Origin of the sequence: Halomonas sp. 707B3 (assembly GCF_024158645.1) — a bacterium.
GTDB classification, from domain to species: Bacteria; Pseudomonadota; Gammaproteobacteria; order Pseudomonadales; family Halomonadaceae; genus Vreelandella; species Vreelandella lionensis.
Window position 1 is genome coordinate 1 of record NZ_JAMZBE010000013.1, and the last position, 42,496, is coordinate 42,496.

The 42,496-nt window shown below is 57.3% G+C and carries 37 protein-coding genes and 1 pseudogene; 16 read left to right on the forward strand and 22 right to left on the reverse strand.

The genetic code is table 11. The features are described 5' to 3' along the window. The 5 genes from BIS10_RS03270 to BIS10_RS03290 all read right to left on the reverse strand — a co-directional run. The coding region (locus BIS10_RS03270; protein WP_253502409.1) for an ATP-binding cassette domain-containing protein at window positions 1-481 on the reverse strand (481 nt) is incomplete at its 3' end. Further along, window positions 474-1,292: an ATP-binding cassette domain-containing protein gene (locus BIS10_RS03275; protein WP_253502411.1), complete on the reverse strand. Its 819-nt coding sequence runs from the start codon at window positions 1,290-1,292 to the stop codon at window positions 474-476. The genes BIS10_RS03275 and BIS10_RS03270, both read right to left, overlap by 8 nt. Window positions 1,293-1,321: 29 nt before the next feature. Continuing rightward, a complete protein-coding gene (locus BIS10_RS03280; RefSeq protein ID WP_253502413.1) occupies window positions 1,322-2,119 on the reverse strand; it encodes an ABC transporter permease in 798 nt (265 codons plus the stop codon). Continuing rightward, a complete protein-coding gene (locus BIS10_RS03285) occupies window positions 2,112-3,098 on the reverse strand; it encodes an ABC transporter permease (RefSeq protein ID WP_253502415.1) in 987 nt (328 codons plus the stop codon). The genes BIS10_RS03280 and BIS10_RS03285 overlap by 8 nt, the downstream gene beginning before the upstream one ends. Beyond that, on the reverse strand, window positions 3,089-4,672 hold the full coding sequence (locus BIS10_RS03290; RefSeq protein WP_253502417.1) for an ABC transporter substrate-binding protein: 1,584 nt from the start codon (window positions 4,670-4,672) through the stop codon (window positions 3,089-3,091). The genes BIS10_RS03285 and BIS10_RS03290 overlap by 10 nt, the downstream gene beginning before the upstream one ends. A 106-nt stretch (window positions 4,673-4,778) precedes the next feature. On the opposite strand from BIS10_RS03290, the gene nikR reads away from it, so the two are divergent. Continuing rightward, complete coding sequence (gene nikR, locus BIS10_RS03295) at window positions 4,779-5,201, forward strand: nickel-responsive transcriptional regulator NikR (RefSeq protein ID WP_044627811.1); 423 nt, start codon at window positions 4,779-4,781, stop codon at window positions 5,199-5,201. Window positions 5,202-5,247: 46 nt separating this feature from the next. On the opposite strand, the gene BIS10_RS03300 is transcribed toward nikR, so the two are convergent. After that, window positions 5,248-5,730 (reverse strand): peptidylprolyl isomerase, encoded by a 483-nt coding sequence (locus BIS10_RS03300; protein WP_253502419.1) that lies wholly within the window; start codon window positions 5,728-5,730, stop codon window positions 5,248-5,250. A gap of 177 nt (window positions 5,731-5,907) precedes the next feature. On the opposite strand from BIS10_RS03300, the gene BIS10_RS03305 reads away from it, so the two are divergent. Then, entirely contained in the window at window positions 5,908-6,189 is a 282-nt protein-coding gene (locus BIS10_RS03305) for a hypothetical protein (protein WP_062373619.1), read from the forward strand. A gap of 133 nt (window positions 6,190-6,322) precedes the next feature. On the opposite strand, the gene BIS10_RS03310 is transcribed toward BIS10_RS03305, so the two are convergent. From BIS10_RS03310 to BIS10_RS03350, 9 genes are all read right to left on the reverse strand, one after another. Next, entirely contained in the window at window positions 6,323-6,790 is a 468-nt protein-coding gene (locus BIS10_RS03310; RefSeq protein WP_083026594.1) for a glycine zipper 2TM domain-containing protein, read from the reverse strand. A 273-nt stretch (window positions 6,791-7,063) separates the two neighbouring features. Then, complete coding sequence (locus tag BIS10_RS03315) at window positions 7,064-8,662, reverse strand: isocitrate lyase (protein ID WP_083026592.1); 1,599 nt, start codon at window positions 8,660-8,662, stop codon at window positions 7,064-7,066. A gap of 381 nt (window positions 8,663-9,043) precedes the next feature. Beyond that, window positions 9,044-9,466 carry a GNAT family N-acetyltransferase gene (locus BIS10_RS03320; protein WP_083026591.1) on the reverse strand — a complete coding sequence of 141 codons (423 nt, stop codon included), beginning with the start codon at window positions 9,464-9,466 and terminating at the stop codon, window positions 9,044-9,046. A gap of 3 nt (window positions 9,467-9,469) precedes the next feature. Then, window positions 9,470-10,651 carry a cupin domain-containing protein gene (locus tag BIS10_RS03325; RefSeq protein ID WP_253502421.1) on the reverse strand — a complete coding sequence of 394 codons (1,182 nt, stop codon included), beginning with the start codon at window positions 10,649-10,651 and terminating at the stop codon, window positions 9,470-9,472. A 50-nt stretch (window positions 10,652-10,701) separates the two neighbouring features. After that, window positions 10,702-12,087 carry an adenylosuccinate lyase gene (gene purB / locus BIS10_RS03330; RefSeq protein WP_253502423.1) on the reverse strand — a complete coding sequence of 462 codons (1,386 nt, stop codon included), beginning with the start codon at window positions 12,085-12,087 and terminating at the stop codon, window positions 10,702-10,704. 55 nt (window positions 12,088-12,142) lie between these two features. Further along, window positions 12,143-12,781 carry a high frequency lysogenization protein HflD gene (gene hflD / locus BIS10_RS03335; protein WP_253502425.1) on the reverse strand — a complete coding sequence of 213 codons (639 nt, stop codon included), beginning with the start codon at window positions 12,779-12,781 and terminating at the stop codon, window positions 12,143-12,145. Continuing rightward, a complete protein-coding gene (gene mnmA / locus BIS10_RS03340; protein WP_301281947.1) occupies window positions 12,778-13,935 on the reverse strand; it encodes a tRNA 2-thiouridine(34) synthase MnmA in 1,158 nt (385 codons plus the stop codon). Before mnmA ends, hflD begins: the two co-directional genes overlap by 4 nt. 73 nt (window positions 13,936-14,008) lie before the next feature. Further along, window positions 14,009-14,473 (reverse strand): NUDIX domain-containing protein, encoded by a 465-nt coding sequence (locus tag BIS10_RS03345; protein ID WP_253502427.1) that lies wholly within the window; start codon window positions 14,471-14,473, stop codon window positions 14,009-14,011. Beyond that, window positions 14,470-15,177, reverse strand: coding sequence for a pseudouridine synthase (locus tag BIS10_RS03350; protein WP_253502430.1), 708 nt, complete (start codon window positions 15,175-15,177; stop codon window positions 14,470-14,472). Before BIS10_RS03350 ends, BIS10_RS03345 begins: the two co-directional genes overlap by 4 nt. 38 nt (window positions 15,178-15,215) lie before the next feature. Here BIS10_RS03350 and BIS10_RS18870 point away from each other — a divergent pair, with 38 nt between their 5' ends. From BIS10_RS18870 to clpA, 4 genes are all read left to right on the forward strand, one after another. Beyond that, the gene (locus tag BIS10_RS18870; RefSeq protein ID WP_266100062.1) at window positions 15,216-15,338 is read left to right on the forward strand and encodes a hypothetical protein; all 123 of its coding nucleotides are present in this window, start codon (window positions 15,216-15,218) and stop codon (window positions 15,336-15,338) included. 153 nt (window positions 15,339-15,491) lie between these two features. Next, window positions 15,492-17,726, forward strand: a complete 2,235-nt coding sequence (locus tag BIS10_RS03355) for an NADP-dependent isocitrate dehydrogenase (RefSeq protein ID WP_253502433.1) — start codon at window positions 15,492-15,494, stop codon at window positions 17,724-17,726. Between the two features lie 350 nt (window positions 17,727-18,076). Next, entirely contained in the window at window positions 18,077-18,385 is a 309-nt protein-coding gene (clpS, locus tag BIS10_RS03360) for an ATP-dependent Clp protease adapter ClpS (protein WP_083026654.1), read from the forward strand. 154 nt (window positions 18,386-18,539) lie between these two features. Continuing rightward, window positions 18,540-20,816: an ATP-dependent Clp protease ATP-binding subunit ClpA gene (clpA, locus tag BIS10_RS03365; protein WP_253502436.1), complete on the forward strand. Its 2,277-nt coding sequence runs from the start codon at window positions 18,540-18,542 to the stop codon at window positions 20,814-20,816. Window positions 20,817-20,992: 176 nt separating this feature from the next. On the opposite strand, the gene infA is transcribed toward clpA, so the two are convergent. From infA to aat, 3 genes are all read right to left on the reverse strand, one after another. After that, entirely contained in the window at window positions 20,993-21,211 is a 219-nt protein-coding gene (gene infA / locus BIS10_RS03370) for a translation initiation factor IF-1 (RefSeq protein ID WP_007111068.1), read from the reverse strand. Between the two features lie 138 nt (window positions 21,212-21,349). Continuing rightward, the gene (locus tag BIS10_RS03375; protein ID WP_044627798.1) at window positions 21,350-22,084 is read right to left on the reverse strand and encodes an arginyltransferase; all 735 of its coding nucleotides are present in this window, start codon (window positions 22,082-22,084) and stop codon (window positions 21,350-21,352) included. 30 nt (window positions 22,085-22,114) lie between these two features. Then, window positions 22,115-22,864 (reverse strand): leucyl/phenylalanyl-tRNA--protein transferase, encoded by a 750-nt coding sequence (gene aat, locus BIS10_RS03380; protein ID WP_253502439.1) that lies wholly within the window; start codon window positions 22,862-22,864, stop codon window positions 22,115-22,117. Between the two features lie 117 nt (window positions 22,865-22,981). Between aat and BIS10_RS03385 the strand changes: the two genes are divergently transcribed. Then, a complete protein-coding gene (locus BIS10_RS03385) occupies window positions 22,982-26,209 on the forward strand; it encodes a DNA translocase FtsK (protein WP_253502442.1) in 3,228 nt (1,075 codons plus the stop codon). A 148-nt stretch (window positions 26,210-26,357) separates the two neighbouring features. Next, complete coding sequence (gene lolA, locus BIS10_RS03390; RefSeq protein WP_062359286.1) at window positions 26,358-27,014, forward strand: outer membrane lipoprotein chaperone LolA; 657 nt, start codon at window positions 26,358-26,360, stop codon at window positions 27,012-27,014. Between the two features lie 46 nt (window positions 27,015-27,060). On the opposite strand, the gene BIS10_RS03395 is transcribed toward lolA, so the two are convergent. Then, window positions 27,061-28,386: a replication-associated recombination protein A gene (locus BIS10_RS03395; RefSeq protein ID WP_253502446.1), complete on the reverse strand. Its 1,326-nt coding sequence runs from the start codon at window positions 28,384-28,386 to the stop codon at window positions 27,061-27,063. Between the two features lie 238 nt (window positions 28,387-28,624). Here BIS10_RS03395 and BIS10_RS03400 point away from each other — a divergent pair, with 238 nt between their 5' ends. From BIS10_RS03400 to BIS10_RS03420, 5 genes are all read left to right on the forward strand, one after another. Beyond that, window positions 28,625-29,170, forward strand: a complete 546-nt coding sequence (locus BIS10_RS03400; protein ID WP_083026580.1) for a hemerythrin domain-containing protein — start codon at window positions 28,625-28,627, stop codon at window positions 29,168-29,170. Window positions 29,171-29,335: 165 nt separating this feature from the next. Beyond that, the gene (murI, locus tag BIS10_RS03405) at window positions 29,336-30,133 is read left to right on the forward strand and encodes a glutamate racemase (RefSeq protein ID WP_253502449.1); all 798 of its coding nucleotides are present in this window, start codon (window positions 29,336-29,338) and stop codon (window positions 30,131-30,133) included. A gap of 57 nt (window positions 30,134-30,190) precedes the next feature. After that, a complete protein-coding gene (trmA, locus tag BIS10_RS03410) occupies window positions 30,191-31,318 on the forward strand; it encodes a tRNA (uridine(54)-C5)-methyltransferase TrmA (protein ID WP_253502452.1) in 1,128 nt (375 codons plus the stop codon). A 177-nt stretch (window positions 31,319-31,495) separates the two neighbouring features. After that, window positions 31,496-36,319, forward strand: coding sequence for an NAD-glutamate dehydrogenase (locus tag BIS10_RS03415; protein WP_253502454.1), 4,824 nt, complete (start codon window positions 31,496-31,498; stop codon window positions 36,317-36,319). 154 nt (window positions 36,320-36,473) lie between these two features. Beyond that, a complete protein-coding gene (locus tag BIS10_RS03420; protein ID WP_083026577.1) occupies window positions 36,474-37,490 on the forward strand; it encodes a quinone-dependent dihydroorotate dehydrogenase in 1,017 nt (338 codons plus the stop codon). A gap of 82 nt (window positions 37,491-37,572) precedes the next feature. Here the strand turns inward: BIS10_RS03420 and rmf are convergent, their stop codons facing one another. Next, on the reverse strand, window positions 37,573-37,782 hold the full coding sequence (gene rmf / locus BIS10_RS03425) for a ribosome modulation factor (RefSeq protein ID WP_009722578.1): 210 nt from the start codon (window positions 37,780-37,782) through the stop codon (window positions 37,573-37,575). A gap of 390 nt (window positions 37,783-38,172) precedes the next feature. Here rmf and rlmKL point away from each other — a divergent pair, with 390 nt between their 5' ends. Both rlmKL and BIS10_RS03435 read left to right on the forward strand, forming a co-directional pair. Beyond that, window positions 38,173-40,383 (forward strand): bifunctional 23S rRNA (guanine(2069)-N(7))-methyltransferase RlmK/23S rRNA (guanine(2445)-N(2))-methyltransferase RlmL, encoded by a 2,211-nt coding sequence (rlmKL, locus tag BIS10_RS03430; RefSeq protein WP_253502458.1) that lies wholly within the window; start codon window positions 38,173-38,175, stop codon window positions 40,381-40,383. Between the two features lie 34 nt (window positions 40,384-40,417). After that, window positions 40,418-40,753, forward strand: a complete 336-nt coding sequence (locus BIS10_RS03435; RefSeq protein ID WP_253502461.1) for a glutaredoxin family protein — start codon at window positions 40,418-40,420, stop codon at window positions 40,751-40,753. 33 nt (window positions 40,754-40,786) lie between these two features. On the opposite strand, the gene BIS10_RS03440 is transcribed toward BIS10_RS03435, so the two are convergent. Next, the gene (locus tag BIS10_RS03440; RefSeq protein ID WP_188638065.1) at window positions 40,787-41,068 is read right to left on the reverse strand and encodes a WGR domain-containing protein; all 282 of its coding nucleotides are present in this window, start codon (window positions 41,066-41,068) and stop codon (window positions 40,787-40,789) included. An 84-nt stretch (window positions 41,069-41,152) separates the two neighbouring features. On the opposite strand from BIS10_RS03440, the gene pdxB reads away from it, so the two are divergent. Then, entirely contained in the window at window positions 41,153-42,298 is a 1,146-nt protein-coding gene (gene pdxB / locus BIS10_RS03445; protein WP_253502464.1) for a 4-phosphoerythronate dehydrogenase PdxB, read from the forward strand. Between the two features lie 76 nt (window positions 42,299-42,374). Here the strand turns inward: pdxB and BIS10_RS18985 are convergent. Then, window positions 42,375-42,496: pseudogene (locus BIS10_RS18985) on the reverse strand (protease HtpX); the annotation flags it as partial.

Consider the following 42,496-nt stretch of genomic DNA (forward strand, 5'->3'; position numbering starts at 1 on the left):
GCGTCAGCTGAGTGATCGGATCCAGCATGGTGGAGATCTCATCGGCCACCACATAGCGGACGCCGGGGGCGAGGGCGCGCAATACGCACACCCGTTGTAGCTCCCCGCCGGAGAGTGCACTGGGAAAGCGCTTTAGCCATTCATCTTCAATGCCAAACGCCTCCATCAGCGTATCTGGCGGTGTCCACGCTTCCGTCAATATCTTTCCTACCCGCCAGCGCGGGTTCACCGCCAATTCAGGCGACTGCGGCAGCCGCTGCACGGGGCGTCGTCCAAGTTTAGGCAGCGGAGAGCCATCTATCGTCACGCTGCCGTGGTGGGGCGTGAGCTGGCCTGCCAATAGCTTGCCAAGCGTTGATTTTCCCGCTCCAGAGTCACCGCTGAGCCCTAACCACTCGCCGGGCGCAAGGCGTAGGGAAATATTCGTTAGCAGGGGCGAGCCTGACGCAAAGTGAAACGATAGTTGATGGGCTTCAAGCAAATGCTGGCTCCTGGCGCGCGAATCTGGGCTGCGTGCTGAACGCGTTTTCCGGTAGCGCCTGCCACAAGGTTCGCGCATAGCAACTCATAAGCTGCTCGCCCTGGCCTTGGAAAGCCTGGGCAGGTGCGGTTTCCAGCGCTTGGCCCTGGCGAATCACGGAAACCCTGTCGGCAATGGTAAGGGCATGGCGCAGATCGTGGGTAATCAGCATCACCGCTTTGCCCTCTAGGGCGATAGCTTTTAGTGCTGCCAGCACACGGTCGCGTTGGTTGGGGTCAAGGCCTACGCTGGGCTCATCGGCAATCACCAGACGTGCGTTGCCCACCTGGGCCATAGCGATGAGCACCCGCCGCGCCATGCCGCCTGACAGCTCGTGGGGGTAGTGGGTAGACGCGTGGCTAAGCTGATAGCGGCTCAATAGCTCATCGGCGCGCTGCTGGGCGGCTGAGCGACCAAATCCTGCCCGTTGGGCCGCCCAGCGTACCTGATGCTGGCTGCGGGCGAGCGGGTCAAGAGCATTCAACGATTGAGGAATGAGCGCCAACTGATGCCCCCTCAGCTGCCGCTGGCGCGCTGGTGTTAAGTCCTCCCCCTGGAAGCGCAGCTCTCCTGCGACCCGTGCCGCTTGGGGCAGTAGCCCCATAATGGCGTAGGCCAGCAGGCTTTTACCTGCGCCTGACGCACCCACCACAGCATGCACTTCGCCCGGCTGAAGGTGCAGCGAGAGCGACTCGATACAGGTGGTCCACTCCCGTCGCCACCAGCGGGGGTAGTAGGGGAGTTGCAGGGTTAGCCGGTCAATGGTCAGCATGGCAAACTCCTTGTTAAAAATCGCGATCTTTACAGCGCTTTGCGCAGCATCGAGGCGAAGCGTTCAATCGCCAGTACCATCAGCAGTAAACCCAGCCCAGGAAACACCCCTAGCCACCAGTAGCCGCCGGTAAGGTAGCGCATGGCGTCGGCCAGTAATACGCCGATGGCGGGCTGGGTAGGGTCTAAGCCAACGCCTAAAAAGGTCAGGGCTGCTTCATGCAAAATGGCGTGGGGAAACAGCAGCAGTGCGCCGACCAAGCAGTGAGGCAGCACATGGGGCAGCAAGTGGTGCCAAACAATAAATCCTTGGCGTTTGCCAAACCCTTTCGAAATCGCCACATAAGGGGCGTTTCGCAAGCTGAGTAGCTCGGCTCTGAGCAAGCGGGCAAGGCTTGGCCAGTGGGTCAACGCAACAGCGATAATGACAGCCTGGGTGCCGCCGCCCAGGGCAAAGGCGATCAGCAATAGTAAAATCAGGTGTGGCACGCTCAGCAGCGTATCAATCAGTAAGCTCACCAGCGCATCCAGTATGGGCGAGAGCATGGCGAGACTCGCCAAGCTTAAAGCAACCAGCGTGCCCAACAGTGCCGCGCTCAGCCCTACCCCAAAACTCAAGGCAAGCCCCGCCAGCGTGCGGGCCCAAAGCTCTCGCCCTAGGGCATCGGTGCCCAGCCAGTGCTCGGCGCTGGGAGGCATGAGGCGGGCCTCGAACTGCATGTGCAGTGGGCTATCTCCCAGCCATAGAGAACTGCTGAGCAACAGTAATACCAGCAGGCCAAACACACCTGCATAGCCTGCTGCGACCAGGCGCGGCTGGCTATTCATTAGTGCGGTCCCGTGCGATACGTGGGTCGGCCCACTGGTAAAGGCCATCGGCGATGAGGTTGCCAATACTCACAAATAGCGCGGTAAATAGCGCTATGGCGAGCAGTAGCGGCACATCGCTTCGCAAGCCAGCGGCGACGGTCGCCTGCCCAAGTCCAGGGTAAGCAAAGACTTGTTCAACCAGAAGGGAGCCGCCAAATAGCTCGCCGAGAGAGGCAAACGCCAAAGTGATCGCTGGCAGGCTGGCGTGGCGCAAGCCGTGGCGCCAGGCGATATCGAAACGGCTGGCGCCTTGGGCAAAGGCGTGCAGCGCGGTATCCGAGCGCATAAACGCCGCCATCTTGGCCCGGGTATGTAGCGTGATGGTGGCAACGCCTAACAGGGCGAGGGTGAGAGTAGGTAAAAGGAGATGGTGCAGCTGCGTGAGCAGCGTTACTTCTTGGCTCAGCACGCCCGTGGGCCCTGCGCAGCAGGTGGGGGTCCAGCCCAAGGTGACGGAGAAAAGTAGCAGCGCCAGCATGGCGAGCCAAAACGTGGGCGTCGAAGCAGTGATATAAGCATAGCCGCTGATCAAGCGGTCCAGCAGGGAGCCCTCTTTGCTTCCTGCGGCGATGCCGAGTACTACGCCAAGTATCAGCGAGAGCAGCCAAGCGCTCAACAGCAGAAAAAACGAGCGCTGGAAGCGCTGGTTGATGACGTCGCTTACCGGCTGGTTGTAGATATGGCTCCAGCCCAGCTCTCCGCTAAGCAACTGTTGCAGCCAGTGTTGAAACTGCACACTGGCCGGGGCGTTAAACCCCCAGCGTTCGGCAATCAGCGTGCGCTGCTCAGGGCTGACCTGGGCCATTTGCGGGCCAAGGTAGGCATCCACCGGGTCGATGGGAGATAGCATCATCAGCCCAAAAGAGACCGCTGCGACACTTAGCAGTACCAGCAACAGCCGAAGTAGGCGGCTCGCTAGCCAAACCGTTAATCGCACGTCCAGCGCCACTCAAGCAAGTTGGCGGTGACCGGCCAGCCGTGGCCGTGAGGGGCAACGCCCAGTTCGCCCAGGTCGAGGCAGCGGTTGGTGGCATACACGTGGGCAAGGTTGACCATCCAGGCCCAGCTGGTGTCTCCCTGTACCCCATAGCCGGTATCGCCGTCCCATTGGGCGGCTTGCCAATGCTGATTGGCTTCTTCGGTGTTAGCCGCCGCTTGGGCGGCATCCAGGTGTTGGTCGACCGCCTCGTTGGCGTAGTAACCACTGTTGTAAAAACCGAACCCGGCATGCTCGCTATGGAAGAGGTAGTACACTTCCTGCGGACTTTGGCTGCCAAAGCCAAACACGATGGCGTCTTGGTGAAGCGCCTCACGTTGGATCTCGTCCCAGTGGCGGCCGGTGGGCTGTATCTCGATGCCGAGCGGGCGCACCATCTCGGCACTCACCTGGGCGAGCTGTTGGCGGGTGGTGTCGCTGGTGGGGTATGTGAGACGAAAGCGTGCAGGTTGGCCGTTTTTATAGCGCAGTCCATCCTCTTCTTTGCGTACCCAGCCTGCTTCATCTAGCAGGGCGTTAGCGCGGGAAAGGTTGGGCGTCGCGAGCTTCTCATCCTTATGGCTCCAGGGAAGACCATCGGCAGGGCCAAAAGCGGGGCGACCAAAGCCGTTTAGCGCAACGTCCACCAGCGTCTCACGATCAAGGGCTAAATTGACCCCCTGGCGAATGGCGAGGTCGGCAGTGACGTTATTACCAATCGGCGCGCCGTTGTCAGCTTTTTCGCCCGTGGCGGGCTGCATAGGGAACAGAATGCCTCGGTTATCGACGCTCTTCATAATCACCCGATGCATCTGCTCAGGGATGTTCTCTGCCAGCGCTGGTGGCACCGCAGCGAGATCCACCTGGCCTGCGTGAGCTGCACTTAGGGTGGCGGCTTCATCGGTAAACAGAAACACCAGACGCTCGAAGACCGGCGCGGGGCCGTAAAAATAGGGGTTCCGCTCAACAATCAGCTGCTCACCCTCTTGCCACTCCACTAACCGGTAAGGGCCTGAACCCAGCGGCTGCCTGCCATACTCGTCGCCATAGCCGTTTTCTCGCTCGGCGTTGGGCACGATACCCAGCGTCATCAACTGGTCGATAAAAGTGATGCGCGGTGCTTTGAGGGTGAATTCGACGGTGTTGCCGTCGACCGCACGGGTACTCGCTAATGCGCTGAGATCCGCTCTACCGCCTGCCTCGGCGGCGGCGGTGAACGTAAAGGCAACGTCTTCTGCGGTTAGCGGGGTGTTGTCTGAAAAGCGCACGTCCGTGCGTAAGGTGAGAGTCCAGGTAAGGCGATCTTCAGAAAGGGACCATTCTGTGGCTAGGCCTGATTGCGGGGTTAAGTCCTGACCACGGGTAAGCAGCGTAGACTGAAATAGAGGGCTGCCGTACTGACCCCAGCCCAACAGCGGATCAAACCCTTGCTCCGGTTCACCACCAATGGCAAGCACTAGCTGGTCTTTGGCCAACGCTGGCGCGCTTAGCGCTACGCATGTGGCTGCTAGAGCCAGTATGATAGTGCGACGCATGGGACACCTGTTCACGGCTGTTGGTATGATGTTTTTACAATAACATCATACTATCGGCGCTGGAAGTTGCGGCAGAGCACTACACCGGATAGGCGAAGGAGAGAGTATGCAGCGGGTAACGGTAACGCTGGATGAGGAGCTGTTAAGCGAGGTCGATGCGCTGATGGCGCTGCGCGGCTATCAAAATCGCTCAGAGGCCATTCGTGACTTGACCCGCAACGGGTTAAAGCAGGTGAAAGAGGAGGTTGCACCCAATGCGCCGTGTATGGGAGCGCTGGTGTATGTGTATGACCACGCGGCGCGAGATCTCTCTAAGCGCCTGACTCGTCACTCTCATGACCATCACGATTTAACGCTCTCAACGCTGCATGTGCATATCAATCACGATAGCTGCTTGGAAGTCGCACTCTTAAAGGGGCAGGGGAGTGCACTGAAGCAGTTTGCCGATGAGGTGACATCGTCGCGTAGCGTGCGTTATGGCCAACTTGTGTTGATTCCAGAAGAGTCAGCATCACATAGCGGCCATTAAAATAAAAAGGGCGGCCCATTGGCCGCCCTTTGTGGCATGCAAGAGCTTAGTGCTCTACGCCGCCTTCGCCGTGCACGTGGCCGTGCTCGGCTTCTTCCTGGCTTGCTTCGCGTACGGTAGCAATTTCAACGTCAAAGTTGAGGTGCTGACCCGCCAGCGGGTGGTTGCCATCAACCACAACGGTGTCGCCTTCAACTTTCTTGACGGTAACCATGAGCGGGCCGCCTTGGGTTTGCGCTTGGAACTGCATACCCGGCTCAATGCTTTCAACGCCTTGGAATGCATCACGCGGTACTTCTTGCATCAGCTGCTCTTGAACTTCGCCGTAACCCTCTTCAGGGGAAACTTTAACGTTCAGTTTGTCCCCAGCAGCACGACCTTCAAGCTCTTTTTCCAGGCCCGGAATGATGTTGCCAGCGCCGTGGAGATACGTCAGCGGCTCGCGGCCTTCAGAACTGTCTAGCACCTCACCTGCATCGTTGGTCAGGGTGTAGTGGAACGCGACAACCGAGTTTTGCGCAATTTGCATTGAATAACCTTTCGGTGAGTGCATGTCCCAACATGGTAACGCGTGTGGGCCAGCTTGTCAGGGGGTAAGCGGGCTTTTTCCACCTCCACGCCTTTAGCGCTATTGCGCCGGGGGGTGTGCAGGGATACCCTACAGCAATTAATTTTTCTCTTAAAATAACACTCACCGGAGCCTGTTATGACTATCTTCTTAATTTGGGTTATCGCCTTTGTACTGATTGCTTATTTTGCTAATAAGCGTTGGGAAAGCGGCGTTAGCCAGGGGCTAGATAAAATGCTGCCAAGCGTGCTGAAAAGCCATGGCGACAACCGCTATTTGTGGGTGGTTGCGTTGGCCGTATTGGGTGCTACAACTTTGATTCGCCCTGTAGATGTGCTGCTGGTGGCGATTTTGCTCGCGGTGATTGCATTGGTAGTGATGAAACTTGCCAACTGGGCAAGCAGTAAAGTCGCTCACTAAACGCGATTTGTTGCTCCAAACACACAGCCGCCCGGCCAATTTGGCCGGGCGGCTGTGTGTTTGGCAACTGTCATAGTGTCAGCTGCGTAGATAGTGCTTTTACTTAACGAGCTAGACCTTAGTAGGCCACGATTTAGTACGGCGCTACGCTCAGATTAGCACCACTACCAATTAGGCGAACCCGCTGACCTGCCTGGAACTGACGATCAGCACTTTGCACCACCACCACATCGGTACCATCATCACGACGGATTTCCATTTCCAGTGCATTCACACGGTTAGCGCGATCTTCAGTAGCGGTACCCGCCACCGCGCCACCTAGCGCCCCTGCTACGGTGGCGAGCTGACGCCCTGAGCCGCCGCCGATTTGGCTACCTAGCAGGCCGCCAATGATGGCACCACCGCCACCGCCTAGTAGGTTTCCGGTACGGCTGTCGGCCTGAATCTGTACCGGACGAATAGCCACGATAGTGCCATAGCTGACGCTCTGGCCCGTTTGCGCTTGATTGCCACGGTATACATCACCAGAGTAGGGGGCAGTGTTGGCGCAGCCAGCCAGTGTGAGAATGCTTAACGCGGCAACAGGTAGTAAACGTTTCATTAAAACCTCCAGTGGGTATCAGCATCTATGGCCGTGAATCGGTCGCAAGGCGTTGCGTACAATTTATTTTAGAACAGCGTTCGTTAAAAGATAACGGAATCGTACAGCTTTGACCAGCCATCCAGAAAAAAGGTCATAAAGTAGAGTGTAGGCAGGCATTAAGAAAGCAGTGTGCAAAAATTTTGCACGCGTTTGGGTTAATTGCAAAGTATTAAACGGAAGGCAAAAAAACAGGAGGCCGAAGCCTCCTGGAGGTATTGCGAGTAAGGTTGATTAACCGAACTGATTCATGGTGTTGTCTTTGCCGCCCGCTTTCAGCGCTGCGTCGCCATGGAAGAACTCTTTATGATCGTCACCGATGTTAGAACCTGCCATGTCCTGGTGCTTAACAGTGGCGATACCTTGGCGGATCTCTTGACGCTGCACACCTTCCACATAGGCCAGCATACCTTCGTCGCCAAAGTAGCCCTTAGCCAGGTTGTCGGTAGAGAGCGCTGCGGTGTGGTACGTGGGCAGTGTAATCAGGTGGTGGAAGATACCTGCTTCGCGAGAGCTGTCGCGCTGGAAGTTACGCGTCCACTCGTCGGCCAATTGACCAAGTTCGGTGTTGTCATACTCCACGCTCATCAGCTTGTCGCGCTGGTAAGCCGAGACATCCTTACCTTCTTTCTCCCAGGCATCAAATACCTGCTGGCGGAAGTTCAAAGTCCAGTTGAAGGAAGGCGAGTTGTTGTACACCAGCTTGGCATCCGGCACTACTTCGCGGATGCGGTTTACCATGCTGGCAATTTGGCCAACATGGGGCTTCTCAGTTTCGATCCATAGTAGGTCGGCACCGTTTTGCAGGCTGGTGATACAGTCCAGTATCACGCGGTCTTCGCCTGTCCCGGGTTTGAACTGATAGAGCCCAGAAGCAAGGCGCTTGGGCTTCACCAGCTTGCCGTTTTGCTTGATCACCACGTCGCCGTTATTGATATCGTCGGCGTTCTCAATGACATCGCCATCCAGGAAGCTGTTGTACTGGTCGCCCAGGTCACCCGGCTCGTTGGTGACGGCGATCTTCTGGGTCAGGCCAGCGCCCAGAGAGTCGGTGCGGGCTACAATCACGCCATCTTCTACGCCTAGCTCTAGAAAGGCGTAACGCACGGCGTTGATCTTCGCGAGGAAGTCTTCATGGGGAACGGTGACTTTACCGTCTTGGTGGCCACACTGCTTCTCATCCGATACTTGGTTTTCAAGCTGGATACAGCAAGCACCTGCTTGAATGAATTTTTTGGCCAGCAGATAGGTGGCTTCAGCGTTACCAAAGCCAGCGTCGATGTCGGCAATAATCGGCACGATGTGGGTTTCGTAGTTGTCGATTTTACTGGTCAGCTCTTGCTCTTTAGCGCTATCACCTGCGGCTTTAGCGTCATCCAAGGCGCGGAACAGGTGGTTAAGCTCCCAGGCATCCGCTTGCTTCAAGAAGGTATAGAGCTCTTCGATCAGGTGCGCGACCGAGGTTTTCTCATGCATGGATTGGTCGGGCAGCGGGCCGAACTCGGAGCGCAGTGCGGCCACCATCCAGCCGGAAAGGTAGAGGTAACGGCGCTTGGTGGTGCCGAAGTGCTTTTTAATAGAGATCAGCTTCTGTTGGCCGATAAAGCCGTGCCAGCAGCCCAGAGATTGCGTGTACTGTGAGGTGTCGGCATCGTAGGCGGCCATGTCGTCACGCATAATCTTGGCCGTGTAGCGGGCAATGTCCAAGCCAGTGTGGAAACGGTTCTGAGCACGCATGCGGGCGGCGTATTCAGGTTTGATCGCTGACCACTTGCCGCCTTGAGCTTCGCGCAGTTGGGCCATGGCTTTGATATCGTCGAGCAGTCCTGACATGAGCTGTTTCCTCCGGGGTTATCGTCGTTCGCACGTTAGCTTATTCTTATGCTGCACCTGCGAGATAGATTCCAGCATTGTTCAATTTCGCGGCGCTGTCTCTACGCCAATCGTCTCTAAGTAAAACGTCGCGGCTTGGCGCTTCGCTTCACACAGCGTCAATGTCTCCGAAGAGGTGCTCACTAACGCTGCAGTGCAATAACTATCAACTAGGCGAGGATAATCAACAATTGTCACTTGGGGGCACACGGCGTTGTAGTCCGACGACAGCGACTACGCCAAACGCCCTGTTTGTGTAGTCGTTTTTCGTCATAGGAATAAACATTGGCATAAAAAAAGCGCCACACAGGGTGGCGCTTTGGCAGGGCAGGCAAAGGCAGGCTACAGGGCGAGCTCCATCTCACGATGGGGAATCCCCGCATCCATAAACACATCGCCATGGGCAACAAACCCCAGGCGTTCATAGAAAGCGAGGGCATGTAACTGGGCGCTAAGCGCTGCATGAGGGTGGCCGGCCTCGCGGGCGGCTTTAATGGCCGCCTCCATTAGCTGGTAGCCAATGCCCGTGCCTCGGGCGCTGCTAAGTACCGCAACGCGGCCAATGTGGCCATCGGGCAGCAGTCGCGCGGTGCCTACCGGCTCGCCATTGAGAGTGGCTAAAAAGTGCATGCACTCCGTATCGCGGCCATCCCACTCTTCCTCTTGAGGAACTTGCTGCTCGTCGATAAAGACGATTCGGCGAATCAGCGAGGCTGGCTCACCCAGTAATGCCCAACTACCACTTTTTACCGTTACCGCTTCCACGCCTTACTCCTCGTCGTCGCCTTCGCCCATAAAACCAAGGCTGCCGCTGTTGATGAGCTGTGTAATCAGCGCTTTAGCGCCGTCAATTTCCAGCACCTCTTCGTACATCGGCGTTGGGTCAGCGAGGCGTTTTGCCAGAGTCTCTGAGCAGGTATGCCCGTCGCCATCGACAAATAGCGTGGTGCCTGACGCATCGCTGCGCCATGCAAAGCGAGAACCCGGCATATGGAACAGTGGCTCACCGTCTTGTAGTTGAGCAACAAGGTCGGCTTCGCTCATCGGCTCCTCAAGGGCCACGACTTGATCGATATATTTTGGCTGGGTCATCACTCGGCCAAACCACTGGGCAACCTGTTCAGGGTTATCCAGGGTGGAGAGAATAAACTGGCGCATACGCTCAACAGCGGCATCGTCGAGCTCGCCTAACTCTTCAGCCGGTGTCATTCCCGCGTCGCTGTAGCGATAGGAGTCCGAGACCTGCTCGCCAATGTAATCGGCGTAAGAAGTGATCGCTTCGTCCGCAGAGGGCGCCCGGAAACCCACCGAAATCGTCATGCAGTCGTCGGTTTGGCTAACACCGTGATGTGCCCAGCCGGGGGGGAGGTAGAGCATGTCGCCGGGTGCCAGCGTCCAGTCGGAATCTGCTTCAATCTCGAAAGACTCCAGAATGCGCAGGTCAATGCCCTGAATAATGGCGGCGTTATCCGGCTGCTTGCCCCCTAGCTGCCAACGACGGTGCCCGCTGGCTTGCAGCAGAAACACATCGTACTGATCAATATGGGGGCCTACGCTTCCGCCAGGAGGCGCATAGCTCACCATGATGTCGTCTAACCGCCAGCTGGGCAGGAAATCAAACTCTTCCATCAGCGCAGCGATAGAGGGCACATAGTGATCCACCGCTTGAACGAGCAGGCTCCAGTGGCCTTCTGGAAGGCGCTCGAAGGTGGCGTTATCAAACGGCCCATGGGAGACCTGCCAAGGGCCATCAGGGCCGTTCTCTTCCACTAGCCGAGCCTCTACTCCAGGCTCGCAGGCAAGCCCGGCCAGCTCATCGGGGTCGATAGGGCTGACGAAATCAGGGATAGCGCCACGAATCAGCAGTGGCTTCTGCTGCCAATAGTTGGCCAAGAAGTCTGCAGGCGTTAAATCGCCTAGCAGGGTGAGTGGCTTATCGTGATGACTCATGGCGTTATCCTAGTTCAAGTGAGCGCTACGTCAGTGTCGTAGAGCGTCGTTTAGAGTGCAGCAAGCCGCTGGTTGAGTGCTTCGGCCTGGGCCTTCGCATTACCAATATAGCTGGCGGGCGAGAGTGCCTTCAGCTCATTTTTGACCGTCTCGGGCAGCTCAAGAGTATCAATAAAGGCGGCAAAGCCCGCTTGATCAATACGCTTGCCGCGAGTAAGTTCTTTGAGCTTCTCGTAGGGCTTTTCAATGCCGTAGCGACGCATCACGGTTTGGATCGGCTCGGCAAGTACTTCCCAGCTGTTATCCAGGTCTTCTTCCAGGCGCGATGGATTAGCTTCTAATTTGCTGATGCCTTTGAGGCTTGCATGGTAGCCAATCAGACCATAGGCCAAGCCAACGCCTAGGTTACGCAGTACGGTGGAGTCGGTCAGGTCGCGCTGCCAGCGGGAGATCGGCAGCTTTTGCGCTAAGTGGCTCATCACCGCGTTGGCGAGGCCCAGGTTGCCTTCTGAGTTTTCAAAGTCAATCGGGTTGACCTTGTGCGGCATGGTGGAAGAGCCAATTTCGCCTTCTACGGTGCGCTGCTTGAAGTAGCCCAGGGAGATGTAGCCCCATACGTCGCGGTCAAAGTCGATCAGAATCGTGTTGTAGCGGCAGATCGCATCGAACAGTTCGGCAATGTAGTCGTGGGGTTCGATTTGCGTGGTGTAGGGGTTAAAGCTTAATCCCAGGCCTTCAACGAAGGTGCGCGCGTTGGCTTCCCAGTCGATATCCGGGTAGGTGGTCAGGTGAGCATTGTAGTTGCCTACCGCTCCGTTGATTTTGCCCAGAATCTCCACGCTTTCGATCTGCTTGAGCTGGCGCTTGAGGCGATACGCCACGTTGGCCATCTCTTTACCCAGCGTGGTGGGGCTGGCGGTTTGGCCATGGGTGCGTGACAGCATCGGCTGGCCTGCATGGGCAATCGCCAGCTTGGCAATCTCATCGGCGACTTCATGCATCGTCGGCAGCATGGCTTTCAGGCCATCTGCCAGCATCACGCCGTAAGAGAGGTTGTTGATGTCTTCACTGGTGCAGGCGAAGTGGATAAATTCGGTAACGGCGTTTAGCTCTGCTTGGCCTGCAATCTTCTCTTTTAGGAAGTACTCCACCGCTTTAACGTCGTGGTTGGTGGTGCGCTCAATCTCTTTGATGCGCTCCGCGTCATCGACTGAGAAGTCACGAATAAGCTGCTCTAGAAACGCGGTGGCTTTCGCGGAAAGCGGCGGGACTTCGACAATCTGGCCGTGCTCAGCAAGGCGCTGCAGCCAGCGCACTTCCACAATCACGCGCGCACGGATCAGGCCGAATTCGCTGAAGTGTTCACGTAGCGCGGCGGCTTTGGCGCCGTAGCGGCCGTCAACGGGAGAAAGGGCGGTCAGAGCAGAGAGTTGCATGGCTTGGTTTCCAGAGTGGTCAAAGTCGGAGGTCGAAAGTAAGGTATCTTGGCGGCTAGCTAAAGTTATCCAGCGCTCGGCGTAGCGCCTTGCGTTGAAACACCAGCTTCCAGCGGCGGCCGCCCTGCTGATGCCACAACAGCGCAAAGCGAATACCGGCCATTAAGCAAGCGCGTACCCGTTCCGGCATCATGCGGGTTTGCAGTAGCGAGGGGTCGCCCTGCACCACAATGCGCGTTTTAAACGTCGAAATGGTCTCTTGGTAAGTTTCACCAAGGCTGGCAATGACGTTTTCGTGGGTAGTGCCAAAGTGGTCTGCTTGCCCTTGAACATGGGACAGCTTTTGGCCTAACACGTCCATCATTTGGCGGTCGGTGCGCAGCTTATTCATTAGCAGCAGCAGCGAAAAGCCGTAGCGCAATACCACCGGGTTGGCCTGCTTACGGCCGACGAGCGCTTCCAGCGTATCCAGCCCGCGGCGTAGGTTGTTCGGATGGCCGCCGTAGATGGCTTCAAAACTTTCCGGGTTGGTGTCTACCGTCGCGTTGATCAGCGTTTCCCACGCGCGTGTATCAACTTGTCCCGTACGGGCGAGTTCATCGACGAGGCTTGCTGCTTGAAAGACCCCCGCCAGGGCGAGGGCTTGGCGGGCGGCGGGGGTGTCGGGCGCGCGGTGAATAGGGGTTGCGCTCATGCAGCGGTCTCCGAGGCATTCCAGGTGGCGCGAATAACGCCGCCGCCTAAGCAGATGTCGTTATCGTAAAGCACCAGCGACTGGCCGGGCGTGACCGCCCACTGCGGGTCGTCAAAAATAACCTCAACGCTGCCATCGGCCTGGGCGACAATTTCGCAGGGGCAGTCGCTTTGGCGGTAGCGGGTTTTGGCGGTAAAGCGGCCTTGCTGAACCGGCGGCTTTCCAGCGACCCAGTCCATCGCCTCGGTGGCGAGTGCATTGGTGTAAAGCAGCGAATGATGCTTGCCTTGCACCACGATCAGCACGTTGCGCTCGAGATCTTTTGCCGCCACGTACCAGGGGTCTTCGGAGTAGTTGGCCAAACCGCCAATACCTAACCCTTGACGCTGCCCCAGGGTGTAATACATCAAGCCCATGTGCTGGCCAATTTCATCGCCTTCAGGGGTCTCGATGGTGCCCGGCTGGGCGGGCAGGTACTGCTGCAAGAAGTCGCGGAAACGACGCTCACCGATAAAGCAGATGCCTGTGGAGTCCTTTTTCTTCGCGGTGATGAGGTCGTGCTGCTCTGCCAGGGCACGTACTTCGGGTTTTTCAAGCTCGCCGACCGGGAACAGCGTGCGAGCAATGGCGGCTTCCGGTACGGCGTGCAGGAAGTAGCTTTGGTCTTTATTGCCATCCAAGCCTTTCAGCAGGCGCGGTAGGCCATCGCGAATGCCCTGGCGCACATAGTGGCCGGTGGCAATTTTGTTCGCACCGAGCATCTCGGCATACTCTAAGAAGACCTTAAACTTGATCTCCCGGTTACACAGGATGTCAGGGTTGGGCGTACGGCCTGCTTTGTACTCTGCCAAGAAGTGCTCGAACACGTTGTCCCAATACTCGGCGGCGAAGTTAGCCGTGTGCAGCTTGATCCCTAGCTTGGCGCACACCGCTTCGGCATCGGCGAGATCCTCCTTCGCCGTGCAGTACTCGGTGTTGTCGTCCTCATCCCAGTTTTTCATAAACAGGCCCTCGACCTCGTACCCCTGTTGGAGCAGAAGGAGAGCAGAAACGGAGGAGTCGACGCCGCCGGACATGCCGACAATCACTTTACCAGTGGCAGCGGTGTGGGTGTCTGACGCGTCCTGGGTGGCTGTGCCATCGGTGGATGTCATTGGCATCCTCAGTTGAAGTGGTGTGCAATTGGGCGGCGATTATACACGATGGGGGCTCGATGCTTCGAGTGCTTCACTCTTGGATCACCGAAAGCGGGAAGTGACGGTGGTTCAGGGCATCGTCAATGCGTTTCAGCACCAGCGGGCTTCTTAACCGCTGCGCGGCCGCGAGTGCGACGATCTCATCGCGTGTTAACCAATGGGTAGCCACAATGGCCGGGTCAATCGCCGTGGTGAGCGGCTGTTCAGGGACGCCGGTAAATCCATGGCTATGAAACGTTTCTCCCTCTGGGGTGTGAAAAACGTACAACCCTAAATAGCCGGTGAGCAATACCTGCCACGCCGTTTCCTCTTGCACCTCGCGCTGTATGGCGGCTACCGGCCCTTCGCCAAGTTCCACATGCCCGGCTGGCTGATTAAAGAGCGTGTGGGCACCACCTTTATCCTCTTCCACCATTAAAAAATGCTCGCCCTGCTGAATTACACAGGCCACCGTGCTGCGAATGGTTGGCCGAACAGTAGGAGAAGGCGTATTCATTTTTTAGGGCCTCTGGATTTGGTGCTTCGTTTGGGGGCTGCTTTTGCGGCACGCGCTTTATTGGTACCTGAGCCTTTTGGTGAGGCGCTTTTCGGCTTGGCGTTTTTTGGCTTAGCCTTTTTTGGCACGGCGCGAGGCTGCTTGGCGTTGCCCGGGCGCGGTGCGTGCAGGGTTTCTTTACGCCATTCTCCAGGTGCCAGGTCGCCAAGCTGCCAGGGGCCAATGGCCGCACGAATCAGGCGCAGGGTAGGAAAGCCTACGTGGGCAGTCATACGGCGCACCTGGCGGTTGCGGCCTTCGCTAATAGTGAGTTCTAGCCAGCTGGTGAGAGGGTGGCGCTTAGGGTCGATCGGCGGGTCACGTTCAGCAATAGCAGGCGGCGCTATACGGCGCGCTTTGGCGGGTAGGGTCGGGCCATCTTTTAACGTAATGCCTGATTTGAGCGCGCGGATGGCTTCATCGGTAATGTGGCCTTCAAGCTGCACCCAATAGGTTTTTGGCTGCTTGTGTTTGGGGTGGGCAATGCGGTGAATAAGGCCCCCGTCATCACTGAGTAGCAGCAGGCCTTCAGAATCAAAATCAAGGCGGCCAGCGGCGTACACCCCTGGGGCGCGAATCACCTCTGCCAAGGTGGCCCTGCCCTGGCTATCGGTAAACTGGGAGAGCATACGGTAGGGTTTGTGCAGTAAATATAAGGTGCTCATCGTCTCACAAGCTGTCTCAAGAACTAGAGGTGGAGGATTTGTCGACAATCGCTCATGCGGTTAAAGTGCAGCGCTGGTATAATCTGGCGCAGCTGTTTGAGATGAACCGTTGGCATCGTGATGACCACCGTTTTCATCTGTCGTCATCGTTACCGCAATAACCACCGAGTGACCAGTAGTACCACCGACTGACCAAAGGGGCAGCGCATACAGGATGCTCCACCCGCTTCGCGGCATGGCTAATCGTTGAATGAGCCGCGTAGCTCAGGATTTTTTATAATCACAGCGACCGAAAAAAAGAGGTTAACGCAAAAATGTCTAAAACGCCGAAGATCATTTATACGCTCACCGATGAAGCTCCTGCGCTCGCTACCTACTCTCTCTTACCCATCATTGATGCCTTTACCGACTCTGCCGGTGTCGAAGTAGAGACCCGCGATATTTCTCTTGCTGCCCGCGTATTAGCACAATTCCCAGATATTCTGAGCGACGAGCAGCGCGTGAGCGATGACCTGGCGGAGCTTGGTCAGCTGGCGAAGACGCCTGAAGCTAACATTATCAAACTACCCAATATCAGCGCCTCTGGCCCGCAGCTAAAAGCAACCATCAAAGAGCTGCAAAGCCAGGGCTACCCGCTGCCTGACTACCCGGAAGAGCCGAAAAACGACGAAGAAGCCTCCGTTAAAGCGCGTTACGACAAAGCCAAGGGCAGTGCGGTAAACCCGGTGCTGCGCGAAGGTAACTCCGACCGCCGCGCGCCGAAATCGGTCAAGAACTACGCTCGCAAATACCCGCACCGCATGGGTGAGTGGAGCGCTGACTCTAAGTCCCATGTGGCTCATATGAGCGAAGGCGACTTCTACGGCAGCGAACAGTCGGCGGTGATGGAAAAAGCCGGCACGCTGAAGATTGAGCTGCAGCAAAAAGATGGCACCAACGTGGTGCTAAAAGAGGGCCTTGCGGTACAAGCAGGCGAAGTCATTGACGCCGCCAGCATGAGTAGCCGCCGTCTGCGCAGCTTTATTGACAGCCAAATCAGCGATGCCAAAGAGAGCGGCGTGCTGTTCTCGCTGCACTTGAAAGCCACCATGATGAAGGTCTCCGACCCAATCATGTTCGGTATCGTGGTAGAAGAGTTCTATAAAGAGGTGCTGGAGAAGCACGCTGACGTGCTGAAGAGTGCTGGCTTCAACCCGAACAGCGGTATCGGCGACCTTTACAGCGCTATTGAGAAGCTGCCCAGCGACCAGCAAGAGGCGATCAAAGGCGATGTAGAGGCCCTTTATCAAACTCGCCCGGCCATGGCGATGGTGAACTCCCATAAAGGCATCACCAACCTGCATGTGCCCAGCGACGTGATCATCGATGCCTCTATGCCGGCGATGATTCGTGATTCCGGCAAGATGTGGAACGCGAATGACGAGCTGCAGGATGCGAAGGCTGTTATCCCTGACCGCTGCTACGCCACCATTTATCAGGCGGTGATCGAAGACTGCAAGCAGAACGGCGCGTTCGACCCAACTACCATGGGCAGCGTACCCAACGTGGGCCTGATGGCGCAGAAAGCCGAAGAGTACGGCTCTCATGATAAAACCTTCCAAATGCCTGCTGATGGCACCGTCGTAGTGACCGACGATTCTGGCCAAACGGTGTTCAGCCACCCAGTAGAAGCAGGCGATATCTGGCGTATGTGCCAGACCAAAGATGCCCCGATTCAAGATTGGGTGAAGCTGGCCGTGACTCGCGCTCGCGATAGCGGTGCCCCGGCGCTGTTCTGGCTCGACGCTAACCGCGCCCACGACGCGCAACTGATCAAAAAGGTCGAAACGTACCTGAAAGATCACGACACCGCTGGCCTGGATATTCGTATCCTCGCGCCGGTCGAGGCGATGAAGGTGTCTTTGGAGCGTATCCGTAAAGGCGAAGACACGATCTCTGTCACTGGTAACGTGCTGCGCGATTACCTCACCGACCTGTTCCCGATCATGGAACTGGGCACCAGCGCCAAGATGCTCTCCATCGTACCGCTGATGAACGGTGGTGGCCTGTTTGAAACCGGCGCTGGCGGTTCCGCTCCGAAGCACGTTCAGCAGTTCCTGGAAGAGAACCACCTGCGTTGGGATTCGCTGGGTGAGTTCCTGGCCCTGGCGGCGTCGCTTGAGCACCTGGGCAGCACCTTCGGTAACGCCCGCGCTACGCTGCTAGCCAAAGCACTGGATGAAGCCAACGGCCAATTCCTCGACAGCAACAAGTCACCGTCGCGTAAAGTGGGCGAGTTGGATAACCGTGGTAGCCACTTCTATCTGGCGCTTTACTGGGCCGAAGCCCTGGCTGCTCAAGACCAAGACGCCGAAATGAAGACGCTGTTCGCCCGCCTGGCCGAAACGCTGAAAGCCAACGAAGCCGCTATCGTGGACGAACTCAACAGCGTTCAGGGGCAGTCGGTGGATATTCAAGGCTATTTCCGCCCGAGCGGCGAGCTGGCCAGCCAAGCCATGCGTCCGAGCAAAACGCTGAACGACGCACTGGCGATGGTTGCCAAGGGCTAATTGCCCCACTCAATCGTAAATTGAGTGCTGCTACACCCCCTGCCTGCTTTGCGGGCAGGGGTTTTTTGTTTGGCCCAGTGTGATAATTTTGAGTTTTTCATGAACCCTTGTTGATGGCGCGCGTCTTATACAGCAGATTATGTGTGTACAACCGAGCCCAGTGTTAACAGCACCTAGTGTTGCCTGAGCTTAGTATTAGCCAAGCATAATGTTGGGCGAGCACAGTGCTGTAATACCTTCGTGTAAGACATCGCCTGTCAGCCGAGAGAAGATGATCCTTGTTGCTTATGCCTAATACAGAAAGCCTATATATGGTGGCCACCTTAAATGCAGGCATGACACGCCCTGGCATGCCTGAGCATGACGATGACCTAGCAGTACAGTCAGCTGAGCCAGCAGTGGCACAGCCGCCGCTGTACAAGGTGGTATTGCATAATGACGACTACACTCCCATGGAGTTTGTTGTCGAAGTGCTGCAAGGCTTTTTTAATATGGATAGCGAAAAAGCCGTGCAGGTGATGTTGGCGGTACACACCCAGGGGAAAGCCACTTGCGGCATTTTTACCCGGGATATTGCTGAAACTAAAAGTTATCAAGTGAATGAGTATGCCCGTGAATGCGAGCACCCGCTAATGAGTGACATCGAAGCTGCTGATTAAGCCTATTTAAAATGAGTAGCGTTGAAAAAAAGTAGCACAGGGGCTTGCAACCACGCCATTTGTACCCGATGTTGAAAGTGCCGGTCGATTAAACTGATCCGACGCAAGCCCTAGGTGGCGATATGCCCTAGGTAGTAGCGAAAAGGGGACTGCCATGCTGAGCAAAGAACTTGAACTGACCCTGAACACGGCCTTCACCGTGGCTCGCTCAAAGCGCCACGAATTCATGACCGTAGAGCACCTGCTTCTGGCGCTGCTAGACAATGCCTCTGCGGTGGATGTGCTGAAGGCGTGTGGGGCAAACCTCGACAAGCTGCGGTCCGATCTGCAGGATTTCATTAACTCGACCACACCGCTGATCCCAGAAGGTCAGGGTGACCGTGAAACGCAGCCAACGCTGGGCTTCCAGCGCGTGCTGCAACGTGCTGTATTCCATGTTCAATCTTCCGGTAAAAGCGAAGTGACTGGCGCTAATGTGCTGGTGGCCATCTTTTCCGAGCAAGAGAGTCAAGCGGTTTACTTCCTTAAACAACAAAGCGTGGCGCGGGTAGACGCGGTGAACTACATCGCCCACGGAATTTCTAAAGTCTCTGGTCATGGCCCGTCGCCATCACCTTCCTCTCAAGAGAGTGACGACGCAGAAGAGGGGAGCGCTGAAGGCGCTGCTCATCCGCTGACCGGCTACGCCACCAACCTCAATGAGCAGGCACGTCAGGGTAAAATCGACCCTCTGATTGGCCGCGACCATGAGCTTGAGCGCGTTGTGCAAATTCTGGCCCGCCGTCGTAAAAATAACCCACTCCTGGTGGGTGAAGCGGGTGTGGGTAAAACCGCTATTGCCGAAGGCTTAGCCAAGCGCATCGTCGAAGAAGACGTGCCGGAAGTCATTGCCGACGCGGTGGTTTACTCACTGGATATGGGCGCACTGCTGGCAGGCACCAAGTACCGAGGCGATTTTGAAAAACGCCTCAAGAGCCTGCTAAGCGAGCTGCGTAAACAGCCCAATGCTGTGCTGTTTATTGATGAGATTCACACCGTGATTGGTGCGGGTGCTGCATCGGGTGGCGTAATGGACGCCTCTAACCTGCTGAAGCCGCTATTGTCATCTGGCGAGCTGCGCTGCATCGGTTCGACGACGTTCCAAGAGTTTCGCGGTATCTTCGAAAAAGATCGTGCGCTGGCGCGTCGTTTCCAAAAAGTCGATGTGCTTGCACCGTCTGTTGAAGACACCATCAAGATCCTCAAAGGGCTTCGCTCGCGCTTTGAAGAGCACCACGAGCTTAAGTACACCGATGGTGCACTAGAAAGTGCTGCTCGCTTGGCGGATCGCTATATCAATGATCGCTTCCTGCCCGATAAGGCGATTGATGTCATTGATGAAGCAGGCGCCCATCAGCGCATGCTGCCACCGGAAGTGCGCACTAACACGATTGATGTGGAGCAGGTAGAAGCGGTAGTGGCCTCTATTGCCCGCATTCCACCGAAGAGCGTGTCGAGCTCGGATCGCAAGCAGCTTGAAAAGCTAGACCGCGATCTGAAAATGCTGGTGTTTGGGCAGGATGAAGCCATTGACTCCCTGTCTGCCGCCATCAAGCTCTCCCGTGCGGGTCTGAAGTCGCCAGACAAACCCGTGGGTAACTTCTTGTTTGCCGGGCCAACCGGTGTGGGTAAAACGGAAGTCGCCAAACAGCTTGCGCATATCATGGGCATTGAGCTCGTCCGCTTTGATATGTCTGAGTACATGGAGCGTCACACCGTATCACGCTTGATCGGTGCGCCTCCTGGCTATGTTGGGTATGACCAAGGCGGTCTGTTAACAGAAGCAGTCACCAAGCAGCCGCACTGTGTACTGCTGCTTGACGAGATCGAGAAGGCCCACCCGGAAGTCTTTAACCTGCTGCTGCAGGTCATGGATCATGGCCGCCTGACCGATAATAACGGCCGCGAAGCGGACTTCCGTCACGTGATTTTGATTATGACCTCTAACGCAGGGGCAGAGCAGGTATCACGTCGCTCTATTGGCTTCCAGAATCAGGATCACTCTACCGATGCCATGGAAGTGATTCGCCGCACCTTCTCGCCAGAGTTCCGCAACCGCTTGGACGGCATTATCCAGTTCCATGCGCTGCCCACCACGGTGGTGCGTAACGTTGTCGATAAGTTCCTGATCGAGCTACAGGCACAGCTAGACGAGAAGCGAGTACAGCTAGATGTAGACGACACGGCGCGAGACTGGCTGGCAGAGAAAGGCTACGACCCGGATATGGGCGCAAGGCCAATGGCTCGCCTGATCCAAGAGAAGCTCAAGAAGCCGCTAGCAGAGATGATTCTGTTCGGTGAATTAGCGGAGCACGGTGGGATTGTGCATGTCAGCTTAGAGGAGGGTGAGCTACACCTGACAACTGAGTCGGAAATGGCAGACGCGCCCTGAGAAGGGCGCTAAGTACCCGCAAGCTCTGACTCAATTACCCGCTAACGCACAGCGCCCTGTCTTCGACGGGGCGTTGTCGTTTTCAGGGAGCGGCGCCGTAATTACGCACTATTCACAGCCAGCCATCAGACGTACACGCGCGAACAGACGTTCATTGCTTGAAGGTGTTTCAAGGCTTAGCGCGAGCGGTAAACAATACGGCCTTTGGAGAGATCGTAAGGCGTCAGCTCTACCTTAACCTTGTCGCCGGTCAGAATGCGGATGTAGTTTTTACGCATTTTGCCAGAGATATGGGCAGTCACAACGTGACCGTTTTCCAGCTCAACCCGGAACATGGTGTTGGGAAGGGTATCAACAATAACGCCTTCCATTTCAATATGATCTTCGCGTGCCATATAGGCAGATCCTCACTTATTTTACATCGTGGTTGGTCGAATGATTGTTTCAATAAGCGTTGGCACAAACCTGCTCGCCTAAGAAACAGCGCTATATTGTGCCGTAAGCCCGCCGTCAAGGCAAAAAAGCTGACCAGTTTAACGAATTATAGGTCGCCAGTGCCGTCCATCCAGCAGTTCAATCGGTGAAAAAGCTTGCTTGTAGCGCATCTTACGACACTCCTCAATCCAGTACCCGAGATAAAGGTGCGGCAGCGCTTTTTCTTGGCAGAGCGCAATCAACTTTAAGATAGCAAAGGTGCCCAGCGAGCGCTTTTCAAGCGACTCATCCACTTTGAAAAACGTATAAATGGCCGAAAGACCATGCTCTAGCTGGTCAAACGCTGCCACGGCCACCAGTTCGCCCTCTAGATACATCTCCAGTAGGTGTGCATAGGGCTCTTCTAGCGTTAAGAAGGTACGGTATTGGTCGCGGCTAGGGGGGTACATATCGCCATCGGCATGACGCTGACGAATATAGTCGGCGTACAGCGCATAGTGGGCCGCATCGAAGCGTGCGGCAATCACCCGGGTCTCAATATCGGCATTGCGTCGCCAAAGTTTGCGCTGGGTGCGGTTGGCGCTAAATTCGTCTACTGGAATGCGTACCGAACGGCAGGCATTGCAACCCTCGCAGTGAGGGCGGTATAAGTGGCGTCCGCTGCGTCGAAAGCCAAGCAGAGACAGTGAGTCGTACACCCCAGGCACCGGCGACTCCTGAGGGTCCAGAAACAGTGTTGTTGCCTCTTTGCCAGGAAGATAGCTGCAGGCATGAGGAACGGTTAGGAAGAAGCGCAAATCCCGCACAGGGCGGCGAGGAGCGTTACTACTCACGGCTTGCCTCCTTGGTGAAAAACGGCGCGGTCACTCTGCTTCAGCGCCTGAAGGTATCGCCGCCAGCCATGGTGAGGCAGGCACGGATGGCGTCTGATGAGCAGGTGGTGATAAGCGAAAAGCCTTTTCTGGCAACCATTGTTCAAGATAGTTGATGAACGTGCTACGGGCGACTGTTGTCGCACCCAGGCTGGCTAAATGCGGCGTGTGCATTTGGCAGTCGATGAGTGCACCACCATGGCGTTGCATGGCGCCTGCCAAGTAGGCCAGCGCAATTTTGGAAGCATCGGGTTGACGTGAAAACATCGACTCACCAAAGAACACTGGCCCCATGGCCAGCCCATACAGCCCGCCGACCAGCTCGCCGTCACGGTGTACCTCAATGCTGTGGGCGATGCCAAGTTCGTGAAGGCGCTGATAGGCGCGACGCATATCCGGGTTAATCCAAGTGCCCGGTTCATTTTTACGGGGAGCAGCACATGCCTCAACGACCTGGGTGAACTGTTGATCTAGTGTCACGCTAAAACCACCATGTCGCAGCCGTTTAGCTAGACTGCGGCGTCGTTTAAACTGAGCAGGCAGCAGTATCATGCGCGGGTCAGGGCTCCACCATAAAATGGGGACCTCGTCGCTATACCAAGGAAATATCCCTTTCCGGTAAGCGTCTACCAGCCAGGCTGGTGTAAGCTCTCCACCGGCGGCTAGGAGGCCGTTGGGAGACTCTAATGCCTGTTCGGTAGATGGAAATGAAGGGTGTGGCGATGAGAGCCAAGGTAGCATCGCTTGCTCCTGTTGCTGATAGCTTCTATAGAAGCGCTGTGACGGCGGAAGGATGCTCGGTATGATGCAAACTCGCAAGTGGATTAAAGACACCGTGTGGTGTAAAGGGAGAATCGCTTGAAAGTAAATAAGGCGGTAGACAAGCGAACGCAGCGACAGTCGCGTCAGTCACCATCTAGTTCTAATTCATCGACGCGGGTGAATGCCGCGAAGGATAAGGCGCGCCGATTTGGCTTGCGCCTGCAAGGATCCGCCCGTGAAGGGGTGGTGGTTGTGATGCTGGCGCTCTGCGTCTTTTTGCTATTGGCGCTGTTTAGCTACCATCCAGCCGACCCCGGCTGGTCGTACCAAGGGCCTGAAACCGATGTGCGTAACTGGATGGGCCCGGTTGGTGCATGGCTGGCCGACGTGCTCTATTCACTGCTCGGGGCCAGTGCCCTGTGGTGGCCGGGAATGTTTGGTTACGCCGCTTGGTGGCTGATGCGCTCACGCCAGGTGCGCTTTGAGTTAGACCCCGTCGCTATTGCCGTGCGTGCAGGCGGTTTGGTGTTGCTAATGTTCGGTACGACCATGCTGGGCGCACTGCACTTTTATCATCCAGATAGCATTCTGCCCTATGCCTCAGGCGGTATTTTAGGCGAAGGGCTCGTCGGTACGCTGAAACCGTTGGTGAGTAGCGGTGGTGTGGGCTTGATTGCCGCCGCGCTAATTCTGATTGGCTTCCCGTTGTTCAGCGGCATGTCGTGGTTACAGGTGGCCGATGAAGTTGGACGCAAGCTGTGCCGTATCGGCGGATGGTTTAGCGCTCGCCGTGCTAAAGGTCGCGAAAAGCGTGCTGAGCGCGCTGCCGTGCGTGCGGCTGCTAAAGCGGCGTCTAAAAAAGTGAAGCAGCGCTCCTGGGCAGAGCCTAGCGATACCAGTACGGACGCTGTAGATGAGGAAGAAGAGACGCCAGCCGTCAATGCTGCACCTCGCGCCAGTGAATCGCCTGCGCAGCATGAGCGCCCTGCCGTTAGTGAGCGTTCACCATCAAGTCGTCGCGAGCGGCGTGAGCCAAGCTTCTCAGCACCTGCAGAAGAGACGCAAGAAGAGACATCTACTACGGATACCTCCATTCCTTGGGAGGCAGCCGCTGTACTGAGCGAACGCCATGGAGCGAAGCCGCAAAGCACCTCAGAGCCTCGGACGGCCGCGCCAGAAGCGACTCCGCCAGCGCCTGCCAAGACGCAGGAGCCAGAAGCGCCCAGTGAACCACTAATGTCGTTATCCGCTAAAGAGCCGGAGCCAACGCAACAGCCAGAGTCTGCAGTTGAAAAAGTTCCAGCGCCTAAGCCTGAAACACCCGCGCCAACTGAAACACCCGAGCCGGTGCCTACCCATGAATTGGGTAGCAATAAACCGCTGCGGGTTGAAGATGAGCAGGAGCGTGAGCTCTATGCAGCTTCTGTACCGCTGCGTGCAACGCGCGATGAGCGGGAACCGGAAGCTACTGAGCCATCAGCACCCACCGCGTTTACGAGCCTCCCAGAGCCGGAGTCAGAGCACCCCGAACCAGTAACGCTGCGCAGTGAAGACAGCCAGCCAGCCTACCAAGCCCCCTCCATAGCGGCTGAACCGCGCCGGGAGCGAGTGCCGGAAGTAGTGCCAGAGCCAGTGTGGGATGACGAAGATGACGATGAGTTATCCGTCAGGCCTGTCGCATCTGCTACTGCCAGCTCGCGCCATGAGCCAACCTTCTCTACCGAGCCCGTAGAAGAAGAGACAGATAGCGGCCCCACGCTGTGGACGGTGGAGCATCTGCAGAGCCAGCGCCCAGCGTTTGAAACGCTGTCCGAGCCTGAAGGCGATGTGCCCAGTTTGCAGCTGTTAACGCCCCCAGAGCCGCATCAGCCTAACTATACCGATGAACAGCTGGCGGACATGGCCGAGCTTCTCGAAGTGCGGCTGCGGGAGTACGGTGTCAAAGCGGAAGTCGTTGATACTTGGCCTGGCCCGGTGATTACGCGCTTTGAGATTAAGCCGGCCGCTGGGGTGAAAGTTTCTAAGATCAGCAATTTGGCGAAAGACCTTGCCCGCTCGCTGATGGTGAAAAGCGTTCGCGTAGTAGAGGTCATTCCCGGTCGGCCAACGGTGGGGATCGAAATTCCTAACCCGCACCGCGCGATGATTCGCCTGCGTGAAGTGATCGACTCTGACCGCTATCAGCAGGAGAGCTCACCGCTGACGATGGCGCTGGGCCAAGATATTGGCGGTGGGCCGGTGGTCGCGAACCTAGGCAAAATGCCCCACCTGCTGGTGGCCGGTACGACCGGTTCGGGTAAATCGGTGGGGGTCAACGCGATGCTGATCTCCATGCTGCTCAAGGCTAAACCCGATGAGCTCAAGCTGATCATGGTTGATCCCAAGATGCTGGAGCTATCGGTGTATGACGGTATTCCGCACCTGCTGGCGCCGGTGGTCACCGATATGAAAGAGGCGGCCAACAGCCTGCGCTGGTGCGTGGCGGAAATGGAGCGTCGCTATAAGCTGATGGCGGCGATGGGCGTACGTAATATTGCCGGCTTTAACGCCCGCCTAGACGAAGCCGAGCGTGCCGGTGCCCAGGTGGCCGACCCATTATGGGAGCCGCAGCCCTGGGAGATGCACCAAACGCCGCCGGTGCTGGAGAAGCTGCCCTACATCGTGGTGGTCATCGATGAGTTTGCCGATATGTTTATGATCGTCGGCAAAAAGGTCGAAGAGCTGATCGCACGTCTGGCACAAAAAGCGCGGGCTGCCGGTATTCATCTGATTCTTGCCACCCAGCGTCCATCGGTGGATGTGGTGACTGGTTTGATCAAGGCGAACATTCCTTCGCGAATGGCCTTCCAGGTCTCCTCGCGAATCGATTCGCGTACCATTCTGGATCAAGGTGGGGCAGAGAGCCTGCTGGGACACGGGGATATGCTCTACCTGCCCGCCGGTTCCGGGCCGCCTAACCGGGTTCACGGTGCCTTCGTGGACGACGATGAAGTCCATCGGGTGGTCGATGATTGGAAGCGTCGCGGCGAGCCTGAGTACATTGAGGAGATTCTTTCCGGCGGTGTTTCTGCGGATGCACTGACTGGGCTTGAAGCGGAAGGGAGCGATGGCGACGATGCCGAGCAGGATGCGCTTTACGATGAAGCGGTGCAGTTTGTGACCGAGACCCGTAAGGCCTCGATTTCTGCCGTGCAGCGGCGATTTAAAATTGGCTATAACCGAGCGGCACGCTTAGTTGAAGCCATGGAGGGCGCAGGCGTTGTCTCCTCTATGGGCACCAACGGCGCTCGCGAAGTGCTGGCACCGCCACCGGTTGGTCACTAAGCGTGGCCTCACCAATCATGCAATAAGCGTGAAAGTCGCGCCGCAGGCGAAACCCTGCGGCGCTTTTTACGTCTGAGAGGCATACGGAACGTCTTATCGCTCCTTGCCTCGTCCGCTATTCGGCAATGAATGCCTAGGGAGAAAGAACATGCGCGAACCCTCTAACCGTCGCTCACCTGCTTTGGTACTTGCCGCCAGTGCGCTCGGGTTAACCTTTGCTGCACCGATGACAGCGTGGGCCAATGAGGCCGCAGAGCGGCTTACCGAGCGCTTGGATCCTCTGGAAAACTACCACGCGACTTTTGAACAGCAGATTCTGGATGGTGGCGGTGAGCGTCTTCAGAGTGCCCGTGGGGAAATGTGGTTATCGCGCCCGGGTATGCTGCGTTGGGAAGTTGAAGCTCCGTATTCGCAAACCGTGGTCTCTGATGGTGAAGATGTCTACCTTTACGATCCAGATCTTGAGCAAGTGACCGTGCAAGCGATGGATGACCGTGTTACCCACACGCCCGCGCTATTGCTGTCAGGTAGCGCCGATGAGCTAACCGCCAGTTACGATGTGTTTTACGAGCAGCAGGACGGCGATGACGTGTTTACGCTGATTCCTACGCTGGCAGACACGCTATTTGAAGAGTTGAGCATGGTCTTTGAAGGCCAGACCCTGACCGAGCTGTGGATGATGGACAGCACTGGCCAGCGCACCGCCATCACCTTCAGCGACATTACTCGCAATGGCAGCATTGATCGTGGCCTATTTGATTTCCAGATTCCTGAAGGCACCGACGTTATCCGCGAAGAGCTTTAAATCTCTGGCGGTTACTTCACCGTGTTAACGCAGTTTATCAGGCACTTTAGGGTGCCTGATCGGCTCCCTGATCCCGCTGCTCCCGCCACGCCATGATTTCCCCAAACCGCTTCTCCTGGCCAAACGGACTCGGCTCGTAAAAGCGTGTTTTCGGCACGCCTTCCGGCCAACAGTCGTGAGCGCTGCCCGCTGGATAGCCATCCGCTTCGTTATGAGCATATCGGTAGCCCTCGCCATGGCCTAGCTGCTCCATCAGTTTGGTAGGTGCGTTGCGCAGGTAGGTGGGTACTTCCACCTGGGGCTGCTGCTGGACAAACTGCTGGGCGCTTTTCCAGGCCCGGTCAATGCGGTTACTTTTAGGTGCCACTGCCAGATGAATCGCCGCATGGGCAATCGCCCGTTGGCCCTCATAATCGCCCAGGCGCAAATAGGCATCCCAGGCGGCGATGACGAGCGGCAGGGCGCGCGGGTCGGCATTGCCCACGTCTTCCGAGGCAATGGCGGTTAAGCGCCGCACGATATCCAATGGGTCGCCGCCGCCCTGGATAAAGCGCGCCATATACAAAAGTGCGGCATCAGGGCGCGACGATCGGATCGATTTATGGATGGCGGACAGCAGGTCATAGTAAGCATCGCCCTGCTTATCAAACGCGCTGGACTGATGGCCGACTACATCCGCCAGTACCGCTTTGCGTAGCACCTCGCGACCATCTTGCTGTTCGGTAAAATCACAAGCCGTTTCCAGTAGCCCTAAGGCTCTCCGGGCATCCCCCGCGCTAGCGTGGGCGAGGGCTTCCAGTACGCCAGGCTCTATGTCAATTGGTCGCTTGCCCAGGCCGCGCTGGTCATGTGCCAATGCTTGCTGCATCACCTGAATGAGCTCTTGCTGGGTCAGTGGCTTTAGCACATAAACACGCGCGCGTGAGAGCAGCGCTGAGTTCACCTCGAAGGAGGGATTTTCAGTGGTGGCGCCAATCAGCGTTAACAGGCCGGACTCCACATGAGGCAGCAGGGCGTCCTGTTGGCTCTTGTTCAAACGGTGAATCTCATCTAAAAAGAGAAGCGTGGGCGAGGAGCGCTGGCGAGCGCGCTCTACCACCGCACGAATCTCTTTTACGCCAGCCATCACCGCACTTAGGTGCTCAAGATGCGCTTCAGACGCACGTGCTAACAGCTCTGCCAGGGTGGTCTTGCCTACGCCCGGTGGCCCCCACAAGATCATAGAGCGCACTACGCCCGACTCCGCCATGCGGCGCAGCGGTTTGTCCGGCCCCACAAGCGCCTGCTGGCCAATGTAGTCATCAAGCGTCAAAGGGCGCATGCGAAAGGCAAGCGGAGCGTCTTCACCTGGAGTGGCTTCAAAAAGATCCATATAAACTTCCGTTGTAAATCGAGGCGTTGAACAACTAACGCTTAATAAGTGTCTGTGGTAAATAGGGTAACGTCAGACTACCTTGTGGCATAACAATAAGAAGCGCCCGCCAGCGTTAGTAATCTTAGAGGCGCAAGGCAAGGATTAACGCTAGTGTAGTAGAACCCAGCTCATGATCGCGTGCCTAATGCTCCGTAGGGAGAGCGGCAGGCATGACACTTACGAAGGAGACGGCACGATGTTAAACCAACTGCGTCTAGATCATGCCAACATGGCGCGAATGCTCCATGTGCTGCAGCTAAAGCATAAAACCTTGGCCAACGGCGAGCGGCCCGACTTTCAACTGATGCGTGAGGTGGTCGATTACATTTTGTCCTACATGGATGGTTTTGCTACGCCCCTTGAGCGCATCTGCGTTGAACGGCTCAAAACCCAGGCTCCAGAGCACCTCCCGCTGATGGAGCAAATGGCTAACGACTATCGCGAGCTAAAGCCGCGCTTAATGCGTCTGTCCCAAGATATCGATATGATCCTGATGGACAACATCCTGCCCATGGATCGCTTTGCCGAAGATCTCAAAGCGTACCTGGAAGCCCACCGCGGCTATCTGCGTCACGAGCGCGAGGGGCTTTTCCCGCTGATCGATAAGCACTTCAGCGAAGAGGATATGGAAGAGCTACGTCAGGCCCTGCCCGAAGGGGCCGAAAAAGAGCTGGAGCGTCTGCAACTCGCCTACCCAGAGCTTTACGCTGAACTATGCGGTGCGGAAGTTCCAGCACTGTAACTCCTGTCAAATGTGAATCCTTCAGAGCCGAACGGGGCGTGTTAAACTGGCGCCCCGTTTTTATTGGGCGGCTGAAAAGCTGAGTCATTGCGTGGTGGCCGTTGCCAGTAGCGCCACTATTAATGGGGTGGGTTTCAACATAGCGGACTGTGCAGGTGAAGGGTGATGTCAGGGCCTATACTGATTTTTGATTCCGGCGTGGGCGGGCTTTCCGTTGCCCGTGCGCTGCGCCAGCACTATCCACCGGCTGCCCTGTGCTACGCCTGCGACAACGCTTGGCTACCTTACGGCCTGCGCGACGATGCGACCCTCGCTAAGCGGATTGTGATGGTTTGCCAGGCGGCAGTCCAAGCGTGCCAAGCCAGCGTGCTGGTGGTTGCCTGTAATACTGCCAGCACCCTTGCCCTAGAAGGGCTGCGCCAAACGCTCTCAATTCCTGTCATTGGTACCGTGCCCGCGATTAAACCGGCAGCGCTGATGAGCACATCGCGCCATATTGGCCTGTTGGCCACGACGGCTACGGTGAATCGCCCCTATACCCAGGGGCTAATCGACAGCTTTGCCAGCGACTGCGTGGTGACCAAAATAGCGGCAGATGCCCTGGTTACCGAAGCTGAAGCGTGGCTAGCCGGAACGCCGCTCAACGCACCGCGCATTCAGCAAGCGCTAGCGCCGCTATGGCAAGCCACCCAAGAGAGCCCCGCGCTAGATACTGTCGTGCTTGGCTGCACCCACTTTCCGTTGCTGCAACCACTATTAGTCACGCTGGCACCAGCGCCTATCGCATGGGTAGACTCCGGTGATGCCATTGCCCGCCGGGTGGGGCAGGTGGCCACTACCCTGGTGAGCAGTGCACACGATGGCCGTTGCTTCACCACGGCGCCTGCTCAGGCGCTTACCGATGGCTTCGCCCGCTACGGCTTTCATGAACCACGGCCGCTCGTACTGCCCGGCGCCCGCTAGGCGGCGGTGAATAAACGTCTTTTTTCCTATTTTAATACTTAGTGATGAGGAGCCACCTTGGCGATCCCTACAGTAGATCCAGCACGCTACGACGAACAGCTGGCTGAGAAGCAAGCCTATGTGGAGAGCACGTTTGCAGCGTTTGATACGCCTGCGCTAGAGGTGTACCCCTCGCCGCCCAGCCACTATCGCCAGCGCTGTGAATTTCGCATTTGGCATGAAGAGAATGACCTCTTTTACGCCATGTTCGAGGTCGACCCGGAAAACTCCAAAAACAAACGAGTGATTCGCTTAGATCAGTTTCCGGTGGCCAGCGCCCATATCAACGAGCTCATGCCTAAGCTGCGCGACGCCTTTCTCGCCAGCGACGAGTTGCGCCGTCGTCTATTCCAGGTGGAGTTTTTAACCACGCTCTCGGGGCAAGCGCTGGTCACGTTGATCTACCATCGCCCGCTGGGCGATGCCTGGGAAGCCGAAGCCCGCGCTCTGGAAAAAGCCCTAGATATCATGATCATTGGCCGTTCGCGTAAGCAGCGCCTGGTACTGACCCAGGATCACGTATGGGAGCGGCTCACGGTGGATGGCCGCACGCTGCACTACCAGCAGGTAGAGAACAGCTTTACCCAGCCCAACGCGCATATTTGCCAAACCATGCTGAGCTGGGCCAAAGAAGCCACGCAAGGCCGCCAAACAGAAGATCTGGTGGAACTATATTGCGGCAACGGCAACTTTACCATTGCGCTGGCTGAGAACTTCCGCCGCGTGCTGGCCACCGAGATTTCACGTACCTCTGTCGCTAGCGCCAACGTCAACCTTGAAGCCAATGGCGTGACCAATGCCCACGTGGCCCGCATGTCGGCGGAAGAGTTTGCACTGGCACTGAAAGGGGAAAAAGAGGGCCGGCGCGTGGCCGAGATGGCGCTGGACGAGTATGACTTTTCAACCGTTTTAGTAGACCCGCCCAGGGCCGGGCTGGATGAACAAAGCTGCCATCAAATCAGCGAATACGCTCAAATCGTCTATATTTCATGCAACCCGGCCACGCTTGCCGAAAACTTAACGCTACTGACTAAGACTCACGATATTGAGCGTTTTGCGCTATTTGACCAGTTCCCGTTTACCCACCACTGTGAGTGTGGCGTATTGCTGACCCGTCGGCAGCCAGAAGCGCCCTCACAAAGTTGATACGCTGAACTTGTCAATAGTGCTTATGATGCACAAGCGGCATACTCCATGAATAACCTGTCAGATGGTTAGGGTGGCGGTCCTGGGTAGCGTAAGCTAACAGGTAGAGTGGCCTAAAGGCCTATTGTCCTTCGTTTTTTTGGCCTATGTAGTGGCCCCAGGCAGTCGAGGTGATGGATGCATTACGTTGCGATTGAAGAGAGTCGGCGGGATCTTTTAAAGCAGCTACAAGAGCGATTGGAAGCGCGACTGGAGCCAGCAAGGGCGGCCGCCATCGAAGCCTTTGCGCGCCACTTTTACGCCACGGTACCAGTGGAAGACCTAGTAGACCGTCGGCTGGACGACCTTTACGGCGCGACGCTCTCCATCTGGCAGTTTTTACAGCACCATGACCCGCAAAGCCCCAAAGTGCGTATTTTTAACCCGGACTTTGAAGAGCATGGCTGGCAGTCGACCCACACCTTTGTGGCGGTGCTCCATGAAGATATGCCGTTTTTGGTCGACTCCGTACGCATTGAACTCAACCGTCGCGGCCTAACGGTACACGCCATTCAAAACGCTGTGTTCGCCGTGGCGCGTGATAGCCAGCATCAATTGAAGGCGCTGACCTCTCCCAAAGATGAGAACGCACCGGACGCCCGTGAATCGCTGATTGTGATCGAAGTAGATCGCCACACCGACGCCGAGTCCCTGGCGAAAATTGAGCGCAATCTGCATGAAGTGCTGCGCGATGTGCGCACCGCCGTGGGCGATTTTGATGCCATGTGCGGTCAGATTACTTCCGCCATTCAAGAGCTGGAAAAGAACTGCCCACCGCAAATTGACCCGGATGACCACGAAGAAGCCATTGCCTTCCTAGAGTGGCTGTTGAAGGATAACTTCACCTTCCTAGGCTACGACGAGTACCTACTGGACGGTAACGAGCTGCAGCGCGATCCTAACAGCGTGCTGGGTGTATTCCGCCTAGATCAGCCGCGCTACCGTGAGCGTATCCGTACCGAAGAGGGCATCGACGAGCACGACCACTACGTGCTGGTGCCGCAACTGCTCTCGTTCGCCAAAAGCGCGCACCACTCCCGCGTGCATCGCCCCACTTATCCAGACTACATCACCGTCGACCGCTACGACGATGACGGCAATGTGATCGGCGAGCGTCGTTTCTTTGGCTTGTTCACCGCCACGGTATACAACGAGTCGCCGCGCAATATTCCGCTGCTGCGCCGCAAGCTCAAGGCCGTGATGGATATTGCTGGCTTCAACCCCCAGGGCCACAACGGCAAGCAGCTGCTGCAGGTATTGGAAGTCTACCCCCGCGATGACCTGTTCCAGATCAGCACGGAATCCCTGGCCAGCACCGCGTTGGGTATTCTCAATATTCGTGAACGCCGTCAGGTGCGCCTGTTCATCCGCGCGGATGTCAGCGGTAAGTTCTACTCCTGCTTAGTGTTTGTACCACGGGATGTATTCTCCACCGACCTGCGCCAGCGCATTCAGGGCATGCTGTGTGATGAGTTGGATGCCCACTTTGGCGACTTCAATACTTACTTGTCTGAGTCGGTGCTGGCGCGTATCCAGCTCATTCTACGTTTCAACGGCGATGCCCCCAGCCAGTACGACCTGAAGCGTCTGGAGAGCAAAGTCGCCCGCTTGGCGCGCAGCTGGCGCGACGAGCTGCAGGCAGCCATGGTCGAAGGTTTTGGCGAAGAGCGTGCTAACCACCTGATCGATCAGTTCCACGATGCGTTCTCCGCTAGTTACCGGGAAGACTTCAATGCCCGCACGGCGGTATTTGACGTTCACCACCTGTTAACCTTGGATAGTGGCGATGACCTGTCGCTATCGCTCTACCGCCCGCTGGAAGAGCAGGCAGGCGGCATGAACCTGAAACTGTTCCACCGCGAATCGCAAATTCCGCTCTCTGATGTGTTGCCGATGATGGAAAATCTCGGCCTGCGCGTGATTGGCGAGCGCCCCTACGATATCAATGCGCCGCAGCAGCGCTATTGGATTCACGACTTTGAGCTGGAACATAGCCGCGAAGGCGTCAACCTGAGCGAAATGCGCGACACCTTCAGTGAAGCGTTCAAGCGCATTTGGGCAGGCGAGGCCGATAATGACGCCTTTAACCGCCTGATTATCGGTGCTGGCCTGGACTGGCGTGAAGTGGCTATGCTGCGCGGCTATGCCCGCTACCTGAAGCAGATCCGCTTCGGCATGTCCCAGGACTACATCGCCGCAACGCTGGCCAACTATCCGGCCATCACCCAAACCCTGGTAGAGCTGTTCCGCTTACGTTTCGACCCGGCCCAACAGCCCAGTAACCTAGACGACTGCTTAGCACGCCTTAACGAGCACCTGGAAGGCGTTGCCAGCCTCAATGACGACCAGCTGCTGCGCCGCTTTATGGAGCTGATCCAAGCGACCCTGCGCACCAATTATTACCAGAAAACTGACGATGGCCGCTTTAAGGATTACATCTCCTACAAGCTTGAACCGTCGAAAGTAACGGGTATGCCCAAACCGCGCCCGGCGTTTGAAATCTTTGTCTGCTCGCCGCGTGTCGAAGGCGTTCACCTGCGCGGTGGCAAAGTGGCGCGTGGCGGCCTGCGCTGGTCGGACCGTCTTGAAGATTTCCGTACCGAAGTGCTGGGGCTGGTTAAAGCGCAGCAGGTGAAAAACGCGGTCATCGTGCCCGTTGGTGCGAAAGGCGGCTTTGTGTGCAAACGCATGCCGGAAAACGCCGACCGCGAAACCCAGCAGAAAGAAGGCATCGCGTGCTACCAAATCTTCATTCGCGCGCTGCTGGATGTCACCGATAATCTCGTGGGTGGCGAGGTGGTACCGCCGCAAAACGTGGTGCGTCACGATGAAGATGACACCTACTTAGTGGTTGCCGCAGATAAAGGCACCGCGACCTTCTCCGATATCGCCAACGCGATTTCCGTGGAGTATGGCCACTGGCTGGGCGACGCTTTTGCCTCAGGTGGCGCAAACGGCTACGACCATAAGAAGATGGCGATTACGGCCCGCGGCGCATGGGAATCTGTGAAGCGTCACTTCAAAAATCTGGACGTGAATACCCAAGAAGACCTGTTCACCGTGGTAGGTGTGGGCGATATGGCGGGTGACGTGTTCGGCAACGGCATGCTGCTCTCTGACAAGATCCAGCTGGTCGGTGCGTTTAACCACCTGCACATCTTTGTCGACCCGAACCCCGATGCCGCGGCGGCCTTTGCCGAGCGTAAGCGCTTGTTTGATCTGCCGCGTTCCAGCTGGGAAGACTACAGCGCCGAGCTGATTTCCCAGGGCGGCGGTGTCTTTAACCGTAGCGCCAAATCGATCACCATCACGCCGGAAATGCAGCAGGTGTTTGGTATCGAAGAGCCCCGCCTGTCTCCTAACGATCTGATTCGCGCCATGCTCAAGGCGAAGGTGGATCTGATTTGGAACGGCGGTATCGGCACTTATGTGAAAAGCTCTGAAGAGACCGATGCGGACGTGGGCGATAAAGCCAACGACGCGCTGCGCATCAACGGTAAAGAGCTAAACTGCCGAGTGGTCGGCGAGGGCGGTAACCTGGGCCTGACCCAGCGTGGCCGGATGGAAGCCGCCGCCAACGGCGTGCGCGTCTACACCGACTTTATCGACAATGCGGGCGGCGTGAACTGCTCGGACCACGAGGTCAATATCAAAATCTTGATCGATGAAGTGGTCAAGCGTGGCGATATGACCGACAAGCAGCGTAACCAGCTGCTGGCCGACATGACCGAAGAAGTTGCCGACCTGGTGATTCTAGATAACTACCGCCAGACCCAGGCGCTTGATCTGTCGGAAATTCTTTCCCACCAGGGCATGGGGCCGTACCGTCGCTTTATCAGCGAGCTGGAGTCCGCTGGCCAAATCGACCGCGAGCTTGAATTCCTGCCTGCCGATGACGTACTCAAAGAGCGTGCCAGCAGCAATCAGGGAATGCATCTGCCGGAGCTGTCGGTACTGATCTCCTACGCTAAGAGTACCCTGAAAGGCGACTTGATCAACTCCGACGTGCCGGACGATCTGTATATTCACCGTCACTTGGAGCGCCTGTTCCCCGCCGTACTCACCGAGCGCTATCAGACCGAGATGTACGACCACCGCCTGAAGCGTGAGATTGTTGCCACCCAGGTGGCCAACGACCTTGTCGATCATATGGGGATCGTGTTTGTACGCCGCTTGATGGATTCCACCGGTGCTGGCCGTGCGGATATCGCCCGCGCCTACGTCGTCGCCCGGGATGCCTTCAATCTGCCCGCGCTGTGGGCGCAGATTGAAGCGTTGGATAACCAGGTGTCCAGCCGCGTGCAGTACTCCATGATGCTGGACCTGATGCGCATGATCCGCCGCGCAACGCGCTGGTTCCTGCGCCAGCATTTGGGTCTCTCGACCCAGGACACCATCGAGTACTTTGGCCCGCGTTTGGCGCAGTTACAAGAGAGTATTGGCGAGCTGCTCAGCGGTGAAGAGCAGGCCGCGTGGCGCAAGCGCTGTGACGAGCTGCAAGCCGCTGGCGTGCCCGAAGCCCTGGCCGCCACCGTGGCGGCCGCACCCAGCCTTTACGCTGGCCTGGGGATCATTCAAGCGGCACGGATCACCAACGAGAAGCCCCAGCGGGTGGCCGAGGTGTTCTACGAAATCGGCAGCCGCCTAGAGCTACCCTGGATGATCCAGCAGGTCACGCATCTGGAAGTACGCGACTCCTGGCAGGCCCAGGCGCGGGAAACCTTCCGCGATGATATCGACCGCCAGCAGCTGGCGCTGACGACAAGCGTCTTGAAGCTGGAGGCGGGCAGTCGCGATACCCAGGAGCGCGTGGCCCAGTGGTTGGAGCAGCACGCTGAACTACACCGCCGCTGGTGCCGCTTGATCGACGAAGTGCGTGGCGGAAGCGAAGGCGGGTTCGCGCTGTTTGCCGTCGCGGTTCGCGAGCTGGTGGATTTAGCGGAGAGCGATAGCGAAGCATAAGCCCTTACGGGTTCTATGAGAAAAGCTACGTTCTAACGAAAAGCCGCGCCCTGGGAGACCAAGACGCGGCTTTTTTCATTCTGCGAAGAGGGGGCGATGTGCGTTATACTGCGCCCGCCCCGCACTTCGCCCACCGCTCAGGAGAGTCTTGCCGATGTATCCAATTGCCCGCTCGCTGCTGTTCCGCCTGGACCCCGAAACCACCCATGGCATGGCGTTGAACGCGCTTGACGCGCTGCACAAGGTGGGCGGCATTAAGCGTGTGTATGGCGAGCCGGTGAGTGATCCTGTCGAACTCATGGGGCTGCGCTTTCCTAACCGGGTCGGGCTGGCCGCCGGGCTGGACAAAAACGCCGACCACCTTGATGCGCTGGGAGAGCTGGGGTTTGGCTTTGTGGAAGTGGGCACCGTGACCCCTAAAGCACAGCCGGGTAATCCTAAGCCGCGTCTATTTCGCCTAGCCGGGCATGAAGCGATCATTAACCGCTTTGGGTTCAACAACAAAGGGGTAGAGCATCTTGTTGCCCAGGTTAAAAAGCGTCACTACAACGGTATTGTGGGCATTAATATCGGCAAGAACCTGAGTACCTCTGTAGAACACGCCCTGGACGATTACCTGGCCTGCCTCAACGCGGTACACGGCGCGGCGGACTATATTGCGGTGAATATCTCCTCGCCTAACACGCCAGGGCTACGCACGCTGCAGTTCGGCGAGCAGCTTGATGCGCTGTTAGGGCCTATTCGGCAAAAAAGCCGTGAGCTGGATACCCAGACCGGTCGTAAGGTGCCGCTACTGGTGAAAATCGCGCCGGATATGAGCGAAGAAGAGGTGGCGCTTGTGGCAGGCAGTATTGCCCGTAATGAGCTGGATGGCGTAATCGCCACCAATACCACCGTTTCTCGGGAAGCGGTAAAAGATGATCCGCAGGCCCAAGAAGCGGGCGGGCTTTCCGGTAAGCCGGTATTTGAGGCCTCCAATACGGTGATTCGTCTGTTGCGCGCTCATCTTCCCACGCTGCCGATTATTGGGGTAGGCGGTATTGATAGTGGTGAAGCGGCCAAGGCGAAAATTGCCGCCGGTGCGGACTTGGTGCAGCTCTATTCGGGCTTGATTTACCAAGGGCCTGCGCTGGTGAAGCAGTGTGCACAGGCGCTTAAGCAGAGCGCTTGAAGCGGCTGGCGGTGTGGCAATAAAAAGCCCGCCTGGCAGCGGGCTCCGTTCTCCAAATGTTTGGGTAAAAAAGGTAAATAAACTAGGTCATGACCATGGGGTTTTTATGGATACCGGAAACGCCGGTCATCCCATCCCACTGGTCGCCGCGACCTTCACGCCAACCGCTCATCCAATACTCGCGTAAATTGACATCTTGACTGGGGCAATCATCACGGGAGCGACCCGTAATACCCGCTTTGTAGCCGTGAACATAAGCCCGTTGGAAGCGATCACGTTTTTGTCGTTTCATTGGCTAACCTCTTTGCATGAAAGCCTTTGATAAGAAGCAGGGCGTAAGGCGACATGGTATAAGCATGCCTGTTAGGGCGCGCCTCACCAAAATGGCCAACTCTACTTCGAGAGGTGACTTCAAGTTCAAGAGTGAGTTGCTGCCTCTGCGCTAATGCCTAGCACTCACGTGCTGAACGGGCGAAGCGGCAAACTCAAACAAGCCATGGGTCGTTACCGGTGTTATGAAACATGCACAATAATGACCCAGACAAGCAACGCATGCGTTTTTAGTAGCTACCCTCTTATTGTTAGACCATGATGGGGTCACTTGTCGACCATCAAATTGTCATAATACGTAAACTCATTTGCCATATATAGGAATAACGCGCGGTTACGCGCGGCGATCACCATGACCGAGCTGAGCCAAACTGCCCCCCTAAACCTCCTGGCGACCTGCCCTAAAGGCATTGAAGGCCTGCTAGCGGACGAACTGACAGCCCTGGGCGCCGCGCCGGGTAAAACCACCGTGGCAGGGGTCTATTTTTCTGCCGACCAAGCCACTGCCTATCGGGTATGTTTGTGGTCTCGCTTAGCGAACCGCGTGATTTTGCTATTGGCGCGTGAAGCGATGATAGAGACCGCAGAGCAGGTGCGCGATGTGGTTGCACGCATCTCCTGGAGCCAGCACCTTGCCACCGGCAAGACCCTGGCCGTGGATTTTCATGGCCGCAGCGACCACATTCGCCACACGCGGTTTGGCGCACAAACGGTGAAAGATGGCGTGGTGGATGCGCTGCAGCTGGCCGGTCAAGAACGGCCCAATGTCGATACTAAAACCCCCGACCTGCGTATTTACGCCCACCTGCACCGGGCCAACCTGAGCCTAGGGATTGATCTCTCTGGCGAGAGCCTGCACCGCCGTGGCTACCGCCGCGATGTGGGCCACGCGCCGCTTAAAGAGAACCTAGCGGCAGCGCTGCTGGTGCGGGCCGGCTGGCCAGAGCGGGCTAAAGCGGGCGAGCCACTGATTGACCCTCTATGCGGTGCGGGTACGCTGCTGATTGAGGCGGCGCTGATGGCGGCTGACCAAGCCCCTAACCTGAACCGCGAGCGGTTTGGCTTTCACGGCTGGGCAGGCCATCAAGACGCGGTGTGGAGTGAATTAAAACGCGAAGCTGAAGCACGCGCCTCGATTGGCCGCAAACGCTGCAAAACGGAACTGATGGGCTTTGATCAAAGCCCGGCAGCGCTGACCGCCGCGAAATCTAACGCCATGCGGGCGGGCATTCCTGCGCTGATAACGCTCCACGGCCAGAGCCTTGCTCAACTGACCCGGCCAGAGACCCTGACCGCCGAGCAGGGGCTATTGATCACCAATCCGCCCTACGGCGAACGCTTGGGCGAGCTGCCTGAGCTGGTGCAGCTTTACGCCCAGCTCGGTGAAAAAGCTAAGGCGCTGTTCCCCGGTTGGACGCTGGCGATGTTTACCGGCAATCCGGATCTTGGCCACCGCTTAGGCCTGCGTGCCCATAAACAGTACGCGCTAAAAAACGGCGCGCTGGATGCCAAACTGCTGTTAATGGAGATTGGCAGCGTCCGCCCTGCGCCTCAGGAGAGCGGTGAGCCGTCAGAAGCGGGCGTGGCGCCCCAGGCAAGCAGCACTGCAAAACCGGCGGTGTCGGAAAATGCGCAGATGTTTGCCAATCGTCTAGCGAAAAACCAGAAACGCCTGAAAAAGTGGCTGAAGCAGAGCGGTGAGACCTGCTACCGCATTTACGATGCCGATATGCCGGAATACGCGCTGGCGGTGGATCGTTACGGCGACCGCGTGCATGTGCAGGAGTACGCCGCGCCCAGCTCTATTAACCCGGCGCAGGCGCAAAAACGGCTGTTCGATGCCCTGGAAGTGCTGCCCGAGGCACTGGGTGTCGACCCCAGCAAGATTTACGTCAAGCGCCGCGAGCGGCAAACCGGCGCTGCCCAGTACCAAAAGCGCGATGCCAGCGGAGAGCGTTTTGAAGTGCAGGAGGGCAGCGCACGGTTATGGGTCAACTTGCGCGATTACTTGGATACCGGCCTGTTTCTGGATCACCGTCCGGTACGCCGGATGCTCGGCGAGATGGCCAGCGGCAAGCGCTTTCTCAACTTGTTCTGCTATACCGCGACGGCCACTGTGCAAGCCGCGCTGGGCGGGGCGAGCGACAGCGTTAGCGTGGATATGTCCAACACCTACTTGGAGTGGGCGCGGGACAACTTTGCGCTCAACAAGCTCGACCCTAGGCTGCACCGTGTGGTGCGGGATGACTGCTTCCGCTGGCTGGAAACCGCCAACGCGCAGTTTGATCTGATCTTTATGGACCCGCCGACCTTCTCGAACTCGAAAAAGATGCGCGACACGCTGGATGTGCAGCGCGACCATCCGCGCTTAGTGGAACTGGCCATGGCACGCCTAGCCCCCGGCGGTACGCTGGTGTTCTCCAACAATCAGCGGCGCTTTAAGCTGGATGAAGCGCTGAGCGAGCGCTACGCGGTAGAGGAGATCACCACGCGCACCTTCGACCCGGATTTCCAGCGGCGCACCAATCTGCACCACGTGTTTTTGCTGCGCCACTCTTCGTGAGCCACTCCTCCTGAGCCGATAAAGAGCAAGGGCGATGATTGAACTATCGATTTACACGACGCTGGGGTGCCATTTGTGCGCCCAGCTAGAGGCGCTGGTGGCCACACTGGCTAATCAAGAGGTGAGGTTGCACCACATCGAAATCAGCGACGACGACGCGCTGGTGGAGCAATACGGCACGCGGATTCCGGTACTGGTGGATGCCAACGGGGTTGAGCTGGATCGCGGCTTCGATGTGGAGCGTTTAAGCCACTGGTTGAACGAGCGGGGCTGGTTGGATGAGGCGGCACTTGCCGCGCTCACCACGCCGCCGGAAAAAGCGTCCCCTGTGGGGGTGCATCAGCGCAATGGGCGGCGCTTCTTAGGTTAACGAAACGGGCGAATCCGGCTAACAGGTGATGCGTCAGAGTGCGTCTAATAGCGACAGCTGGCGCATCGCTTCCTGGCCTTCCGGTGTGTGGTCGGCGGCTTCCAGCACCTTGCGGAATCCGCGGGAGGATTGAATCGTTGTTTCATCCTCCAACCACATCTGTGCTTGCTCCAGGCTATCCGCCAACTGGTGTTTCAGCCCGCCAAACTGGGTGCCGATTTGCCCCCAGGCGCGGCTGAAAATCCAGTCGCCGAACATATCCTGGTGAATATGCACCAACACATAGTCATGGTCGGTTTCCCAGCGTACGATCACACCCATCTCCTTAACAACTTCTTGATCATGCCTGCACAGCAAGCCATTGCGGGCGTATTGTAAAGCCCGGATACCAAAACGCCTATGAAACTTGTTATCGACGCTAATATCCCCGCCGCCGACGCCTGTTTTGGGGGCGTGGGTACGTTGCACCGCCTGCCGGGCCGCGAGATCCGAGCGACTGACCTGCAAAACGCCGATGCGCTGATCGTGCGCTCTATCACCCAGGTGAATCGCGCACTGCTGGCGAACAGCCCGGTACGTTTTGTGGGCACCTGCACCATTGGCACTGACCATATTGATCTCGATTATCTCAAAGAGCGCAATATTGGCTTTGCCAGCGCGCCGGGGTGCAATGCGGAGGCGGTGGTCGATTATGTGCTCAGTAGCCTGCTGACGGTGAGCGAGCGAGAAGGCTGGCCGCTGCTGGAGCGAACCGTGGGTATTGTTGGGGCAGGCAATGTGGGTAGCCGTTTGCAGCGTCGCTTAAAGGCGCTCGGTGTGGCGGTGCGGGTGTGTGACCCCCCCAGGGCGGAACAAGAGGGCGCAAGTGGCTTTGTATCACTCGATACGCTGATTGATGAGTGCGACGTGATTTGCCTGCACACCCCGCTGGTGAAGGCTGGCCCTCACGCCACCTATCAACTGCTGAATGCTCAGCGCATCAACGAGCTGGCCCCTGGCACGCTGCTGTTAAACGCCGGGCGAGGCGACTGCATTGATGGCCTAGCGCTGCGCAGCCGTTTGGCGGGGAAGGGCGATATCACCGCCGTGTTAGACGTTTGGGAAGACGAGCCGGGCATTGATGCGGGGCTGCGTGATCTGGTTGCTTTAGCAACGCCGCATATTGCCGGACATAGTCTGGATGGTAAGCTGCGCGGCACCTGGATGATTCAACAGGCGTTGGCAGCGCAGTTAAACCAGCCCAGCGGTATGCCGTTTAGCGAGCTTTGCCCGTCACCAGCCCTGGCCACGCTAACGTTGCAGAGCGCATTGCCGGTGGAAGAGGCACTTCGGCTGTGTGTGCGGGCCGTGTATGACGTGCGCCGTGACCACGATGCGTTGCAGCGTCAGGTGATGCTCCAGGGGATTGCCAAGGGCTTTGATAGCTGCCGCGCCAACTACCCGCTGCGCCGCGAGTTCGCCACGCTGACCGTTTACCTGGAGAACGATGCGGTGTCATTGCAGCCATCGCTTCAGGCAGCAGGCTTTCAGGTGCGCTGCGGCTAACCCACCTTATGGGTTTGCCTAAACGCACAAGGCCCGAATTGGCGGGCCTTGGCGTATTTTATTGAGCGCTCACAGCTTACTGACGGTACGCGGCTTCTTTTAGGGCGCGAATACGCTCATCCAGCGGCGGGTGGCTGGCGAACAACTGCTCGACCAGTGAGCGGGTCTGGCCTTTGGTGATGGCCATCGCACGCAGGG

Excerpts from the sequence above, each read along its gene's own strand:
- BIS10_RS03275 (WP_253502411.1), bottom strand. The coding sequence starts at position 1,292 with ATGCTGACCATTGACCGGCTAACCCTGCAACTCCCCTACTACCCCCGC.
- BIS10_RS03280 (WP_253502413.1), bottom strand. The coding sequence starts at position 2,119 with ATGAATAGCCAGCCGCGCCTGGTCGCAGCAGGCTATGCAGGTGTGTTT.
- BIS10_RS03290 (WP_253502417.1), bottom strand. The coding sequence starts at position 4,672 with ATGCGTCGCACTATCATACTGGCTCTAGCAGCCACATGCGTAGCGCTA.
- nikR (WP_044627811.1), top strand. The coding sequence starts at position 4,779 with ATGCAGCGGGTAACGGTAACGCTGGATGAGGAGCTGTTAAGCGAGGTC.
- BIS10_RS03300 (WP_253502419.1), bottom strand. The coding sequence starts at position 5,730 with ATGCAAATTGCGCAAAACTCGGTTGTCGCGTTCCACTACACCCTGACC.
- BIS10_RS03305 (WP_062373619.1), top strand. The coding sequence starts at position 5,908 with ATGACTATCTTCTTAATTTGGGTTATCGCCTTTGTACTGATTGCTTAT.
- BIS10_RS03310 (WP_083026594.1), bottom strand. The coding sequence starts at position 6,790 with ATGAAACGTTTACTACCTGTTGCCGCGTTAAGCATTCTCACACTGGCT.
- BIS10_RS03315 (WP_083026592.1), bottom strand. The coding sequence starts at position 8,662 with ATGTCAGGACTGCTCGACGATATCAAAGCCATGGCCCAACTGCGCGAA.
- BIS10_RS03325 (WP_253502421.1), bottom strand. The coding sequence starts at position 10,651 with ATGAGTCATCACGATAAGCCACTCACCCTGCTAGGCGATTTAACGCCT.
- purB (WP_253502423.1), bottom strand. The coding sequence starts at position 12,087 with ATGCAACTCTCTGCTCTGACCGCCCTTTCTCCCGTTGACGGCCGCTAC.
- hflD (WP_253502425.1), bottom strand. The coding sequence starts at position 12,781 with ATGAGCGCAACCCCTATTCACCGCGCGCCCGACACCCCCGCCGCCCGC.
- mnmA (WP_301281947.1), bottom strand. The coding sequence starts at position 13,935 with ATGACATCCACCGATGGCACAGCCACCCAGGACGCGTCAGACACCCAC.
- BIS10_RS03345 (WP_253502427.1), bottom strand. The coding sequence starts at position 14,473 with ATGAATACGCCTTCTCCTACTGTTCGGCCAACCATTCGCAGCACGGTG.
- BIS10_RS03350 (WP_253502430.1), bottom strand. The coding sequence starts at position 15,177 with ATGAGCACCTTATATTTACTGCACAAACCCTACCGTATGCTCTCCCAG.
- BIS10_RS03355 (WP_253502433.1), top strand. The coding sequence starts at position 15,492 with ATGTCTAAAACGCCGAAGATCATTTATACGCTCACCGATGAAGCTCCT.
- clpS (WP_083026654.1), top strand. The coding sequence starts at position 18,077 with ATGCCTGAGCATGACGATGACCTAGCAGTACAGTCAGCTGAGCCAGCA.
- clpA (WP_253502436.1), top strand. The coding sequence starts at position 18,540 with ATGCTGAGCAAAGAACTTGAACTGACCCTGAACACGGCCTTCACCGTG.
- infA (WP_007111068.1), bottom strand. The coding sequence starts at position 21,211 with ATGGCACGCGAAGATCATATTGAAATGGAAGGCGTTATTGTTGATACC.
- aat (WP_253502439.1), bottom strand. The coding sequence starts at position 22,864 with ATGCTACCTTGGCTCTCATCGCCACACCCTTCATTTCCATCTACCGAA.
- lolA (WP_062359286.1), top strand. The coding sequence starts at position 26,358 with ATGCGCGAACCCTCTAACCGTCGCTCACCTGCTTTGGTACTTGCCGCC.
- BIS10_RS03395 (WP_253502446.1), bottom strand. The coding sequence starts at position 28,386 with ATGGATCTTTTTGAAGCCACTCCAGGTGAAGACGCTCCGCTTGCCTTT.
- BIS10_RS03400 (WP_083026580.1), top strand. The coding sequence starts at position 28,625 with ATGTTAAACCAACTGCGTCTAGATCATGCCAACATGGCGCGAATGCTC.
- murI (WP_253502449.1), top strand. The coding sequence starts at position 29,336 with ATGTCAGGGCCTATACTGATTTTTGATTCCGGCGTGGGCGGGCTTTCC.
- BIS10_RS03415 (WP_253502454.1), top strand. The coding sequence starts at position 31,496 with ATGCATTACGTTGCGATTGAAGAGAGTCGGCGGGATCTTTTAAAGCAG.
- BIS10_RS03420 (WP_083026577.1), top strand. The coding sequence starts at position 36,474 with ATGTATCCAATTGCCCGCTCGCTGCTGTTCCGCCTGGACCCCGAAACC.
- rmf (WP_009722578.1), bottom strand. The coding sequence starts at position 37,782 with ATGAAACGACAAAAACGTGATCGCTTCCAACGGGCTTATGTTCACGGC.
- rlmKL (WP_253502458.1), top strand. The coding sequence starts at position 38,173 with ATGACCGAGCTGAGCCAAACTGCCCCCCTAAACCTCCTGGCGACCTGC.
- BIS10_RS03435 (WP_253502461.1), top strand. The coding sequence starts at position 40,418 with ATGATTGAACTATCGATTTACACGACGCTGGGGTGCCATTTGTGCGCC.
- pdxB (WP_253502464.1), top strand. The coding sequence starts at position 41,153 with ATGAAACTTGTTATCGACGCTAATATCCCCGCCGCCGACGCCTGTTTT.